Source organism: Mesorhizobium loti (assembly GCF_013170705.1).
GTDB lineage: Bacteria > Pseudomonadota > Alphaproteobacteria > Rhizobiales > Rhizobiaceae > Mesorhizobium > Mesorhizobium loti_D.
The window spans coordinates 2,061,698-2,119,368 of record NZ_CP033334.1 but is presented as its reverse complement, the minus strand read 5'-3'; the positions used below and the strand labels follow the sequence as shown (position 1 = coordinate 2,119,368).

The 57,671-nt window shown below is 63.4% G+C and carries 46 protein-coding genes and 1 tRNA gene (1 of these 47 cut by a window edge); 34 read left to right on the top strand and 13 right to left on the bottom strand.

Annotation, left to right across the window (positions count from 1 at the left end):
• Nucleotides 1–422 precede the first annotated feature (422 nt).
• Complete coding sequence (locus tag EB815_RS10330; RefSeq protein WP_056577926.1) at nt 423–1,943, bottom strand: sigma-54-dependent transcriptional regulator; 1,521 nt, start codon at nt 1,941–1,943, stop codon at nt 423–425.
• A gap of 172 nt (nt 1,944–2,115) precedes the next feature.
• Between EB815_RS10330 and EB815_RS10325 the strand changes: the two genes are divergently transcribed.
• The 13 genes from EB815_RS10325 (at nt 2,116) to EB815_RS10265 (ending at nt 16,664) form a co-directional block, all read left to right on the top strand.
• Complete coding sequence (locus tag EB815_RS10325; protein WP_056577928.1) at nt 2,116–3,954, top strand: M3 family oligoendopeptidase; 1,839 nt, start codon at nt 2,116–2,118, stop codon at nt 3,952–3,954.
• A 360-nt stretch (nt 3,955–4,314) separates the two neighbouring features.
• On the top strand, nt 4,315–5,064 hold the full coding sequence (locus tag EB815_RS10320) for an NADH dehydrogenase (protein ID WP_056577467.1): 750 nt from the start codon (nt 4,315–4,317) through the stop codon (nt 5,062–5,064).
• Between the two features lie 169 nt (nt 5,065–5,233).
• Nucleotides 5,234–6,379, top strand: a complete 1,146-nt coding sequence (locus tag EB815_RS10315) for an aminodeoxychorismate synthase component I (protein WP_056577470.1) — start codon at nt 5,234–5,236, stop codon at nt 6,377–6,379.
• A complete protein-coding gene (locus tag EB815_RS10310) occupies nt 6,328–6,990 on the top strand; it encodes an aminotransferase class IV family protein (protein ID WP_056577473.1) in 663 nt (220 codons plus the stop codon). The genes EB815_RS10315 and EB815_RS10310 overlap by 52 nt, the downstream gene beginning before the upstream one ends.
• A gap of 13 nt (nt 6,991–7,003) precedes the next feature.
• The gene (locus EB815_RS10305) at nt 7,004–7,291 is read left to right on the top strand and encodes a YciI family protein (protein WP_056577475.1); all 288 of its coding nucleotides are present in this window, start codon (nt 7,004–7,006) and stop codon (nt 7,289–7,291) included.
• A complete protein-coding gene (locus EB815_RS10300) occupies nt 7,288–8,226 on the top strand; it encodes a heme-dependent oxidative N-demethylase family protein (protein WP_056577478.1) in 939 nt (312 codons plus the stop codon). The genes EB815_RS10305 and EB815_RS10300 overlap by 4 nt, the downstream gene beginning before the upstream one ends.
• Nucleotides 8,227–8,356: 130 nt before the next feature.
• Nucleotides 8,357–9,802, top strand: coding sequence for a homospermidine synthase (locus tag EB815_RS10295; protein WP_065005691.1), 1,446 nt, complete (start codon nt 8,357–8,359; stop codon nt 9,800–9,802).
• Nucleotides 9,803–9,984: 182 nt separating this feature from the next.
• Complete coding sequence (locus EB815_RS10290) at nt 9,985–10,362, top strand: hypothetical protein (protein WP_056577483.1); 378 nt, start codon at nt 9,985–9,987, stop codon at nt 10,360–10,362.
• Nucleotides 10,363–10,601: 239 nt separating this feature from the next.
• Nucleotides 10,602–12,641, top strand: coding sequence for a bifunctional metallophosphatase/5'-nucleotidase (locus EB815_RS10285; RefSeq protein WP_056577486.1), 2,040 nt, complete (start codon nt 10,602–10,604; stop codon nt 12,639–12,641).
• A 137-nt stretch (nt 12,642–12,778) separates the two neighbouring features.
• Entirely contained in the window at nt 12,779–13,843 is a 1,065-nt protein-coding gene (hemH, locus tag EB815_RS10280; RefSeq protein WP_056577489.1) for a ferrochelatase, read from the top strand.
• A gap of 53 nt (nt 13,844–13,896) precedes the next feature.
• Nucleotides 13,897–15,108 carry an NAD(P)/FAD-dependent oxidoreductase gene (locus tag EB815_RS10275; RefSeq protein ID WP_056577493.1) on the top strand — a complete coding sequence of 404 codons (1,212 nt, stop codon included), beginning with the start codon at nt 13,897–13,899 and terminating at the stop codon, nt 15,106–15,108.
• A 120-nt stretch (nt 15,109–15,228) separates the two neighbouring features.
• Nucleotides 15,229–16,179 carry an SPFH domain-containing protein gene (locus tag EB815_RS10270; protein WP_056577496.1) on the top strand — a complete coding sequence of 317 codons (951 nt, stop codon included), beginning with the start codon at nt 15,229–15,231 and terminating at the stop codon, nt 16,177–16,179.
• 20 nt (nt 16,180–16,199) lie between these two features.
• Nucleotides 16,200–16,664 (top strand): NfeD family protein, encoded by a 465-nt coding sequence (locus EB815_RS10265; protein WP_056577499.1) that lies wholly within the window; start codon nt 16,200–16,202, stop codon nt 16,662–16,664.
• Nucleotides 16,665–16,853: 189 nt separating this feature from the next.
• On the opposite strand, the gene EB815_RS10260 is transcribed toward EB815_RS10265, so the two are convergent.
• Nucleotides 16,854–17,855, bottom strand: coding sequence for a KpsF/GutQ family sugar-phosphate isomerase (locus EB815_RS10260; RefSeq protein WP_056577502.1), 1,002 nt, complete (start codon nt 17,853–17,855; stop codon nt 16,854–16,856).
• 194 nt (nt 17,856–18,049) lie between these two features.
• On the opposite strand from EB815_RS10260, the gene EB815_RS10255 reads away from it, so the two are divergent.
• Entirely contained in the window at nt 18,050–19,825 is a 1,776-nt protein-coding gene (locus EB815_RS10255; protein WP_056577506.1) for an outer membrane beta-barrel protein, read from the top strand.
• An 81-nt stretch (nt 19,826–19,906) separates the two neighbouring features.
• On the opposite strand, the gene galU is transcribed toward EB815_RS10255, so the two are convergent.
• Nucleotides 19,907–20,812: a UTP--glucose-1-phosphate uridylyltransferase GalU gene (gene galU, locus EB815_RS10250; RefSeq protein WP_056577509.1), complete on the bottom strand. Its 906-nt coding sequence runs from the start codon at nt 20,810–20,812 to the stop codon at nt 19,907–19,909.
• 211 nt (nt 20,813–21,023) lie between these two features.
• On the opposite strand from galU, the gene EB815_RS10245 reads away from it, so the two are divergent.
• On the top strand, nt 21,024–22,247 hold the full coding sequence (locus EB815_RS10245) for a lytic murein transglycosylase (protein WP_056577929.1): 1,224 nt from the start codon (nt 21,024–21,026) through the stop codon (nt 22,245–22,247).
• A gap of 125 nt (nt 22,248–22,372) precedes the next feature.
• On the top strand, nt 22,373–23,608 hold the full coding sequence (locus EB815_RS10240; protein WP_056577513.1) for an SGNH/GDSL hydrolase family protein: 1,236 nt from the start codon (nt 22,373–22,375) through the stop codon (nt 23,606–23,608).
• A gap of 53 nt (nt 23,609–23,661) precedes the next feature.
• Here EB815_RS10240 and EB815_RS10235 read toward each other — a convergent pair whose 3' ends face one another.
• Both EB815_RS10235 and gltB read right to left on the bottom strand, forming a co-directional pair.
• The gene (locus tag EB815_RS10235; RefSeq protein ID WP_056577516.1) at nt 23,662–25,116 is read right to left on the bottom strand and encodes a glutamate synthase subunit beta; all 1,455 of its coding nucleotides are present in this window, start codon (nt 25,114–25,116) and stop codon (nt 23,662–23,664) included.
• Between the two features lie 143 nt (nt 25,117–25,259).
• The gene (gene gltB / locus EB815_RS10230) at nt 25,260–29,990 is read right to left on the bottom strand and encodes a glutamate synthase large subunit (RefSeq protein ID WP_056577519.1); all 4,731 of its coding nucleotides are present in this window, start codon (nt 29,988–29,990) and stop codon (nt 25,260–25,262) included.
• A gap of 491 nt (nt 29,991–30,481) precedes the next feature.
• On the opposite strand from gltB, the gene EB815_RS10225 reads away from it, so the two are divergent.
• Nucleotides 30,482–31,534 (top strand): threonine aldolase family protein, encoded by a 1,053-nt coding sequence (locus tag EB815_RS10225; protein WP_056577523.1) that lies wholly within the window; start codon nt 30,482–30,484, stop codon nt 31,532–31,534.
• A 68-nt stretch (nt 31,535–31,602) separates the two neighbouring features.
• On the opposite strand, the gene EB815_RS10220 is transcribed toward EB815_RS10225, so the two are convergent.
• Nucleotides 31,603–32,070: an Hsp20 family protein gene (locus EB815_RS10220; protein ID WP_013893124.1), complete on the bottom strand. Its 468-nt coding sequence runs from the start codon at nt 32,068–32,070 to the stop codon at nt 31,603–31,605.
• A 476-nt stretch (nt 32,071–32,546) separates the two neighbouring features.
• On the opposite strand from EB815_RS10220, the gene EB815_RS10215 reads away from it, so the two are divergent.
• The 4 genes from EB815_RS10215 (at nt 32,547) to EB815_RS10200 (ending at nt 35,028) form a co-directional block, all read left to right on the top strand.
• A complete protein-coding gene (locus tag EB815_RS10215; protein ID WP_056577527.1) occupies nt 32,547–33,524 on the top strand; it encodes an alpha/beta fold hydrolase in 978 nt (325 codons plus the stop codon).
• 164 nt (nt 33,525–33,688) lie between these two features.
• Nucleotides 33,689–33,844, top strand: coding sequence for a hypothetical protein (locus EB815_RS10210; protein ID WP_171883282.1), 156 nt, complete (start codon nt 33,689–33,691; stop codon nt 33,842–33,844).
• A 3-nt stretch (nt 33,845–33,847) separates the two neighbouring features.
• Nucleotides 33,848–34,093 (top strand): DUF1127 domain-containing protein, encoded by a 246-nt coding sequence (locus EB815_RS10205; RefSeq protein ID WP_056577530.1) that lies wholly within the window; start codon nt 33,848–33,850, stop codon nt 34,091–34,093.
• A gap of 104 nt (nt 34,094–34,197) precedes the next feature.
• Nucleotides 34,198–35,028 (top strand): helix-turn-helix transcriptional regulator, encoded by an 831-nt coding sequence (locus EB815_RS10200; RefSeq protein ID WP_056577533.1) that lies wholly within the window; start codon nt 34,198–34,200, stop codon nt 35,026–35,028.
• A 6-nt stretch (nt 35,029–35,034) separates the two neighbouring features.
• Here EB815_RS10200 and hisN read toward each other — a convergent pair whose 3' ends face one another.
• Together hisN and EB815_RS10190 are read right to left on the bottom strand one after the other, a co-directional pair.
• A complete protein-coding gene (hisN, locus tag EB815_RS10195; protein ID WP_056577536.1) occupies nt 35,035–35,808 on the bottom strand; it encodes a histidinol-phosphatase in 774 nt (257 codons plus the stop codon).
• A gap of 372 nt (nt 35,809–36,180) precedes the next feature.
• Nucleotides 36,181–37,122 (bottom strand): N-formylglutamate amidohydrolase, encoded by a 942-nt coding sequence (locus tag EB815_RS10190; protein WP_056577539.1) that lies wholly within the window; start codon nt 37,120–37,122, stop codon nt 36,181–36,183.
• 163 nt (nt 37,123–37,285) lie between these two features.
• On the opposite strand from EB815_RS10190, the gene cpdR reads away from it, so the two are divergent.
• From cpdR to EB815_RS10175, 3 genes are all read left to right on the top strand, one after another.
• The gene (cpdR, locus tag EB815_RS10185; protein ID WP_006199474.1) at nt 37,286–37,648 is read left to right on the top strand and encodes a cell cycle two-component system response regulator CpdR; all 363 of its coding nucleotides are present in this window, start codon (nt 37,286–37,288) and stop codon (nt 37,646–37,648) included.
• A gap of 105 nt (nt 37,649–37,753) precedes the next feature.
• Nucleotides 37,754–37,828 (top strand) — tRNA-Val (locus EB815_RS10180).
• 860 nt (nt 37,829–38,688) lie between these two features.
• Nucleotides 38,689–40,443 carry a sulfatase-like hydrolase/transferase gene (locus EB815_RS10175; RefSeq protein ID WP_081295181.1) on the top strand — a complete coding sequence of 585 codons (1,755 nt, stop codon included), beginning with the start codon at nt 38,689–38,691 and terminating at the stop codon, nt 40,441–40,443.
• 138 nt (nt 40,444–40,581) lie between these two features.
• On the opposite strand, the gene EB815_RS10170 is transcribed toward EB815_RS10175, so the two are convergent.
• From EB815_RS10170 to EB815_RS10150, 5 genes are all read right to left on the bottom strand, one after another.
• Nucleotides 40,582–42,033 carry a tetratricopeptide repeat protein gene (locus EB815_RS10170; RefSeq protein WP_244494146.1) on the bottom strand — a complete coding sequence of 484 codons (1,452 nt, stop codon included), beginning with the start codon at nt 42,031–42,033 and terminating at the stop codon, nt 40,582–40,584.
• Nucleotides 42,034–42,101: 68 nt separating this feature from the next.
• Nucleotides 42,102–43,166 carry a hypothetical protein gene (locus EB815_RS10165; protein WP_171883281.1) on the bottom strand — a complete coding sequence of 355 codons (1,065 nt, stop codon included), beginning with the start codon at nt 43,164–43,166 and terminating at the stop codon, nt 42,102–42,104.
• 378 nt (nt 43,167–43,544) lie between these two features.
• Complete coding sequence (gene fcl, locus EB815_RS10160; protein WP_056577547.1) at nt 43,545–44,519, bottom strand: GDP-L-fucose synthase; 975 nt, start codon at nt 44,517–44,519, stop codon at nt 43,545–43,547.
• Nucleotides 44,520–44,532: 13 nt separating this feature from the next.
• Nucleotides 44,533–45,594, bottom strand: coding sequence for a GDP-mannose 4,6-dehydratase (gmd, locus tag EB815_RS10155; protein ID WP_056577550.1), 1,062 nt, complete (start codon nt 45,592–45,594; stop codon nt 44,533–44,535).
• Between the two features lie 100 nt (nt 45,595–45,694).
• Nucleotides 45,695–46,849, bottom strand: coding sequence for a dihydrodipicolinate synthase family protein (locus tag EB815_RS10150; RefSeq protein ID WP_056577553.1), 1,155 nt, complete (start codon nt 46,847–46,849; stop codon nt 45,695–45,697).
• A 239-nt stretch (nt 46,850–47,088) separates the two neighbouring features.
• On the opposite strand from EB815_RS10150, the gene EB815_RS10145 reads away from it, so the two are divergent.
• The 10 genes from EB815_RS10145 to EB815_RS10100 all read left to right on the top strand — a co-directional run.
• The gene (locus EB815_RS10145; protein ID WP_056577560.1) at nt 47,089–48,147 is read left to right on the top strand and encodes a LacI family DNA-binding transcriptional regulator; all 1,059 of its coding nucleotides are present in this window, start codon (nt 47,089–47,091) and stop codon (nt 48,145–48,147) included.
• Nucleotides 48,144–49,160 carry a Gfo/Idh/MocA family protein gene (locus tag EB815_RS10140; protein ID WP_056577563.1) on the top strand — a complete coding sequence of 339 codons (1,017 nt, stop codon included), beginning with the start codon at nt 48,144–48,146 and terminating at the stop codon, nt 49,158–49,160. The genes EB815_RS10145 and EB815_RS10140 overlap by 4 nt, the downstream gene beginning before the upstream one ends.
• A complete protein-coding gene (locus EB815_RS10135) occupies nt 49,157–50,758 on the top strand; it encodes an acyl CoA:acetate/3-ketoacid CoA transferase (protein WP_056577566.1) in 1,602 nt (533 codons plus the stop codon). Before EB815_RS10140 ends, EB815_RS10135 begins: the two co-directional genes overlap by 4 nt.
• Complete coding sequence (locus tag EB815_RS10130) at nt 50,751–51,527, top strand: enoyl-CoA hydratase/isomerase family protein (protein ID WP_056577933.1); 777 nt, start codon at nt 50,751–50,753, stop codon at nt 51,525–51,527. Before EB815_RS10135 ends, EB815_RS10130 begins: the two co-directional genes overlap by 8 nt.
• A gap of 13 nt (nt 51,528–51,540) precedes the next feature.
• Nucleotides 51,541–53,052, top strand: a complete 1,512-nt coding sequence (locus EB815_RS10125) for an aldehyde dehydrogenase family protein (RefSeq protein WP_056577569.1) — start codon at nt 51,541–51,543, stop codon at nt 53,050–53,052.
• Nucleotides 53,053–53,110: 58 nt separating this feature from the next.
• Complete coding sequence (locus EB815_RS10120; protein WP_056577572.1) at nt 53,111–54,364, top strand: ABC transporter substrate-binding protein; 1,254 nt, start codon at nt 53,111–53,113, stop codon at nt 54,362–54,364.
• Between the two features lie 153 nt (nt 54,365–54,517).
• A complete protein-coding gene (locus EB815_RS10115) occupies nt 54,518–55,474 on the top strand; it encodes a carbohydrate ABC transporter permease (RefSeq protein WP_056577574.1) in 957 nt (318 codons plus the stop codon).
• The gene (locus EB815_RS10110) at nt 55,471–56,415 is read left to right on the top strand and encodes a carbohydrate ABC transporter permease (protein WP_056577577.1); all 945 of its coding nucleotides are present in this window, start codon (nt 55,471–55,473) and stop codon (nt 56,413–56,415) included. The genes EB815_RS10115 and EB815_RS10110 overlap by 4 nt, the downstream gene beginning before the upstream one ends.
• 21 nt (nt 56,416–56,436) lie before the next feature.
• Entirely contained in the window at nt 56,437–57,552 is a 1,116-nt protein-coding gene (locus EB815_RS10105; RefSeq protein ID WP_056577580.1) for an ABC transporter ATP-binding protein, read from the top strand.
• An 88-nt stretch (nt 57,553–57,640) separates the two neighbouring features.
• On the top strand, nt 57,641–57,671 hold the beginning of the coding sequence (locus EB815_RS10100) for an FAD-dependent oxidoreductase (RefSeq protein WP_056577583.1). The gene runs 1,484 nt beyond the window's last position; only the first 31 of its 1,515 coding nucleotides appear in the window; it begins with the start codon at nt 57,641–57,643; its stop codon lies beyond the right edge, outside the window.

Here is a 57,671-nt window from a genome sequence, read left to right as displayed (position 1 = left end):
GCCTTGCAGGCTGCCGTTTGTCCCCGGATTTGCCCAAACGGACGTGTCGTTTTCACATCCGAATATCAATCCTAATGGTTAATCATCGCTTATTGAAGCCGAAATGCGGTAACACCATGGCGATATCCCGTCAAAAATTGTTCACAAGGTTTCTTGGTAAACCGCTGGTTTAGATCAGGATTCCGGCTTTTGAGAGAACACGATCTGTTACCATTAGCCTTAATGCGTGAACAGAGCTGTCCACGGGCATGCCATATTCCGGCCGAACCCCGCTGACAGCGGGACAAACTCTGGCATCGCAAGCTGGTCCCGGCCTTGCGTCCGATGCATGTTGCCCAAACCTGGCTTCGGTTTCGGGGCGAACGACATGCACGGGACATGACCTGACACGCGGCGCGGAGGTCCGGTTCGGCGCGACGCGATTAGGACGCCAACCGTTCCACGCGGCCGGTTTCCGGGTCGATGCCATATTCCTTGAGCTTGCGGTAAAGCGTCGAGCGGCCGATGCCGAGGCGGCGCGCGACTTCGCTCATCTGGCCGTTGTAATGGTCGATGGCGAGCTTGATCATCTCGAGCTCGACGTCGGCGAGCGCCCGCACATTGCCGCGTTCGTCGAGCGCCCGCAGGGTGCCGAAGCGAGGCTGAAGCCGCGGGGGCAGTTCGGCCTCGGCCATCGCCTCGCCGCCCAGGATATCGTCGTCGCGAGGTTCCAGCGACGGTGGCGCGGCGACGTCAGTTTCGAGATTGACGGTGCCTTCGACCTGCGCCCGGATCTGTGGAAAATCATCGACATCGAGCACGTCGCCGTCACACAGCACCGAAGCGCGGAAGACGGCGTTTTCCAGCTGCCGGATGTTGCCGGGCCAGTCATAGGCCTGCAGCACGGCAAGTGCCGGCGCCGAAATGCCTTGCAGGCGATGGCGCGGGTCGGCGGGTGCCACCTTCTCCATGAAATGCGTGACCAGATGCGGAATGTCGTCGCGGCGGTCGCGCAGCGGCGGCACGAAGATCGGATAGACGTTCAGCCGGTAGAACAGATCCTCGCGGAACTTGCCGTCCTTGACCTGCTGCAGCAGGTTGCGGTGCGTCGCCGAAATCAGCCTTATGTCGACCTTGACGGTCGAGCGGCCACCGACCGGATCGACCTCGCCCTCCTGCACGGCGCGCAACAGCTTGACCTGGACGTCGAGCGGCAAGTCGCCGATCTCGTCGAGGAACAGCGTGCCCGTATGCGCTTCGACGAACTTGCCGGTGTGCTTGTCGGTGGCGCCGGTGAACGAGCCCTTCTCGTGGCCGAACAGGATCGATTCGACCAGATTGTCGGGAATGGCGCCGCAATTGACGGTGACGAAAGGCTTCGAGCGGCGGTCGCCGCTGCCCTGGATGGCGCGCGCCACCAGCTCCTTGCCGACGCCGGATTCGCCTTCGATCAGGATCGGGATGTTGGAGGCGGCCGCTTTCTGGCCAAGCCGTATCACCCTGTCCATGGCCGGGCTGTGGGTGATCATGTCCCTGAAGGTCAGCAGCCCGCCGCGCCTGCGCGACGTGCGCTTGACCTCACCCTCGACCGCTTCGACCTTGAGCGCTTTGGCGATCGACGCCTGCAGCCTGTCGGGCGACGCCGGCTTGACGACGAAATCGAAGGCGCCATGGCGCATCGCCGACACAACGGTTTCGATGCCGCCCTGGGCGGTCTGGACGATGACCGGGACGGTGATGTCGCGTTCACGCATCGCCTTCAGCACGCCGATGCCGTCGAGGCCGGGCATGACCAGATCGAGGATCACCACCGAAACGTCGCGGGCCGTTGGCCCGTCGAGCACTTCAAGGCCGGCGGCGCCGCCGTCGACGACGATTGCCGCGTGGCCGAAGCGCGTCACTGCCGCCTCGAGCAGCCGGCGCTGCACGGGATCGTCATCGACTATGAGTATGGAACCTGTCATGACTGTCTTGATTTGCCCGCGCCCGAAATCCCCATGGATCATCTTGGCACAGGGTTCTAAACAAGGTTTCAAAAAACCCGGTGAACGAATTCCTTAGGATTTGACCGGCTTCTCCGTTCTCCCTGATTCTGGGCCCTTGATTCTGACCCCGTGATTCACAGAAGGTATGTCGATGCGCATGATGTTTGGTCGGCGGCTTGCGGCACCAGCGTCCGGTCAGGGCGCGGCCGAGCTTGGCGATCTGCCGGAATGGAACCTTGCCGACCTCTATGCCGGCATGGAAGCCCCGGAACTGAAGCGTGACATCGCCAGGGCCGCCGCCGACGCGATCGCCTTCGAGACCCGCTGGAAGGGTACGCTCGCCGCCGAGGCCGGGCGCGGCGGCGCCGGCAAGCTGGGCGAAGCGCTGGTCGCCTACGAGGCCCTGGAGGAACTGATCGGCCGCATCGTCTCCTATGCCGGCCTGGTCTATGCCGGCAACACCGCCGACCCGCAGCGCGCCAAGCTCTATGGCGACATCCAGGAGAGGATGACCGACGCCAGCGCGCATCTTCTGTTCTTCGCGCTCGAACTGAACCTGATCGACGACGCCGCGATCGAAAGCGCGCTGGCCGGCGATCCCGCTTTCGGCCACTATCGGCCCTGGGTGCTCGACCTGCGCATGGACAAGCCCTACCAGCTCGAGGATCGTGTCGAGCAGCTTTTCCATGAGAAGTCGATCACCGGACGCGGAGCCTGGAACCGTCTGTTCGACGAGACGATGACCGACCTTCGCTTCAACGTCGATGGCGAGGAATTGACGCTGGAGCCGGCACTCAACCGTTTGCAGGATGCCGACGGCGAGGTGCGCCGCCGCGCCTCAGAGGCGCTGGCCGCGACCTTCCGCAAGAATTTGCGCACCTTCACGCTGATCACCAACACGCTGGCCAAGGACAAGGAAATATCCGACCGCTGGCGCGGCTTCGAGGACATCGCCGATTCACGCCATCTCGCCAACCGTGTCGAGCGCGGCGTGGTCGACGCGCTCGCCGCCGCGGTGCGCGAGGCCTATCCGCGCCTGTCGCACCGCTACTACGCGATGAAGGCGCGGTGGCTCGGCATGGAGGTGATGAACCACTGGGATCGCAACGCACCGCTGCCGGAGACGCCACAGGCGGTGATCGGCTGGGACGAGGCCAGGAACACCGTACTGTCCGCCTATCAGCGCTTCTCGCCCGAGATGGCCGAGATCGCGCGCACCTTCTTCGACCGCAACTGGATCGACGCCCCGGTAAGGCCCGGCAAGTCGCCTGGCGCCTTTGCCCATCCGACCGTGCCGTCGGCGCACCCCTATGTGCTGCTCAACTACATGGGCAAGCCGCGCGATGTGATGACGCTGGCGCATGAGCTCGGCCACGGCGTGCATCAGGTGCTGGCCGCCGGCCAAGGTGCGCTGATGGCCTCGACGCCGCTGACGCTGGCCGAGACCGCTTCCGTGTTCGGCGAGATGCTGACCTTCCGCTCGCTGCTCGAGCGGACCACCGACAGGCGTGAGCGCAAGGCCATGCTCGCCCAGAAGGTCGAGGACATGATCAACACGGTGGTGCGCCAGATCGCCTTCTACGAATTCGAGCGCAAGGTGCATGCGGAACGCCGCAACGGCGAACTGACGTCAGACAGGCTCGGCCAGTTCTGGCTGGAAGTGCAGGCCGAAAGCCTGGGGCCCGCGATCAAGCTGCGCGAAGGCTACGAGGTCTTCTGGACCTACATCCCGCACTTCATCCATTCGCCTTTCTACGTCTATGCGTATGCTTTCGGGGACTGCCTGGTGAACTCGCTCTACGCGGTCTACCAGAACGCCGAGCGCGGCTTCCAGGACAAGTATTTCGAGATGCTGCGCGCCGGCGGCACAAAGCATCATTCGCAGCTTCTGGCGCCCTTCGGCCTCGACGCCACCGATCCCGCCTTCTGGCAGATCGGGCTTGGCGTGATCAGCGGCCTGATCGACGAACTGGAATCCCTCGACAGTTGAGACGCGTCTCGCATGGGCAAAACAGTTTAGCCGGAATGCATGTTGGGATCGCAGTATTCTTGCGCTAAATATTTGTTCTTGAAGAACTCTAGGCAGAAGTTTTTCCCATAGCTTTCCGTAAGCTCTATGATAGCCTTCGCTCCAAGCTCAGCCGGAGCGCATGCGGATCGGCGAGGGAAATCTCAGCCGGCCGTGACGCTCAGGCGAACGCGACAACGGCCGTTGGCCATGGGCAAGCAAAGCCGATTGCCAACAGCTCGAACCGAAGCCGGCTGTTCTGCGAACCCGCGGAAACATCACCGAGTAGTCCATCGCCGAAGGTCATGACCCACGGCAGACGGATCTGACTGGAGAGAGACAATGGGCACTTTTTTCTACGTGGTCCTGGCGTTCCTGGTAGGCGTGTTGGTTGGCTGGTTCATCTGGGGTCGCCTGCGTGGCGAGCTCGACAGCCTTCGCGGCGACCTTGACCGAACCCGCGGCGAGCGCGACCGGCTGCGTGCCGACAGCGACCGGCTGACCGGCGAACTGAATGCATGCGGCAAGACCCGCGCCGACCTCGAGCGCCAGTTGCGCGACGCGCAGGCTTCCGCGGGTGGCGGAGCAAAGGCCGCCAGCCAACCCCCGGCAGCCCTGCTGTCGACGCCGGCCGCCGCCAAATCCGCTCCACCCGCGGCCAAGGCTGCGCCTGCCAAACCTGCCGCCCCGGCGAAAGCCGCCGCCAAACCCGCCGCGAGCAAACCTGCGGCCTCCACGGCTTCGGCCACAAAGAGTTCGGCCGCGCCCAAGCCGGCAGCCGCCAAGAAGGCCGCACCGCCGGCAGCCAAGCCAGCGGCGGCCAAGCCAGCAGCGGCCAAGCCCGACAATCTGCGCCGGCTGATCGGTATCGGCCCGGTCAACGAGAAGCTGCTCAAGGCGCAGGGCGTCACCACCTTCGCCCAGATCGCCGCCTGGACGGCAGCCGACATCAAGCGGATCGAGGACGTAATGAACTTCGACGGCCGCATCGCGCGCGAACGCTGGATCGAGCAAGCCAAGCTGCTCGCCGCCGGCGACGAGAAGGAATTCGCCAAGCAATTTCCGACAGCCGGGACCGCCAGCAACACCTGAACCCGCACAGGCGGATCATCAAATAGGCGGGGCCACAGCCCCGCCGATTTATTTTTGGCGGACAAGGCCGCCAAGAGGTCGGCTTTGAGGGGCAAGGTGCCGTTCCCTCGATTGCACGCGGCCCGCCCCCCATATAGAGCGATCGACGGCTTCATCGATCCCGGTTCCCATGTCCCTGCCCGCCGCCATTTTCCGCAACGACGAAAGCGCGCGCCAGCTCGTTTTCGACCGGCCGGCCGACATCATCGTGGCGCATGAGGCGCGTGATTTCCTGCCGGCGCTGGAAGCAGCGCAGGCCGCGCACGACGCCGGCAAATGGCTGGCCGGCTATTTCTCCTATGAGGCGGGTTACCTGCTCGAACCGAAGCTCGTTCCCTTGCTGCCGGGCCGGCGCCGCGCACCGCTGATCTGCCTCGGCGTCTTCGACGCTCCGGCCGAGGACGCCGTGCCGCCACGCAACGCAGCTGCGACCAACGGCCCGATCTTCGATGCAAGGGCGGCCTGGTCGTTCGAGGATTACGAGAAGCGTTTCTCGCGACTGCATCAACACATCAGGCAAGGCGATTGCTACCAGGGCAATTTGACCTTCCCGGTGCGGGCGCAATGGTCGGGCGACCCGCTCGCCGCCTTTGACGCGCTGACCGAGCGCCAGCCGGTGAAGTATGGCGCGCTGGTGGCGCTTGGCGATCCCATCGTGCTGTCGCGCTCGCCCGAACTGTTCTTCGAGATCAATGCCGCCGGGATGATCGAGACGCATCCGATGAAGGGCACGGCCCCGCGCGGAGCCACCAGGGACGAGGACGAGGGGCAGAAGACCTTCCTGCGCCATGACGAGAAGAACCAGGCCGAGAACCGGATGATCGTCGACCTCCTGCGTAACGACATCTCGCTGATCAGCGAGGTCGGCACGCTGGAGGTGCCCGAACTGTTCCGCATCGAGAGCTACCCGACCGTCCACCAGATGGTGAGCGACGTCAGGGCCAAGCTGCTGCCGGGCCTCACCATCCGCCAGGTCTTCGCGGCTTTGTTTCCCTGCGGCTCGATCACCGGGGCGCCGAAGATCCGCGCAATGGAGATCCTGCACGATCTGGAAGGCACGCCGCGCGACGTCTATTGCGGCGCCATCGGCTGGATCGCGCCCGGCGGCACGATGCGCTTTTCCGTGGCGATCCGCACCATCTCGCTCTTTGCCAGTGGCGAGGCCGTCTACAATGTCGGCGGCGGCATCGTCTTCGATTCGACGGCGCAGGAGGAGTATCAGGAGTGTCTGCTCAAGGCCCGCTTCGCGACGGGGACACCGCCGATTTCGAGCTGATCGAGACCATGCGCTGGCAGCCCGGGACGGGCTTCCTGCGCTTCGACCGCCACCTTGCGCGCCTCTATGGCTCGGCGGCGGAGCTCGGCTTCGCCTGCGATCCGCAAAAGGTTGGCGCCGCGCTGGCCAACGCGGTCGACGGCGCCCGCACCGCCATGCGCGCGCGGCTCGCCTTGGCGCGCAACGGCGAAGCAACCGCCTCGGCGCAACCCTACGAACCGCTCGCCGCCGACAAGGTCTGGGTGCTGCGGCTGGCGCGGACGAGGCTCGATTCGAGCAACACGCTGCTGCGCCACAAGACAAGCCGGCGCCAGCTCTACACCCATGCCCGTTCCGAATATCTCGTCACCCAGGCCGACGAGGTGATCCTGGCCAATGAGCGCGGCGAAATCTGTGAAGGCACCATCACCAATGTCTTCGCCGATTTCGGCGACGGCGTGCTGGCCACGCCCCGGCTGGACTGTGGCCTGCTGCCTGGCGTATTGCGCGCCGCGCTTCTGGATGAAGGCCGGGCGGCGGAAGCAATCTACACCTGTGACGACCTGAAGTCGGCCAAGGCTCTCTTTGTCGGCAATTCGCTGCGCGGCTTGATCCCCGCAACACTGGTGTGACCGGGAGAATGCCATGTTCGTCGTTTCGCTGAACTACAAGGTGCCTCTGACCGAGATCGACCGCTTGCAGGCGGCGCATGTCGAATGGCTGAAGGCCTGCTATGCGGAGGGCGTCTTCATTGCCTCCGGGCCGAAGAAGCCGAGGACCGGCGGCATCATCGTCGCGCAATGCTCGCGCGAGATCCTCGATGCCAGGCTGGCCGCGGACCCCTTCGCCAAGGCAGGCGCCGCGGATTACGATGTCACCGAATTCCTGGCGAGAATGACCGCCGCCGGTCTCGACGCCTTCAAGGAAGCATGAGCTTGGTCGAAGCCCTGCCCACCCATACCCCCTATGACGGTTCGTCGAAGCTGTTCAACATCGGGCTGAAGCCGCTCGACCCGGCGAACTGGATCGAGGTCGACGGCCATCTCCTGCCCTATCTCGCCGAAAAGCGCCGGCTTTATGCCGAAATTCCCGAACGGGTTTTCGTCGAGGAGGACGGCACGCGAGACGCCCAGCAGGAAGTGCTCGACCTGCTCGGCGCCTATCTGCCGGAGCAATTCCCGCGCACCCATCGCCGCACCGATGCGGGCATCAAGGTGGTCGGCGCCGCGAACCACCCTGCCTTGCCTTCGGGTCTGGTCGGCGCCCCGCTGGTCGCGGCTTCGCTGCTGGTCCAGGAAGACCTGATCCTGATGCGCCGCGACAACAGCGGCTGGCGGCTCGCCGCCGGCTCGCTGTGCTTTCCCTCGTCCTGGTCGCTGCTCGAAAAATTCGGCAAGCCGCTGCAACAGATTCACGAGCCGGTGCCCGGCTTCGGCCCGGGCACGCGCCCCGCCGAACTCATCAACCGCATGTTCGACGGCCTGCAGGGCCAGGCGGTCGAGCGCTTCAACTGGTCGATCCAGGCCGACAATGCGCTTTACCATCCGCTGTCCAATGTCGAGCGCATCGACCGTGCCACCAACCGGCCGACGCGCTTCCCCGATGGTGACGTCAAGGCGCACGCCTTCATCCGCGTCGAGCGCCAGACGCTGCGTAAACTGCCCGCCTCGCGCGACATCCTGTTCACCATCCGCATCCATCTGGACCCGCTCGCGGTGCTGGAGCGGCACCCGGAGCGCGCAGCGCTCGCACTGTCCTTTGCCGCCCAGCTCGAAGCGCTCGATCTCGACCAACTCGACTACAAGGGCCTGACATCGGACCGCGACCGGCTTGTCGCCGTCCTTAACCACATGGCCAAGGACGGCTAGCCACAGGTTGGCGCTTTTCGCTGGTTTATGACAATGATCTGTGATGTAGCGCAGGCCGTTGGCAAAAATGCCCGGTTTTTTGCAGATGTCTGCCCGGCTTTTGTACATGGTTGAAGGAGTGCTCGATAAAATGGCGAATGAAAACTGGCCCGTCTACGGCGAGATCACCGGCCCTGTGGTGATGATCGGCTTCGGCTCGATCGGACGGGGAACGCTGCCTCTCATCGAGCGCCATTTCAAGTTCGACAAGTCGCGCATGACGGTCCTTGATCCGCGCGACACCGACCGCAAGCTGCTCGACGAGCGCGGCATCGCCTTCGTCCAGGAAGCGGTGACCGAGAAGAACTACAAGAAGCTTCTGACGCCGCTGCTGACCAATGGCGGCGGCCAGGGCTTTTGCGTCAATTTGTCGGTCGATACCGGCTCGGTCGACCTGATGCGGCTCTGCCGCAAGCTCGGCGTGCTCTACATCGACACCGTCGTCGAGCCGTGGCTTGGATTCTATTTCGACGCCAACGCCGACAATGCCAGCCGCACCAACTATGCGCTGCGCGAATCCCTGATCAAGGAAAAGCACGACAAACCGGGCGGCGCTACCGCGGTTTCCACCTGCGGCGCCAATCCCGGCATGGTCTCGTGGTTCGTCAAGCAGGCGCTGGTGAACCTCGCCACCGATCTTGGCCTTGAGTTTTCCGAGCCCGCACAGGAAGACCGCGAGGGCTGGGCGAAGCTGATGAAGAAGGCCGGCGTCAAGGGCATCCATATCGCCGAACGCGACACCCAGCGCGCCAAGAAACCAAAGCCGATGGATGTGTTCTGGAACACCTGGTCGGTCGAGGGCTTCATCTCCGAAGGCTTGCAGCCGGCCGAACTCGGCTGGGGCACGCATGAGAAATGGATGCCGAAGAACGCCAAGAAGCACAAGCACGGCTCCAAGGCCGCGATCTACCTGGAGCAGCCCGGCGCCAACACGCGCGTGCGTTCCTGGTGCCCGACGCCGGGCCCGCAATACGGCCTCCTGGTGACGCACAACGAGGCGATCTCGATCGCCGATTTCTTCACCGTGCGCTCCAAGAAGGGCAAGGTGCAATACCGGCCGACCTGCCATTACGCCTACCATCCCTGCAACGACGCGATGCTGTCGCTGGACGAGATGTTCGGTGCCGCCGGCAAGCCTCAGCCGGTACACCATGTGCTTGACGAGAACGAACTGGTCGATGGCGTCGACGAACTCGGCGTCCTGCTCTACGGCCACGACAAGAATGCCTATTGGTTCGGCTCGCACCTCTCGCTCGCCGAGGCGCGCAAGCTGGCGCCCTATCAGAACGCCACTGGCATGCAGGTCACCTCAGCGGTTCTGGCAGGCATGGTCTGGGCCCTGGAAAATCCGGACGCCGGCATCGTCGAGGCGGACGAGATTGATTACCGGCGCTGTCTGGAAGTGCAGTCGCCCTATCTCGGACCGGTCGAAGGCCATTACACCGACTGGACGCCGCTCGACAGACGCCCGGGGCTCTTCCCAGAGGACCTCGACCGCAGCGATCCGTGGCAATTCCGCAACATCCTGGTCCGATAGCGTCGCGCACACCCTGCGCCATTGCCTTGCAATCGCCCGGAAATCGGGCGATTGAAGAGATGCGGCCTGGGGCAGCGTGCGTCTTGCGGGACGCATGCCCGTTCCAGCACTTTGGACGTTCGCACCATGCCTTCCAAAATCGAATCCGATTTTTGGGCCGGTGCGTTTGGAGAGGATTTCAGATGACTATTGCGCGCAAAATTCTTTCGATGGGCGTGGCGGGCTCCTTTGCCGTGATGCTCGCTGCCTGCACCACAAGCGGTCCCGATGCACCGCCGATGGCAGCCGCGCCGAAAGGCGTCGAGGGATCGTGGATCGATGCCAAGGGTACCGGCCTGTCGACGCTGACAGGTGGTAAATTCACGACCGTCGCCACCGACACTGGCCAGAAGCTGGCCGATGGCAGCTACACGATGACCGGCGCCACGTCGGTCGAAATCAACGGCACGTCGCTGATCCGTCAGACGCCGGTCAGCTTCAACTGCCTGCTGGTGTCCACCAGCCAGCTGAACTGCACCAGTTCATCCGGCCAGAACTTCGTGCTCACGCGACGCGCCTGACCGGCGAACATCGGGACTCATCGGGGACGGCGGCCATTGGCCGCCGTTCTTTTCTGCGCGCCAGGTTTTTACCCGGGTTTTTCGTCAGAAAATACCCCTGGTTTTTCGCCAGAAAATACCGACGGCATTTCTGCTTGCGTCAGCCGGAACGCGATGGGAACATGGTCAAAACGCTGGCTGTTATTTCCCAGTCAAGCAAGCGCGTTAAACGCCACTGATCAGCCTACCGGGAGACGAGAATGAAGAAGATTGCCGCCATTCTGGCCCTGTCCGCATCGGCGCTTGGCCTGTCGTCCGGCGCATCTTTTGCCGACTACACATTGAACATTCTGCATTTCAATGACTGGCACAGCCGCATCGAAGGCAACAACAAATACGAGTCGACCTGTTCGGCCGACGAGGAGACCAAGGGCGAGTGTATCGGCGGCGCCAGCCGGTTGATCACGGCGATCGCCCAGGAACGCAAAAAGCTCGAAGGGCAGAACGTGCTGCTGCTCAATGCGGGCGACAGTTTCCAGGGATCGCTGTTCTACACCACCTACAAGGGCGCCGTGGAAGAGGAATTCCTCAATCAGTTGAAACCCGACGCGGTGACGCTAGGCAACCACGAATTCGACGACGGCGAGAGCGCGCTGGTGCCTTACCTGGACAAGGCGAAGTTCCCGATCGTCAGTGCCAATGTCGTGCCCAACGACAAGTCCGGCGCGGCGGGCAAGATCAAGCCGTCGATCGTCGTCGAGGTCGGCGGACAGAAGATCGGCATTGTCGGTGCCGTCACCAACGACACGCCCGAGCTCGCTTCCCCCGGCCCGAACATCGCCATCGCGGACGACGTGAAGTCGATCACGGCGGAAGTCGAGAAGCTGAAGGCGCAAGGCGTCAACAAGATCATCGCGGTGACCCATATCGGTTACAACAGGGAGCGCGATGTCATCGCCAAGATCCCGGGCATCGACGTGGTTGTCGGCGGCCACAGCCATACGCTTTTGTCCAACACCGATCCGAAAGCGCTAGGCCCCTACCCGACGATGGTCGACAACCCGGACGGCTACAAGGTGCCGGTGGTGCAGGCGGCGTCCTATTCGAAATATCTCGGCGAGTTCAAGGTGGTGTTCGACGACAATGGCGTCGTCAAGTCGGCGAGCGGCGACCCCATCTATCTCGACAAGTCGATCACGCCCGATCCGGCCGTGCTCGCCCGCATCAAGGAACTTGGCGCGCCGATCGAGGCCCTGAAGAACAAGGAAGTGGCCGAGACCACCGACGTCATCGACGGCAGCCGCGAGAATTGCCGCGCCAAGGAATGCGCGATGGGCAACCTCGTCTCCGACGCCATACTCGACCGCGTCAAGGGACAGGGCGTCGAGATCGTCATCTCCAATGGCGGCGGCCTGCGCGCCTCGATCGACAAGGGCACCGTCACCATGGGTGAGGTGCTGACCGTGCTGCCTTTCCAGAACACACTGGCCACCTTCCAGATTTCCGGCAAGGACCTGGTCGCCGGCCTCGAAAGCGGTCTTAGCCAGATCGAGGACGGCGCCGGCCGCTTCCCGCAGGTGGCGGGTCTCAAATATTCCTTCGACAGGTCGGTCGCGCCCAATGCGGGCCGCGTCAAGTCCGTCGAGGTCATGGAGAACGGCGCCTGGGCGCCGATCAATCCCGACAAGGACTACCTCGTCGCCACCAACAATTACGTGCGCCAGGGCGGCGACGGCTACAAGGTCTTCGCCGACAAGGCCAAGAACGCCTACGACTACGGCCCCGGCCTCGAACAGGTCGTTGCCGACTACCTCGGTGCCCACCGGCCTTACACGCCCAAGCTCGACGGCCGCATCACCGAAATCGCCGCGACTGTCGCGGCGGCGCCCGCCGCCGACCCGGTCAAGCCAGCCGAACCCGCAAAGCCGGTGGAGACAGCGCCGGCCGAGGCCGCGAAACCGGCAGAACCGGCAAAGCCCGCCGATGCCGCACCCGCCATGCCTGAACTTCCTGCCAACTCGGGCGACATCGCCAATACGCCACCGGCAATCTCGACAGAGGCAGCGCCTCCCCCGCCGGCACCCGCTGCTCCAGCCCCTGCACCAGCCGAACCGGCAAAACCGGCCGAAGCCGCACCGGCAACAGGCAGCCATGTCATCGTCACCGGCGACACCTACTGGGATCTGGCAAAGAAGGCCTATGGCGACGCCACCAGGTGGAAACTCATCTATGACGCCAACAAGGGTCAAAGGCCGCACCGGCTGACCCCCGGCGCGACGCTGACCATCCCGCCGAAGTAACATCGCTTCAGGGTTCTTCACCGCAAACCCTTCCGGGACACCGGGCGGGCTTTTCATTCTCTGCTAAGGTGCGGCCAGACGCTGCATTGAAAACCGGCGCGCCATCGCTAGTTTCACGCCGTGTCCGGAGAACCCTTATGACGCTATCCACGCCTGTCGATCCCAAAGCCGCGAAGGCCCTCGGCCCGCAGCCGGCCGGGCATCCACCGGTCAAGACTGGCAAGATCGGCGTCATGCTGGTCAATCTCGGCACGCCTGACGGCACCGACTTCAAGCCGATGTGGCGCTATCTCCGGGAATTCCTGTCCGATCCACGCGTCATCGAGCTCAACAGGGCGATCTGGTATCCGATCCTCTATGGGCTCGTGCTCACCACGCGGCCGAAGAAGTCCGGTGCCAACTACGCCCGGATCTGGAACCAGGAGAAGAACGAGTCACCGCTGCGCACCTACACGCGCGCCCAGGGCGAAAAGCTGGCCGAGGCGTTGTGCGACCTGCCCAATGTCGTCGTCGACTGGGCAATGCGCTACGGCAATCCTTCCACGGCAAGCATCGCCGAGAGGCTGGTCGCGCAAGGCTGCGACCGCATTCTCGCGTTCCCGCTCTATCCCCAGTATTCGGCGACCACCACCGCGACCGCCAACGACCAGCTGTTTCGCGCCCTGATGAAGATGCGCCGCGCACCGGCCATCCGCAGTGTGCCGCCTTACTATGACGAGCCTGTCTACATCGAGGCGCTGGCGCGTTCGATCGAGCAGAACCTCGCAACGCTGGATTTCGAGCCGGAGGTGGTCATCACCTCCTATCACGGCATTCCGAAACCCTATTTCGAGAAGGGTGATCCCTATTACTGCCACTGCCAGAAGACGACGCGTCTGTTGCGTGAACGGCTGGGTTGGGATGACAAGAAACTGATCACCACCTTCCAGTCACGTTTCGGCGCCCAGGAATGGCTACAGCCCTACACCGACAAGACCGTGGAGAAACTCGGCAAGGACGGGGTGAAATCGATCGCCGTCGTCAATCCCGGCTTTTCCGTCGACTGCATCGAGACGCTGGACGAGATCGGCCGCGAGGCGGCCGAGACGTTTCATCACGCCGGCGGCAAGAATTTTGCCCATATCCCTTGCCTCAACGACAGCGCCGAGGGCATGGCGGTGATCGAGGCGATGGTGCGGCGCGAACTGTCCGGCTGGGTCTGACACCGGAACAACGGCCACTCCGGAGCGTTGAGCCGCACCTTCCGGAGAATTCGATGCCCCGCAAACTCGACCTCAGAACTGGCCGGCCCGTCTGGTCCGCCTATCGCGCGCCTGCGGTGCCGACGTCGGCGCTGACCCGGGACGTCAAGACCGACGTCCTGATCATCGGCATGGGCATCAGCGGCGCCATGATGGCCGAGGCGCTGACGGCGGATGGTCACTCCGTGATCTGCATCGACCGGCGTGGACCGCTCAAGGGTTCGACCGCCGCGACCACCGCGCTCGTCCAGTTCGAAATCGACCAGCCGCTTTCAATGCTCTCGAAGATGATCGGCAGAGCCCGCGCCGAGCAGGCCTGGCGGCGCTCGCGGCTCGCGGTTTCCAACCTGGCTGGCCGTATCGAGGATCTCGCAATCGACTGCCGCCCGCGCCGCAGCCAGTCGCTCTATCTGGCCGGCACGATGCTCGGCCCCTCGGAACTTCGCGATGAAGCCGAAGCGCGGCGGCAGGCGGGCATTGCCGCGTCCTATCTCACACCGCGGCCTCTGGCGGAGACATTCGGCATCGACCGCGATGGCGCCATCCTCAGCCATGACAATATCGCGCTCGACCCGCGCAAGCTGACGGCCGGGCTGCTGCTCAGGGCGCTGGCGCGAAAGGCACGGCTTTACGCTCCCGTCGAAGCGACGGCGATCAAGGACAGTACCGACGAGGTGGTCGTGGCCACAAAGGACGGCCCGACCATCACCGCACGGCACGTTGTTCTGGCCACCGGCTATGAACTGGTCGACATCGTGCCGGCGGCCGCACACCAGATCATCTCGACCTGGGCGATCGCAACCCGCCCGCAACCGCGAAAGCTCTGGCCGGGCGCGGCGTTCATCTGGGAAGCGTCGGACCCCTATCTCTACGTCAGGGCGACCGCCGACGGTCGCGTCATCTGCGGCGGCGAGGACGAGGATTTTGTCGACGAGACGCGGCGCGATGAACTGATCGCCGACAAGGCCGCACGCATCGCCGAAAAGCTTGGCCTTGTATTTCCGCAACTCGACGTCAGGCCCGAATTCGCCTGGACCGGGTCCTTCGGCACAACCACCACCGGCCTGCCCTATATCGGCGCCATCCCCAGGCATCCGCGCATCCATGCGGTCATGGGTTATGGCGGCAATGGCATCACTTTCTCGCGCATCGCTTCCGAAATTGTTTCCGCTTCGATCAAAGGAATGACCGACGCGGATGCAGAGCTGTTCGCCTTCAACCGTTGATTGCGCCCCGCAAACAATCCCTCATCACCTGATTGTAACGCACCTGAAACACACTTAAGTCTTTGGTGAAGTCGGCTGCGCGGGAATGGCTCTCGCGGCCCGCTTCTGAGGGAGAGCCAAATGGATTTCAGTGGTTTCGATATTGCGGTCATTGTTCTTGTCGCGCTCGTCGTGCTGGTGCTGTTCAAAGGCATCAAGACAATTCCGCAAGGCTATAACTATACCGTCGAACGCTTTGGGCGTTATACCAAGACACTGAGCCCCGGCCTCAACATCATCACGCCGTTCGTCGACCGCATTGGCGCCAAGATGAACATGATGGAGCAGGTTCTCGACGTTCCGAGCCAGGAGATCATCACCCGCGACAACGCCATCGTCGGTGTCGACGGCATTGCCTTCTACCAGATCCTCAATGCGGCTCAGGCCGCCTATCAGGTTGCCGGCCTGCAGAACGCCATCCTCAACCTGACGATGACCAATATCCGCACCGTCATGGGCTCGATGGACCTCGATGAGCTCTTGTCGAACCGCGACGCCATCAACGAGCGCCTGCTGCGTGTCGTCGACGAGGCGGCGCATCCATGGGGCATCAAGATCACACGCGTCGAGATCAAGGACATCAACCCGCCGGCAAACCTCATCGAATCGATGGGCCGCCAGATGACCGCCGAGCGTAACAAGCGCGCGCAGATCCTGGCCGCCGAGGGCCTCAAGCAGTCGCAAATCCTCGAAGCCGAAGGCCGCAAGGAAGCCGCCTTCCGCGACGCCGAGGCGCGAGAACGTTCGGCCGAGGCCGAAGCCCGCGCCACCCAGGTGGTGTCTGAAGCCATTTCCAAGGGCGATGTGCAGGCGCTGAACTATTTCGTCGCCCAGAAATACACCGAGGCGCTGACCAGGATCGGTTCGGCCACCAACAGCAAGGTCGTGCTGATGCCGCTGGAAGCCTCGTCGCTGATCGGCACGCTTGGCGGCATTGGCGAGATCGCCAAGGAAGTCTTCCGCAGCGAGGGCACGACCGGCGCCCAACGCCAGGCGGCCCGCCCGCCCGTCGTGCGGCCGAACGAAAACTGAGTCCATAGGAGGTCCCTCTTATGTTCGATCGCGTCATCTCCGAACTCGGACCCTGGACCTGGATGGTTCTGGGCTTCGTCCTGCTGGTCATGGAAATCATCGCGCCGGGCATCTTCATGCTCTGGATCGGCATTGCTGCCCTGATCATCGCCGCAATATCGCTGCTGATCTGGGATGCGGCGATCTGGACCTGGCAGGTTCAGGTCCTCGCTTTCCTGGCGCTGTCGCTGCTCTCGGCCTATGTCGGCAAGCGATGGGTCAGCCGGCGCCACGACCCCACGGACCAGCCGCTGCTCAACCGGCGCGGCGCCCAACTGGTCGGCAGGATGGCAACGCTTGCCGAACCGATCCGGGACGGCCGTGGCCGCATCAAGCTCGGCGACACGCTATGGCGTGTCTCCGGCCCCGACCTCCCGGCCGGCACGCAGGTGCGTGTCACTGGGGCAGCCGATACCGACCTGGAACTCACGGTGGAGCGGGTCTGATTTTTTCACAGCAGACCCACCTCGCTAGGTGTGTTGAGATTCAGGTCAGGCCGAGTCGAAAACGGTGGCTTCCGAGAACCGGAGCGGAGCGTACTTTTTGTATGTGAGCACAGGTCTACTATGACGCAGTAGAACGAGGAATCAGGAGGCCGCCGTTTGCAGACCGGCCTCACCTGAATATCGACATGCCTAGGCAGCGCCGATGCGCAGCAGGTCGTGGAAATGCACCACGCCGAGCGGCATGTTGTTTTTGGTCACCACCAGCGCGCCGATATTGTGCTCGTTGAGCAGCGCGATCGCGGTGCCCGCAAGCGTCTGCGGATCAACCGTCTTGGGGGTGCGGGTCATCACCTCGTCGACGATGACGTCGGCCAGGTTGCGGTGCAGGTTGCGCGCCACGTCGCCGTCGGTGATGATCCCGGCCAATTCGCCATTGGTGTCGACGATCAAGACGCAGCCGACCTTCTTCTGCGACAGCGTCATCACCGCTTCCGGCATCTTGGTGCCGAGCACGGCCAGCGGCATCTGGTCGCCGACCCGCATGATCTCGGAGACCATGGTCAGGTTGGCGCCGAGCTGGCCGCCGGGGTGGAAGGTGCGGAAATGGTCCGGCGTGAAGCCGCGCGCCTCGAGCAGCGCGATCGCCAGCGCGTCGCCGACGACCAGTTGCAGCAGCGTCGACGTCGTCGGCGCCAGGCCGTGCGGGCAGGCTTCCGGCGTGCGCGGCAAAAGCAGCACGACGTCGGCCGCGCGCGCCAGCGCCGATGTCTCTCCGGATGTGACGGCGATGAGGGGGATGGAGAAGCGCCTGGAATAGGCGACGATGCCCATCATCTCCTTGCTCTCGCCCGACCATGAGATGGCGATGATGGCGTCGTCCCTGGCGATCATGCCGAGATCACCATGGTTGGCCTCGACGGGATGGACGAAGAAGGCCGGTGTGCCGGTCGAGGCCAGCGTGGCCGCGATCTTCGAGCCGATATGGCCGCTTTTGCCGACGCCGGTCACGATCAGCCGGCCTTCGATCTTCGAGATCATGTCGACAGCCTGCGCGAAAGGCGCGGCCAGTCCATTCTCGAGCGCTTCGGCAAGGGCGGCGATCCCCGCCTGCTCGGTCGCCACCGTTCTCAGGGCCGAATCAATCGACGCTTGCCTGTCCAGGGGCTTCTTATCGAGGGGTCTCGCACGCATGGATGATGCGATTAGCGCTTTGCCGTCCGCCTGTCCAACGGAAATGGCACCAATGCCCCGGGCGGGACTTCCCGCGCGCCGCGCAATCCCGGCTTGACCGGCCGAACGGCCCGCCGCCTCAACCCTCCGTTAACCATCCCCATTTACGGTTCGGTAAGTATGGCGCGCATAGCGCCGCGCAAGCAGTGGTGGCGATGTCCGGGGCCCAGCCAGAAAAATCAAGAGGACGACAGGGCAAGGCGGTATGCGCCTTGTTGCTGGCGACCAGCATCTTTGCGCTGATGCGTCCGGGCCTGCTTCATGCCCAGGAAACGGAGCTGCGCGGCGAGGTTTCGGAATCGGCGATCCTGTCCGACCAGCAACGCAAGGCAAGGCAACTCGCCCTTGCCGCTCAGGGCCAGCAGGCGCCGGCCGCGCAGGACGATGCGCCGCCACGCACCTATTTGCCGGCCAGCGCCGGCGCCGTCCCCGACGATGCCGACACGAACACGGCCACCGGCAGCATTTTCGATCCGCAGGCGACCGACGACGCCTCGACCGACACTCCGACACCACCCAAGCCTCGGCGTCGTCCATCGACCGCCGGGCAGACTGGCGCGGATCAGGACAAGGCCAAGACGGACGCCAGAACAACCGGCAAATCGAAAAAGAAGAAGAACACCACGGCCGCGACCGTGGAAACCACCGCCGCGACAGATGATGCCGACAACGCCGCGACCGATCAGGAAGCCGCCAACCGCCGTGCCCTGACTGTCGACAGCGCCGACAGGCAGAAACTCGATCCTGGCGCCGAGCGCACCGCCGCCATCGAAGGCCAGAACAAGAAGGCCGAGGACGATCCGTTCGCCGCCACCGGCGTCAAATGGGGATCCTTCGTCATCCGGCCGTCGATCGAACAGGGCCTGACCGCCACCACGAACGGCGATTCGAGCAGTGCCGGCACATCGGCGCTGCTGTCGGAGACGGCGTTGCGCTTTTCCGCCATTTCCGACTGGCGCGAGAACTCCGCCACCATCGACGGCTATGGCCTGTTCCGCGAGACCGTGTCGGGCTACCCGGTCCACGACGCGCAGGGCCGCATTGAAGGCCAACTCAATGTCGATCTCGACAATGAACTGCGCGCCATCGCCAAGCTCGGCTATGAAGCCGTGCCGGAAACGGCGTCATCACCCAACGCCATCGCCGGCGTCAGTACCCAGCCGCTCCGGCAGACGATCGACGGCAGTCTCGGCGTCGAAAAGGCCGCCGGCAAGATGCAGTACAAATTGACCGGCGCGGTCTCGCACGACTTCTATGGCGACGCCGAGCTTTCGGACGGCACCTCGCTGTCGCAGAAGGATCAGGACAATACGCTCTATACGGCGACCTTGCGCACCGGTTACGAAATCTCTCCGGCCCTCACTCCGTTCACCGAAATCGAGGTCGGCCGCCGGGTCTACGATCAGCGCATCGACAATGAAGGCTTCGAGCGCTCCTCGACGCGGCTTGGCGCGCGCGCCGGCCTGCAACTCGACATGGGTGAGAAGCTGTCGGGTGAATTCTCGGCCGGCTGGCTGAGGGAAGCGATCGATGACAAGAGCCTGGAAGCGATTTCGGGCGCCACCGTCAATGCCGACCTCAAATGGTCGCCGCAGCGCGGAACCACGATCGGCCTGACCGGCAAGACCACCGTCGAAACCACGACCACCGCGGGCGAAAGCGGCGATATCCTCTATTCCGGCCGTCTGACGGGGGAACGGCTGATCCGTGCCAACCTCACCGCAAATGCGGCTCTGGGCCTCGACTGGCGAGACTATGTCGGCATCGATGGCCATGACAGGATCTTGAGCGCCGAGGCCGGGCTGACCTGGTGGGTGAACCGCTATGCCGGTCTCACCAGCCGGGTTAGAACCGAGAAGCTGACCAGCAACCTGCCAGGCCGCGACTACACCGCCAACAGCGTCTATCTCGGCCTCAAAGTGCAGCGCTGAGGACGCCTGATCTTCCTCATCCCGGGTCTCCGCGACGGAGCTTCGCTCCTGCTCCGCCCGTGGATGACGAAAACCAGAGGTCTAGAATGCGGCCCCGCGGCGCTCCGACGGCTTCATCTCGTCGAGCAGCGTGCGGATGACGCCGGCCATGTTCTCGTTCATGTCGCTGCGCCACAGCGCGAAGGCGACATTGGCCTCGACAAAGCCTTCCGGCGAGCCGCAGTCGAAGGTGCGGCCCCGATAGTGGTAGCCGTAGAAGGCCTGCTGCTTCTCCAGCTTCAGCATCGCGTCGGTGAGCTGGATCTCGTTGCCGGCGCCCTTTTCCTGGCCTTCCAGGATCTTGAAGATCTCGGGCTGCAGGATGTAGCGGCCGTTGATGTAGAGGTTGGAGGGTGCTGTGCCGGTCTTCGGCTTCTCCACCATCTCGGTGATGCGGAAGCCGTGATGCGTATCCTCGCCACGGCCGACGATGCCGTATTTGTGGGTCTCCGCCGGGTCGCATTCCTGCACGGCGATGATGTTGTTGCCGGTTTCCTCGTAGAGCTCGACCATCGACTTCATGCAGCTCTTTTCCGACTGCATGATCATGTCGGGCAACAAAAGCGCGAACGGCTCGTCGCCGACCAGTTCGCGCGCGCACCAGACGGCGTGGCCGAGCCCCATCGGCACCTGCTGGCGGGTGAAGCTGGTCTGCCCCGGCGCCGGTTGCAGCCGCTGCAGGCGGGCCAGCTGCTCGTCCTTGCCGCGCTGGGCCAGCGTGTCATAGAGCTCGAACTGGATATCGAAATGGTCCTCGATGACCGCCTTGTTGCGGCCGGTCACGAAGATGAAATGCTCGATGCCCGCTTCTCGCGCCTCGTCCACCACATACTGTATGACCGGCCGGTCAACGACGGTCAGCATCTCCTTGGGAACAGCCTTGGTGGCCGGGAGGAACCGCGTGCCGAGACCGGCGACCGGGAAAACTGCCTTGCGAACTCTCTTCATGCTTTCAATTATCCGCTTGCTGGCCGGCTCCGCAATCCCCGTCTGGCGACATTTTCGCGCCGGAATTGAAGATTACTGGAGCGAGTGAGGAAAACTTCCACCGGTTAAAGCATCAAGGTGTCTTTTCGTTCCAGGCGACGCCTATGGTAAACTAATTCCTAACCCGGTTCGGCGATGAATGGTCTTTCCTGAGACAGAGAAGGAGGAAAACATGTCCGTTCGCAATGCCGCAAAACGTTTGACCAGCGTCATGACGGCAGCCAGCCTCTCGCTCGCCCTGCTGATGCCCACCGGTCCGGCTTTCGCCGACGCCGGTTTCCGGCAATGGGTCGCCGGCTTCCGCGCCACCGCTGTCGCGGGCGGCGTTTCCGGCGCGGTCTACGACCAGGCTTTCCGGGACATCAAGGAGCCCGATCCCGTGGTGCTGGAGAAAGCGCGCACCCAGCCTGAATTCACCGCGCCCGCCTGGGATTATTTCGACAACCGCGTCCACGACCAGTCCGTCGCCGTCGGACAGCAGATGGCGAAAAAGTGGAAGCCTTGGCTGGACAGGATCGAGGCGAGATTCGGCGTCGACCGTTACATCCTGCTCGCCATCTGGTCGATGGAATCGAACTATGGTGAGATCCTCAAACGCGACGACATCATGCGCAATGTCATTCGTTCGCTGGCGACTTTGGGGTATGGCGACCCGAAGCGGTCCAAATATGCCCGCACCCAGTTGGTCGCGGCCCTGAAGATCCTGCAGACCGGCGACATCGACGAAAGCCACCTGATGGGCTCCTGGGCCGGCGCCATGGGCCAGACCCAGTTCATCCCCACCAGCTACCAGCATTATGCCGTCGACATGGACGGCAATGGCAAGCGCGACATCTGGAATTCCATCCCCGATGCGCTGGCGACGTCAGCCAATCTGTTGAAGAAGAATGGCTGGCAGGCAGGCAAGACCTGGGGCTACGAAGTCTCGATACCGGCCGGCAAACTGCCGGGCGGCTCGAAGACGCTGGCGCAATGGCAGGCGCTCGGCGTCGTCAGGGCCAGCGGCAAGCCGTTCAAGAACCTCACCGACAAGGCGACGCTGAAGGTGCCGGACGGCCGTGGCGGCCCGGCTTTCCTGATGATCAGGAACTTCTCGGTCATCAAGGCCTACAACAACGCCGACAAATATGCCCTTGCCGTTGGCCTTCTGGCCGACGAGATCGCCGGTGGCAACGGCCTTGTCCAGGACTGGAAGCGGCCCTTCACCAAGCTCTCCTTCGAGGAAAGGCAGGAGTTGCAGAAGCGGCTTTCGCAGCACGGGCTTTACGACGGCAAGTTCGACGGCAAGATCGGTGACGGCTCGAAAACCGCCATCATGGCCTATCAGGCAAAGGTCGGCTTGACCCAGGACGGCTATCCGAGCATGGAAGTGCTCAAATGGCTCAGGCAAAAATAGAGCCAGCCACGGCGCCGCGCGCATTTTTGGCGCATGCATCCGGCGCCATGGCAATTTGAACTTGCGCCCGGCCGCAAAACCGGCTCCGGTTTGCGGGCTCAGGGCGCAAGGGGATGGAGGAGTGATTGGTTTCGGCCGCGCGTATCGCGATCCTTGTTCGTCGCACGCCGATCCTTTTTCTGGCGATCGTCCTGCTGGCAGTCGGCGCCGCCGCTGCCTTCCATGCGCCTGCCATGGCGCAGGAACAGCCGCAGCAGAACCGTGGGTGGTCGTTGCGCGATCTGCTTTTCCCGCGCCGCAGCGAGCGCGTCGAGCCACCGCTCGATATCGAAACGGCAAAACCAAAACCCAAGCCCAAGAAACCGCGGGCCCCGCGCCCTCCGGCCCAACCTGAAACTCCCGTGGTCGAAAAGACGCCGGACGCCCGTACCGTGCTCGTGGTCGGCGACTTCATGGCGTCCGGCCTTGCCGAAGGCCTGGACACCGCCTTCGCCGACAATCCCGGGGTCAGGATCGTCGTGCGCAGCAATGGCTCGTCTGGCTTCGTTCGCGATGACTTCTACAACTGGCCCGAACAGATCAAATCGCTGATCGAGACCGAGAAGCCGGCCGCGGTGGTCGTCATGCTGGGCTCCAACGATCGCCAGCAGATGAAGGTGGGGGACGTGCGCGAGCAACCCCGGTCCGAGAACTGGACCAAGGAATATGAGCGCCGGACCGACGCACTCGGCAAGGCTATCGCCACCGCCAAGGTACCCTTCCTGTGGGTCGGCATGCCGGCCTTCCGGGTACCGAAGATGACCTCCGACATGTTGGCCTTCAACGACATCTATCACCAGGCCGCCGAAAGCCACGGCGGCGAATTCGTCGATGTCTGGGATGGGTTTGTCGACGAGAACGGCGCCTTCATCACCACCGGCCCCGACATGAACGGGCAGCCCGTGCGGCTGCGCGCCGATGACGGCATCAACGTCTCCAAGGCCGGCAAGCGCAAGCTCGCCTTCTACACCGAAAAGCCGCTGATGAAGATCCTCGGCCTGGCCGCGCCCGGCAGCATGGCCCCGGCGACGGCACCGGCGGGTGCGCCCGTCGAGGCCCCGGCGCCTGCCTCGGCGCCCATCGTGATCGACCGCACCGCACCCATGCTGCTCAGCGACCCCGCGCTCGACGGCGGCACCGAATTGCTCGGCGCCGCGCCGCCGGCAAAAGCCAATCCGGCTCTTCCCGGGGAACGACTGGTGGTCGAGGGCAAGGCTTCCGAGGCGTCGCCTGGACGCGCCGACGATTTTTCCTGGCCGCCCAAGGCCGAGCCGCCGGCGACGGCCGCAGCGGCCGACACGACGACGGCGATTACCCCTTAATCACGCGGAACTTCCGAGACCGTTTCGACACTCACTTCTACGTGTCCAAACGGTCAGCGCGGCAATACGGTCGACCCCATCAGAGCCTCGTCGATCGAGCGCGCCGCCTGGCGGCCTTCGCGGATCGCCCAGACGACCAGCGACTGGCCACGGCGGACGTCGCCCGCCGCATAGAGCCGGTCGACGCTGGTCCGGTAGTCACGGTCATTGGCCTCGACATTCCGGGAGCGGCGGCTGTCGGTGGTGATTTTCATCTCACCTTCCAGTTCCTTCGCCACGCCGGCCATCGCCGGGCCGGCAAAACCGATGGCGATGAAGGCGAGATCGGCGCGGATGACGAATTCGGTGCCGGCGATCGGCTTGCGCTTCTCGTCGACCTCGCAGCATTTGACGCCGGTCAACTGGCCTTCCTCGCCGATGAATTCGAGTGTCGCCACCTGGAACTCGCGCTCCGCACCCTCGGCCTGCGAGGACGAGGTGCGCATCTTGGTCGCCCAGTAGGGCCAGACCGCGAGCTTGTCTTCCTTCTCCGGCGGCTGCGGGCGGATGTCGAGCTGGGTGACCCGCACCGCGCCCTGGCGAAAGGCGGTGCCGACGCAGTCGGACGCGGTATCGCCGCCACCGACGACGACGACATGCTGTCCGCCGGCGATGATCGGATGCGACGGCCACGCCACCGACTGGATCGGCTCGCCGCCGACGCGGCGGTTCTGCTGCACCAGATAGGGCATGGCGTCATGCACGCCGCCGAGATCGTCTCCCGGAATATTGGCCGCGCGCGGCGTTTCCGAGCCGCCGCAATAGAGCACCGCATCATGTTCGGCCAGCAGTTCGGCGACGGGCTTGTCGACGCCGACATTGACGCCGCAATGGAAGGTCACGCCCTCGCCCTGCATCTGCTCGATGCGCCGGTCGATATAGTGCTTCTCGATCTTGAAGTCGGGAATGCCGTAGCGCATCAGCCCGCCCGGGCGACTCTCGCGCTCATAGACATGGACGTCGTGCCCTGCACGGCCGAGCTGCTGGGCAGCCGCCATGCCGGCCGGGCCGGAGCCGATGATGGCGACCCGCTTGCCGGTCTTCTTCTCCGGCGGATAGGGCCTGATATGACCGGTCTCATAGGCCTTGTCGGCGATCGCCTGTTCCACCGTCTTGATGGCGACCGGAATGTCCTCGAGGTTCAGCGTGCAGGCTTCCTCGCAGGGTGCGGGACAGATGCGGCCGGTGAACTCCGGGAAATTGTTGGTCGAGTGCAGGTTGCGGATCGCGTTGTCCCAGTCCCTGTTGTAGACGAGGTCGTTCCAGTCCGGGATCTGGTTGTGGATAGGGCAGCCTGTCGGCCCGTGGCAGAACGGAATGCCGCAATCCATGCAGCGCGCGGCCTGTTTCTCGACTTCCTTGTCCGACATCGGCAGCGTGAACTCGCGGAAATGCCGGATGCGGTCGGAGGCCGGCTGGTACTTGTGCACCTGCCGGTCGATTTCGAGAAAGCCTGTTACCTTGCCCATAGTCCAGTTCCTGCTGTCCAGATGGTGCGGTTCTCGCCGCACCGGTTAACCTCTTGAGGCAGCCATGGCAACCTTGCCCCGGAGGTCAAACTGTCGATGAAGGTGGGCCGGGAAGCCTGGGCTCCCCGGCAGTTCTCATAGGTTTATTCGGCCGCGACGCCCATGCGCATGCGCTCCATCTCGATCAGCGCGCGGCGATATTCGACCGGCATGATCTTGCGGAATTTCGGCCGGAACGTCGTCCAGTCATCAAGGATCTCGCGGCCGCGCACCGAACCCGTGTAGTGCACGTGGTTCGAGATCAGCTGGTAGAGCCGCTCCTCGTCATGGCTGGTCATGTCGCCCGAGACGTCGACACGGCCCTTGTGGTCGAGGTCGCCGCCATGGTGCAGCAGCTTTTCCATCAAATCGTCTTCTTCCGGAACCGGCTCCAGCTCGACCATCGCCATGTTGCAGCGCTCGGCGAAATCACCCGCCTCGTCCAGCACATAGGCGACACCGCCCGACATGCCGGCGGCGAAGTTGCGGCCGGTCTTGCCGATGACGACCACGACACCGCCGGTCATGTATTCGCAGCCATGGTCGCCGACGCCTTCGACGACGGCAGCGACGCCCGAATTGCGCACCGCGAAACGCTCGCCGGCGACGCCGGCGAAATAGGCTTCGCCCTCGGTCGCGCCATAGAGCACCGTATTGCCGACGATGATGGAGTCGGCCGCGACGATCCTGGCCTCTTCCGGTGGCCGGATGACGAGGCGTCCGCCCGACAGGCCCTTGCCGACATAGTCGTTGCCGGCGCCGACGAGTTCGAACGAGATGCCGCGCGCCAGGAAGGCGCCGAAGGACTGGCCGGCGGTGCCGGTCAGCTTGACCTGGATCGTGTCCTCGCGAAGCCCCTTGTGCTTGAAGCGCTTGGCCACTTCGCCCGACAGCATGGCGCCCGTCGAACGGTCGACATTGCGGATGTCGACCTCGATCTTGACCGGCTGCTTGGCCTCCAGCGCGGGCCTGGCCAGTTCGATCAGCTTGCGGTCGAGCACGTCGTCGATCGGATGCTTCTGGCGTTCGGTCCAGTGCGCCGCTTCATGCGGCACATCGGGCTTGTAGAACATCCTGGAGAAGTCGAGGCCCTGCGCCTTCCAGTGCTGGATCACGTCGCGCTTCTCCAGAAGGTCGGCGTCGCCGATGATCTGGTCGATATGGGTGAAGCCCATTTCGGCCAGCAGCGCCCTCACCTCTTCCGCCACGTAGAAGAAGAAGTTGATGACATGCTCAGGCGTGCCCTTGAAGCGCTTGCGCAGCACCGGATCCTGGGTGGCGACGCCAACCGGGCAGGTGTTGAGATGGCACTTGCGCATCATGATGCAGCCGGCCGCGATCAGCGGAGCGGTCGAGAAGCCGAACTCGTCGGCGCCGAGCAGCGCGCCGATGATGACGTCGCGCCCGGTGCGCAACCCACCATCGACCTGCAGCGCGACCCTGCTGCGCAAGCCGTTGAGCACAAGAGTCTGGTGCGTTTCGGCCAGGCCCATTTCCCACGGGGAGCCGGCATGCTTGAGCGAGGTCAGCGGCGAGGCACCCGTGCCGCCATCATAGCCCGAGATGGTGATGTGGTCGGCGCGCGCCTTGGCGACACCCGCCGCGACCGTGCCGACACCGACTTCCGAGACCAGCTTGACCGACACATCGGCCGCCGGGTTGACGTTCTTCAGATCGTAGATCAGCTGCGCCAGATCCTCGATCGAATAGATGTCGTGATGCGGCGGCGGCGAGATCAGGCCGACGCCGGGCGTCGAGTGCCGGACCTTGGCAATGGTCGCGTCGACCTTGTGGCCGGGCAACTGGCCGCCCTCGCCGGGCTTGGCGCCCTGCGCGACCTTGATTTGCATGACATCGGAATTGACGAGGTATTCGGCCGTCACGCCGAAGCGGCCCGAGGCGACCTGCTTGATCGCCGAGCGTTCCGGGTTCTTGCCGCCGCCAGGCAGCGGCAGATAACGGTCGGCCTCTTCGCCGCCCTCGCCGGTGTTCGACTTGCCGCCGATCTGGTTCATGGCGCGCGCCAGCGTGGTGTGCGCCTCGCGCGAGATCGAACCGAACGACATCGCCCCGGTCGAGAAACGCTTGACGATGTCGGTCGCCGGCATGACGTCGTCGAGCGCGACCTTCTTGCGCCCGGTGTCGTCCGCCAGCCTGATCTTGAACAGGCCACGGATGGTCTGCGCGCGGGCCGTCTCGCTGTCGATCTGCGCGGAATAGTCCTTGAACGTCTCCCACGAGCCCTGACGCACGGCGTGCTGCAAGGTGGCGACCGCGTCGGGCGACCACATATGCGCCTCGCCACGCATGCGGAAGAGGTATTCACCACCGACGTCCAGGCTGTTGCGCAACACCGGATCGCTGCCGAAACCATCCGTATGGCGGCTGACCGTCTCGCCCGCGACCTCATCCAGCCCGACGCCTTCGATCAGCGTCGCGGTGCCGGTGAAATACTTCTCGACGAAATCGGTCTTCAGCCCGATGGCGTCGAAAATCTGCGCGCCGCAGTAGGACTGATAGGTCGAGATGCCCATCTTGGACATCACCTTGAGGATGCCCTTGCCGATCGACTTAATGTAGCGCGACACGACCTCGTAGGCGTCGACCTCTTCCGGCAGTTCGCCGCGCTTGTGCATGTCGAGCAGCGTGTCGAAGGCAAGGTAAGGGTTGATCGCTTCGGCGCCGTAGCCGGCGAGACAGCAGAAATGATGCACTTCGCGCGGCTCGCCGGATTCCACGACCAGGCCCACGGAGGTGCGCAGCCCCTTGCGGATCAGGTGATGATGCACAGCGGCCGTCGCCAGCAGGGCGGGAATCGCGATCCGGTCCGGCCCGACCTGGCGGTCGGACAGGATGATGATGTTGTAGCCGCCGGCAACCGCCGCCTCCGCGCGTTCGCAGAGCCGGTCGATGGCGCCCTGCATGCCTGCGGCGCCCTCGTTCGAGCCATAGGTGATGTCGATCGTCTTGGTGTCGAAACGGTCCTCTGTGTGGCCGATGGAGCGGATCTTTTCGAGATCGCCATTGGTCAGGATGGGCTGGCGAACTTCGAGCCGCTTGCGGCGCGAACTACCCACAAGATCGAAAATGTTCGGCCGCGGCCCGATGAAGGACACCAGGCTCATCACCAGCTCCTCGCGGATCGGATCGATGGGCGGATTGGTGACCTGGGCGAAATTCTGCTTGAAATAGGTGTAGAGCAGCTTCGACTTGTCCGACATCGCCGAGATCGGCGTGTCGGTGCCCATCGAGCCGACGGCTTCCTGGCCGGTGGTCGCCATCGGCGACATCAACAGCTTGGTGTCTTCCTGGGTGTAGCCGAATGCCTGCTGGCGATCGAGCAGGCTGACATCCTTGCGCAGCGCGCGTGGCTCGACCGGCTTCAGATCTTCCAGGATGAGCTGCGTGTTGGCGAGCCAGGTCTTGTAGGGGTGCTTGGTGGCGATCTCCGACTTGATCTCCTCGTCAGGCACGATGCGGCCCTTGGCAAGGTCGATCAAGAGCATGCGGCCGGGCTGCAGCCGCCACTTCTGGACGATCTTCTCCTCCGGCACCGGCAGCACGCCGGCCTCCGAAGCCATGATGACGCGGTCATCGTCGGTGACGATGTAGCGTGCCGGACGCAGTCCGTTGCGGTCGAGCGTGGCGCCGATCTGGCGGCCATCGGTGAAAGCAACTGCGGCCGGCCCGTCCCACGGCTCCATCAGCGCCGCATGGTATTCATAGAAAGCCTTGCGGTCGGCATCCATGAGCTTGTTGCCGGCCCAGGCTTCCGGGATCAGCATCATCATGGCGTGGCTGAGGCTGTAGCCGCCCTGGAACAGGAACTCGAGCGCATTGTCGAAGCACGCCGTGTCGGACTGGCCGTCATAGGAGATCGGCCACAGCTTCGAGATGTTGTTGCCGAACAGCTCGGAATCGACGGACGCCTGGCGCGCAGCCATCCAGTTGTTGTTGCCGCGCACCGTGTTGATCTCGCCATTGTGCGCGACCATGCGGTAGGGATGCGCCAGCTTCCACGACGGGAAGGTGTTGGTCGAGAAACGCTGATGCACCAGGATCAGCGCCGTCTCGAACCGAGGGTCCTTGAGATCCTTGTAATAGGCGCCGACCTGATAGGCCAGGAACATGCCCTTGTAGACGATGGTGCGCGCCGACAGCGACACGCAATAGGCGCCGATATCCTTGTTGTCGTTCTCGGCATAGATGCGGCCCGAAATGACCTTTCGCAGCAGGTAGAGCCGGGCCTCGTACTCCTCATCATCGGGAATGTCCGCCGTGCGGCCGATGAACACCTGGCGATGGAACGGCTCGGATGCCGCGATGTCGGGCGCCTTCGACAGCGACGAATTGTCGACGGGCACGTCGCGGAATCCGAGCAGCGGCAGCCCCTCGGACTGCGCCGATTCGGCGATGATGTCCTCGATATGGGCGCGCAGCGCCGCGTCCTGCGGCATGAACCAGTGCCCGACGCCATACTGGCCAGCCGGCGGCAGTTCGATGCCGTTGGCCGCCATTTCCTCGCGGAAGAACTGGTCGGGAAGCTGCACCAGCACACCAGCGCCATCGCCGACCAGCGGGTCGGCGCCGACGGCGCCGCGATGCGTCAGGTTTTCGAGCACGGCAAGGCCGTCCTTGACGATCTGATGCGATTTCACGCCCTTCATGTTGACGATGAAGCCGACGCCGCAGGCGTCATGCTCGTTGCGCGGATCGTAGAGGCCCCGAGCGGCAAAACCGGTTCGGCCGATGTCGGTTCGAGGCGTATTTTTGACGGCAGCCGCTTTCGTCTGCGCGGCCTGGCCGTTCGTCGCAGAGAGCGTCATGTCCGTCATTGTCCTGTCCTCCATTCCAGCCCTTCAGGCGCTGGCCATTCGTCGGTCGCTAATTTGCCTCGGCAAGCGCTTGGCTCACCCTGATCCTTGCGGCACGTCTTGCGAAATCCTTGCCGAACCAGGCGGCTTTCCGCATGGTTCGCATCTGGTATCGTACAGGCCAGCGTCTGGCCGTCCACCTGTCGCTCGCGGCAACAGCCGGAGAGGCCAATATGTTACGCCAATCCAGCCTGTTTTGTGCGACAAAATAAGACAGCACTACTGTCCTAAATTTTTATGGCAGAATTCCCTGGCGCACACAAGACCGATTCACAAAAAACTTGAGGCTTCCGCGACATAAAATTACGTGAAGATGAGAGAAAACGTAAGCTTCAGTCGCCGTTTCCCGCCTGCGCCACGGCTGGCTTTAACGGTTTTCCAGCATCTGGCTCTTGCGGTTGGAACATGAAACCGGTCAACTCCGCACCGATTTCCCCAACACAGGCAGATGCATGTTCTTCGCTTCCGACAATTGGGCAGGCGCCCATCCCAATATCGTTGCCGGCCTGTCGGCCGCGTCCGCCGGCTTCGCCACCGCCTATGGCGACAGCGCGCTCGACCAGGCAGTCTACCAGCGCTTCAACGAAATTTTCGAACGCGAGGTCGCGGTCTTCTTCGTGGCGACTGGCACCGCCGCCAATTCGCTGTCGTTGACCACCTTCAACAAGCCCGGCGGCATTTCCTTCGCCCACCGCGAATCGCACGTCATCGAAGACGAGTGCGGTGCGCCGGAATATTTTTCCGGCGGCGCGCGGCTGCATGCCGTCGACGGCGCGCTCGGCAAGATCGACCCGCACAATCTGGAGCGAACCATTGGCCGCTTCGCGCCCGAAATCGTCCATTGGGGACGGCCAATGGCGGTTTCGATCACCCAGTCGACCGAGGTTGGCACCATCTATGGCCTGAACGAGATCGAGACGATTTCGGCCATCGCCAAACAGCATTCCGTGCCCTTGCACATGGATGGCGCCCGCTTTGCCAATGCGCTGGTCGCGCTCGACACGACGCCGGCCGAAATGACCTGGAAACGCGGTGTCGACATCCTGTCCTTCGGCGGCACCAAGAATGGCTGCTGGTGCGCCGAGGCGATCGTGCTGTTCGACCTCGACCGCGCCAGGGAGTTGGCCTTCCTGCGCAAGCGCGCCGCCCAGCTGTTTTCCAAGTCGCGCTTCGTCGCGGCGCAGTTCGAAGCCTATTTTAGGGACGACCAGTGGCTCGATACGGCACGCCACGCCAACGCCATGGCCGCACGCCTCGGGGCGGCGATCGAGGATTCGGCCCATGCGAAGCTGGCCTGGCTGCCGCAGGCCAACGAGGTGTTCGCGGTGATCAAGAAAGCCGAGGCCGACAGGCTGCAGGCCGCCGGTGCCGCCTTTTACGACTGGCACAAGCCGCATGGATTTGACGGCCATATCGGCGAGGACGAGTTGCTCTATCGCTTCGTCACCAGCTTTGCGACGTCAGCCGAGGAGGTCGACCGCTTTGGCCAGCTGATCGCCGGATAGGCGACCTTGCGGATAACAAAAAGCGGCGCCTTTCGGCGCCGCTTCCGTCTCGGGAGGAGACTTAAACGTTAGGCAGCGGTCTTGGCCTCGATCTGCTTGGCCTTGGCCGGAGCCGAGGTGATCGCGATCTTGCGCGGCTTCAGTTCCTCGGGAATGTTGCGCTTGAGATCGACGAAGAGCAGGCCGTTCTTCAGCGCGGCGCCGACGACTTCAACGTGGTCGGCAAGCTGGAAGCGGCGCTCGAAGGCCCTGGAGGCAATGCCGCGATAGAGCAGCTCGGAGCCTTCGCCGGTGCCCTCATCCTTGCGCTCACCCTTGACGGTCAGCACGTTGCGGTGGGCTTCGATCGAGATCTCTTCGTCCGAGAAGCCGGCGACCGCCATCGAGATCCGATAGGAATCCTCACCGGTACGCTCGATGTTGTAGGGCGGATAGGTCTGCGCGCCATCCGGCTGCGCAAGCGAATCCAGCATGGTGAAGAGACGGTCGAAGCCGACGGTCGAACGGTAAAGCGGGGAAAAATCAACGTGACGCATGAGGTGTTCTCCTGTTGAGCAACATGGTTTGCGTATGGTCGGTGCGAAACCCTTGAGCGGCGTTTCGGGAGGACCAGCGGCCCCGACATTGGCGACCGCATTCCACATTTGGGGAGCGCCCGAATGCATTTCAAGTTTCGCCGGATGGCAAAAAACCACGCCGCCTGCCCCCCTGATGAACGGCAGATGAACCGGACCTTCGGCGCGCGTTCAGACGGGTGCCGCTAGAGTGACCTCAAGATCAAGGATTGGCGGTGCTGGATTTTGCAAAGGTGCCGCAACGAGGCCGAACCGGGTGTTAACGTCCCTTCCTCCCGGATCGACAGGGGCCGGAAGTGCGCTCTCAAGCGGCTTCCGGCTTTCCCGTTGCCGATCTTCCCTCGCCCGGAATTCCTTTGCTTTTGACGCATTGGCGTCTATCACCTTGACGAGGCCAGCCGCGACGGGCTGGTGAGACGCCGAGCACAAAGCGCCGAATGACGGACCTTCTCCACGAGACGCCGCTTTTCCACGAAACCGAGGGCAATCCGCGACCGGAAAACGCCACCGGCGGCTTCTTCGTCACGCGCGATCGCAAGAGGATCCGCTATGGCCTGTTCGCGGCGGTGGCGCGGCCGATGCGCGGCACGGTGGTGCTGCTGTCCGGCCGCAACGAGTGCATCGAGAAATATTTCGAGACCATCCGCGACCTTGCCGCCCGAGGCTTCGGCGTCGCCACGCTTGACTGGCGCGGCCAGGGTGATTCCGACCGGCTGATCCGCGACCGCCAGCGCGGCTATGTCAGGTCCTTCCGCGATTATACCGCGGATCTCGAGCAGTTCTTCGAGGAGATCGTGCTGCCCGACTGCCGCGGGCCGTACTATATCCTGGCCCATTCGGCGGGTGCCGTGATCACGCTGCTTGCCGCGCCATCCATGGTGAACCGTGTGCGCCGCATGGTGCTGATCGCGCCCTTCCTGACCTTGCCCGACCTGCCGGTCTCGATCAGGACGGTCCGCCGTGTCTGTTCGTTTTTCTGTGCATTGGGGCTCGGCCGGCTCTACGCCGCGTGGGGTCCACGGCCGAGACAAACACTGCCTTTCGAGGCCAACAAGGTCACGACGGATCCGCTGCGCTATCGCCGCAACACGCGCATCTATGAGGAGCATCCGCAATTGGCGCTTGGCGGCCCGACGATCCGCTGGCTGCAGGCAGCGGCGAAGGCATCGGAAGCGATCAGCGACCCCGACTTCATGGCCCGGATCCAGGTGCCGTTGCTGATCATCGCCGCCGGTGCCGACCAGGTCGTCTCGACCAAGGCGGTCGAAACCTATGCCAGAAGTCTGCGGCTCGGTTCCTTGCTGATGATCGACGGTTCCAAGCATGAAATCCTGCAGGAAGTCGACCTCTACCGCGAGCAATTCCTGGCCGCCTTCGACGCCTTCATTCCCGGCTCCGACGACCCGACGGCCTGACCCATGGCGCTGTGCTCCACGGGCGGGCATAGCTGACACACCGTTGTCAGGAACGGGGCTTCGGCCAGCCGAGCAGCACGCAAAGTGCTAAAGATTCTGACAGCCCGGCCCACCTGGGAATGCTCATTTGCATGCGTTGAATTGAACGCCATGGAGATGAGATCATGACCGAGAAAACCTGCGCCGCCTGCGATTGCCAGCTGGACGCCAACCCGATCCGCGTCAAGGTCGGCGGCAAGACCGTCGAGGTCTGCTGCGAGGAATGCGCGAAGGCGCTGAACGAAGCCGGCGCCTCGGCGTCTGGCGTGAGCGAGGATTGAGCCATGCGCCCCGATCATGCAGCGGCGCAACGCCTGGCTGGCCGAGGCCCGGCGCCGGCAATCCGCACCGAAACCCTCCGGCCGACCGTGCTCGCCCAATGCGTCGCGGGGGCCAGATGGCTTGGCCGTCAGGTGGAGAAACGCCGAAGCCGCCTTGCCTTGCTCGAAATGAGCGACGAACAGCTCAAGGACATCGGCCTGTCACGCGGCCAGGTCTATTCGGAATTCAAGCGCCGATTGCGGGACTGAGGCGCGTTTTCCAGAAGTCTCCTGACAGGAATAGACAGGCCGTTCGCGTAAAATGCCACCGCGATGCCGGAGTGATTTTTCGGCGAGAGGAAAGCGCAACGGCCATGTCGCAATTCGCGGTTCAGCCGCTTCTAGATACCGGCATAGTCAAGGTGCGGGACGTCGTCTGCGGCGGCCAATGCCGTCACAGGAGCGATGAGGAATGCACGGCGGCCACGCATTTGGTGTTTCCCTATCGCGGCGTCTTCGTGCGCCATGTCGGCCGCAACGACGCTGTCGCGGAAGCCAACCAGCTGCTGTTCTTCAATGAGGCCGAGCCCTATCAGGTCAGCCACCCCGTCGAGGGCGGCGATGCCTGCCTCGACCTCGTCATGGAGGAAGGCCAGTTGCGCGAACTGGCGCCGAAGGAGCAGTTGCGCGCTGGCGACCGCGTGGCGTTTCGGCGCCAGCGCCGGCGCATCGACCCGCGCGCTCAGGCGCTGGTGGCAATGCTGCGCCACAGCCTGAACCGCAATATCGCCGAAACGCTGGAAGCCGAGACGCTTGCCCTGACCCTGGTGCGGCGCTCGCTCGGCGAGCGCACCTCGCATGTCGCGGGTGCCAGCCTCGGACGGCAGAAGCTGGTCGACCGGGCCAAGCTTGTGCTGTCTTCGGACCTGACACGCCGCTGGACGCTGGCCGGGATTGCCGCCGAGGTTGGCGTGTCGCCGGTCTATCTGACCCAGGTGTTCCAGCAGGTCGAGGCCATGCCGCTCTATCGCTATCATCTGCGCCTGCGCCTGGCGCGCGGGCTCGACCTGCTCGGACGCTACGACAATCTGACCACGCTGGGCATGGACCTCGGCTTTTCCAGCCACAGCCATTTCAGCGCCTCGTTCAAGCAGGTCTATGGCCGTACGCCGGCGGAATTCCAGCGCTCGATCCGATCGCGCTGAAGCCGATCAGCCGCGCAGGGCAGCCATGGCGGCCGCGTGAAGCTCCGGTGTCGCCGCAGCCAGCACATCGCCACCCTTTTCCGCCGGTCCGCCGTCGAAAGTGGTGACGACACCACCCGCCTTCTCGATGATCGGGATCAGCGCCACGATGTCGTAGGGCTTCAGGCCGGGGTCGGCGACGATGTCGACGCTTCCCGAGGCGATCATGGCGAAGGCATAGCAATCGGCGCCGTAGCGGGCGAGCTGGACCTGCTTCTCGAACGCGTCGTAGCGCGTGCGCGCCTCGCCCTTGAACAGCGCCGGCGTGGTGGTGAACAGCGTTGCCTCGTCGAGTTTTGTCGTCTTGCGGGTGGAAAGGTGGCGCGGTCCGCCCGGCCCTTCATAGTGCGAGCCGGAGGCGTTGGCGTAGAACAGTTCGCCGGTGAAGGGCTGCGCCATCATGCCGGCAACCGCGTCGCCGTCGACCGTCAGCCCGACCAGCGTCCCCCACACCGGCAGGCCGGAGATGAAGGCCCGCGTGCCGTCGATCGGGTCGATCACCCAGACATGCCGGCTGGAGATGTTCTCGCTCCCGTGCTCCTCGCCGAGAATGCCATGGTCGGGATACTGCGCCGATATCAGCGCCCTGATGGCGCGTTCGGTCTCGCGATCGGCTTCCGTGACCGGGTCGAAACTGCCTTTTTCCTTGTTGGCCACGGCACCCTGGGCGCGAAAGCGCGGCAGGGTTTCCGCCGCTGCCGCCTGCGCGATGCGGCGCATGAAATCGATGCTGACGTCCAACTGATTCTCCCGCATTGCAGAGTGCCCAACCGGGCTCTGCCGACACTTTCTCGCCAAAACAAGCCTGTTTATCGATTTATTCGCCGCGACAGACGTTGCCAGAATGTCACATCAGCGCCATCGAAACCCAGTTTCCACATCACTCTGAATTAAAAAAGCCTGAAGGTCGCTTGACATTTGTGCACCGCACAATACCCTCGGCCTCGGACAGGTTTTCCTGTCCATGCCCTCCTTGGGCGTTTCCTCCCTAGACTTCGACCGTATCGTGCAAACGATGCGGTCTTTTTTTACGCTGCGGTTTCAATGGTACGTCGCCCAAGGGTGCCTGGCGGTGAGTGTCTGCTTCGGGACAACGACACGCATGACCCGATTTCACTCAGCGGCCAGCGGCAGGTCGATGAAATGATGGTCCGGCATTGCCATCAGATCCGCTGAAAATCGCGTCAGGTCATCGGCCAGCGCGTCGAAACCGGCGGCCTTCTCAAACGTCCGCTCATTCATGTAGAGCCCGCGATTGACCTCGATCTGCAGCGCATGCAGATGGCGCGCCGGGCGACCATAGTGCTCGGTGATGAAGCCGCCCGCATAAGGCTTGTTGTGGGCGACGGTATAGCCCATCGCGGTCAGCAGGCCGATCGCGGTCTCGGTCAGGGCAGCGGTGGCCGAAATGCCGAAACGGTCGCCGATGATGAAATCGGGCCGCAGTCCGCTGTCGCCGACGCGGATGCTCGCCGGCATCGAGTGGCAGTCGATCAGCACGGCAAAGCCGAAGCGGGCATGGGTCCTGGTCAAAAGCCGCTTCAGCGTTTCGTGATAGGGTTTGTAGACGGCCTCGATGCGGGCAATGGCTTCTGCCAGCGGCAAGCGGCCGGAATAGATGTCGAGCCCCTCGCCGACCAGCCTCGGCACCGTGCCAAGCCCGCCCGCTACCCGCGCCGAGCGGATGTTGCAGAAGGATGGCACCGGTTCGGCGAACATGCGCGGGTCGAGTTCCCATGGCTCGCGATTGACGTCGAGATAGGCGCGCGGGAAATTCGCCGCCAGCATCGGTGCGCCCAGCGCCACGGCGCCGCCGAACAGCTCATCGACGTAGCAATCCTCCGAGCGCCGGATGGCGTTGCGGTCGAGCCTCGCCATGGCAAGGAAACGCTCGGGATAGTAGCGGCCGCTATGCGGTGAGTTGAACAGGAAGGGAACGCGCTGCTCTGCGCCCGATCGGATTTCGAAGGGTTGAACGACCGAAAAATCCTCGGCTGCCGTCTTCAATTTGCACGAACCCGAAAACACCAATGCATCATCGCATGAAAGTGCCACCTTGCTGGCCGCATGTCCAGCTTTTCGCCATCCGCATCGCCTTGCCGAATGCTGATAATGCTTCGCCACGTTCACTTGATGTTTACCGTCACCTCCTCATATACAGGATGGTTAACGGGCTGCCCGGGCGGCAGTCTCGGGCGGGTGATTCGGACGGGATATCATGGCACGCATTCTTCTGGCGGAAGACGACGACGATATGCGTCGGTTCCTCGTCAAGGCGCTGGAACGCGCCGGCTACCAGGTCAGCGATTTCGACAACGGCGCCAGCGCCTATGAGCGGCTGCGCGAAGAACCGTTCTCGCTGCTGTTGACCGACATCGTCATGCCGGAGATGGACGGCATCGAGTTGGCACGACGCGCCACCGAGATCGATCCCGACCTCAAGGTCATGTTCATCACCGGTTTCGCCGCCGTTGCGCTGAACCCGGATTCCAAGGCGCCGAAAGACGCTAAGGTGCTGTCGAAGCCCTTCCACCTGCGCGATCTCGTCAATGAGGTCGAGAAGATGCTGCAGGCGGCCTGAGCCGCTTTCCACAAGGGCATCGCCGCTGCGGCGAGACGACGCCTTCTTTCCTTTTTCCTGCTATTGACGCGCCGGACCAAAAGTGGTGTATGCGCGGCTTCGGATGGGCGTGTAGCTCAGCGGGAGAGCACTGCATTGACATTGCAGGGGTCACAGGTTCAATCCCTGTCACGCCCACCATCCTTTCAGATACTTAGAAGGCTTTGTGCCGCTTGGCACGGAACCCCGGGCCAAACTCGGCCGCGTTTTTCTGAAAATCAACGTGGTGGTGACCGTGGACCTTATCGCCATGCCGCGCGCCATGTGGCTCACGACATTCAGATAGATCGATACGGGTTCAACGGCCTGGCCGGCGGCTTCGTCACGCGCGAGTTGTCGAACCTCTTCCATCGGCGCGAATGTGCGCTGATTCGCCTTCCCGGACGTACCGGCGGTCGACGCGTGTAGCAGTCGGGGAATCGCACACCGGCCTCCTTCATATGAATGAAGCTACGGTTTTCAGATCAGCACATATTGATGGAACTGAAGGCCCATGAGGCATCAGGTTGGTTAGGCTGCTCAAGGCCCACCCGCCATAGCGTGGCCGCCGGACAACCGCATATGCATGGCAGGTGGCTGCAGACGATGATTGACTGGTGGAGCACGGAGCACAACGGGAGACCAACCTCGCCAACTGATCAAGCGCAATGGCAGCGCTCTTGAAACGCAGATGCTACGTCAGGAGATCGGTTCAACGTGGCGAGGAATATCGCGGCTGGGGTTCGAAGAACCGCGGCGCATGCGAGCGTTTGGCCAATGGCTCCGTCGCCGGTCGACGCACGAACCAAGCTGTACCAGCAAACGCTTCGCTGACCGCCGGTCACCGAACAAAGGCCCGATGCGCGGCGGCAGCTTCTCGGAACGCTGTCTGAACGGCGGTCGTCCAGGGGCGGTCGAGTGGGTTCTCCGCAGTTCGGAATCGTCTCCGAGACCGGTGCACGTTCAACGCAACGATCACCGCGGCCTTGTCGCCAAAACTCTACAAAATACGGGGGGTCGTCATGCCTGGCGAGGGTGAACGCATTGATCAGGCTCCGGCCCATCATCGCAATCACTGGGGCGTTATAGCCATATGTGTCAAATTGACCATGATCGCCATTTTCGTGGCAATCACCAATTTCGACTTCTGGGATCGCGTCGGAAATCTGTTCGCCAACGGGCGCTTCACCACCCTGGCTCCATTCCTCGCAATCTGGGGACTGGCCATGGTGGCGTTGTTGTCTGCGTCGTTCCAGCCCCGGCTCGTGACACGCCTGTTATGGGCCGTGCCGCTTGCACTGTCGAGCGGGGCAGCCTGGGTCTATTTCCAGGCAAGTCACGCCGATCTGTCGGTCTTCGATATCCTTTCCCTTTGGGCCAGCCGTAATTCCGTCGGCGAGGCCGCCGGTTTCTATGATCGGCTGATCTGGCCTGCCCTCGCGATCATGGCCCTTGGCGTGACGTCGCTTTCAATTCCGCCGGGAGTGACAGGCGCCTGGCTCTCGAGATGGATAGGGCGCATGGTGTGGCTTCCATTGCTGCCGATCCTGATTATTGCGGCCGTGGTTTATGCCAAGGACGGAGGCGGTTCCTCCGGCCTGCCGAAGCAGTTTGCTCCGCTGGCTCTGTCCGCAATGGCCGCAGAGCGGATCCTGACCCAAGGCGCCCCGGAGCGCCGCGCTGTCACATGGAACGCCACGGCACAGGTCAGGCCTCGCAACATCATCATGATGATCGACGAAAGCGTTCGCGCCGATTTCGTCGACCTCTCGCCTCGCAATTCGTACACACCAAACATCGCCGCCCTCGCCGACAGATTCGTCGATTTCGGTCCCGCCGTGTCTGGCGGCGACTGCAGTATTTATTCGAACGCCATACTGCGCCTCACGGCGTCGCGCCGCGATCTCGCCAATTCCGTCAATACCAACCCGACGATCTGGCAGTACGCGAAGAAGGCCGGATACCGGACGGTATATATCGATGCGCAGTCGACCGCCAAGGCAGTCGTCCTCCTGGGGAGCACGAATTTCATGACGGCGCGGGAAAAGCGCGACATCGACAAGACCTATTTCATGGACGACGTGCAGATGGACCGCGCCGATTTCCGGTTGATCGACATCCTACGCGGCGAGTTGGCCGGCAGCCAGCCAGTCTTCATTTACGCCAATAAGAACGGCGCGCATTTTCCCTATGACTGGTCCTATCCCGCATCGGAGGCCGTCTACGGACCGACAGTCACGTCGGCCGGCAAGGACACGGTCGTGACACGCTTGGCGTCGTATCGCAATGCGGTCCGCTGGTCGGTCGACCAGTTCATGAAAAAGCTGTTCGAGAGCGCCGATCTTTCGAAGACCGCGATGATCTATACGTCCGACCACGGACAGGCGATAAAAATCGGCCAAGCAACCCACTGCACCATCTATGATCCTGATCCGCGTGTGGGTCTTGTTCCACTGATGGCCTATACCGCCGATCCGGCGCTGAAGGCGCGTTTCGCGGCCGGCGCCGCGGCCAATCGCGACAAGGCGAGCCATTTCCAGATCGTTCCCACCGTGCTGGAGCTGATGGGCTATAGTCCCGCCGACATCGCGTCCGAATACGACGAGTCGCTCTTCGCGGCGACGTCCCGCCCTCCGCAATTCACCAGCGGTGACATCTTTGGGTTGTTCTCCGACTCCATGCACTGGAATTCGATAGATCTGTCACTGGACTACCTCGAGCCTGACGCGAAAAGATTGCTGCCGGATGTGGCGTCAGCGAGGGCTGAGGGCCCCTGATGGCGGGTACATCGCAATGAGCTTGGCGGGCTTGATCGCGGACACCAGATCACGCCAGTGGGCCAGCGGGTGGTGCACTCCATCGCCTGTCGCAGATCGGGTCTCCGATGCGGCGCGCGGCAGTCACACCGTGAGGCGTCAGATCCAGAACGTCTTCAGGCGGCCGAGCCGCCACCGTGCCTTCGCCAGCCGACCGGATTTCGGCTTCTTGCCAAGCTCGACCCGCCGCCTGATTCTTCTGAAGATCGCATTCCCAGGCTCGATCTTCACCAACCTTGCCGCCACCTCCACCGCCGACTTTCTGTCCTCCAGCACTTCGAGCAGGACATAGGCCGAGCACGCCATGGCGTAGGGATAGCCGGCCCTTGCCGCCGCGAAAAACACCTCGAAATCCCTGGCCATCGTCAGGAAGCCGCCAATCCGGTCGGTCAGGATGTCCATCATCGGCAACGGAATTTTGGAGCGCCGCCGGGATTGGCTGATCATCAGCGATTTCAGCATGGCCTCGCCGGCCGGATAGTTGCCTTCGCGAAAATGCGCCGCCGCCAGCTTCAGGTCATAGGCGTCGTTTTCCGGATCCAGCACCTGGGCTTTTTCCAGCAACTCCCTCGCCCGCGCCGGGTCGATCTTGTCTTCCAGCGACAGGAACGACCATTGGTAGCCAAAGGCGGCTTCAAGGGGATGATAGTCGGCTTGATGCGCCTGCAATTCCTGCATGATGATTTCCGCCGCGCGCGGTTTGCTGAACAGCGTGCTTATGTCCAGGCACGGGACCTCGCCCATGACGGACGCAACCACCGCGTAGATGCTGTTGCCGGCATGGATCCGCTGGCACCTTGCCATCAGCGCCATCTCGAAGAATGCGCTGAGCGCCTCCTCTCCCTTGAAGTCGGCGGCGCCGAAATCGTCGGTCCGCAGTGCCCCGGTTTGCGCGCTGACATAGTCGAGCGTCGCGCGATCCTGGCCGACAAGGAGCGTCGTCAGGCCCTTCGACGAGAGCTCCGACACAACAGCCTTGGCCAGGGTCGAAGGGATGACCTTGTCGGCGAAAACCAGCCTTCTGCGATGGTGGCCATGGACGATGTCGCCACTGCGAAGATGCAAGGCGGCCATCGGGCCGGGAAAGCGGCATTTGCCGGCGGCATCCAGGGCCCGCCGCACGCCCGGCGCGAACCCGAAGGCCCGCAGCGCTTCGGACCGATCCGGTTGAACACCCTGGCCACGGAAGAAATCCAGAACATCGAAGTCGTCGCAGATCCAGCCGCGCTGCCTCCCCTCTCTTGCAGCTGCTTCAAGGTCCGACGGTGCGAAGGCCGCGCCGCCAAGGACACCGAAGTCGGCAACCTTGATCGTCTCGCCCAGCCAGTGCTTGTCGATGAAGTCCGCGGAGAAGATCTTCCCGACCACGTCGACGGTATGCGATTGCTGGTCGATGATATCCCGGCTGCTCCAGGTGAAGCCGAAACGGTAGCCGAGCCTGTCGGCGAGGGCCTTCGCATTGGCCATCGCCAGCAGTCGGCCGCCCAGCCCATCTTCCCTGTTGACGACAATCAGCATCGATCCTCCGTCACGCGGCACCGAGTCGGACATCGCCCTTTTCAATGTGGAGGAGAAACCATGCATATGTCTGTTCCAATCCACCGCGAGGTTCGACCGCGTCAACCGCCGGCCAGCTGCCGCGAGGACGAGCTGTCACTTGCCGTCGCGCTTGCCCGGATCGCCAATTCGATTTCCCGAAAAAGCCGATTGGCGGGTTCCGCCTTGAGGGACAGCGTGGCCATCGTCAAGGCGGCCTCGGTTCTGCCCAGGGCCGTGTGAAGGATCTGGGCCGAGCATGCCGCGGCGTAGGGGTATCCTGCCTTGGCGGCGGCAAAGTAGAGTTCAAAGTCTCCTGCCATGATGTGGCCACGCGCCGAGGGGCGGGTCAGAACCCGCAGAATCCGCATCGGATTTTCGGCGCGGGCGTCGACTTCCTTGAGCATGAACGCTTTCAGAACCGCCTCGCCGCCTTGATAATTCCGTTCTCGAAAATAGCCGGCCGCCATCTTCAACGCATAGGCGGGGTTTTGTGGATCGAGCGCGGCCGCCTTTTCGAGAATCTCCCTCGCCTGCGCCGGGCTGGTCCTGTGTTCCGTCAGCACGAAGGCCGACTGATAACCAAAGGCGGCCTCCAGCGGATGGTAATCGGATTGCCGAGCCTTCAATTCGTCCAGGATGACCTCGGCTGTCCCGCGATTGCCGAACAAGGCTTTTGGCCTGATGACCCGGATGCCGCCCATCACCGACGAGATTGTCGCGAACACGCTGCTTCCCGCATGGATCTGTCGACACCTAGCCATCAATGCCATTTCGAAAAACGCCTTGAGTGTCTCGTCTTCAAACTGGCTCGCGCCGAAATCGTCGGCGAGAAAGGCCCCGGTCGCCGATTTCAGATAGTCGAGCGTTGTCCGGTCCTGGCCGATTACCAGCGTCGCCAGGCCTTTTGACGCCAGGTTCGATACGATCGCCTTGGCTAGCGGCGCGGGAATGACCTTGTCGCAAAACTCCAGCTCCGAGCGATAATTCCCGTGGATGATGTCGCCGCTGCGCAGATGCAGCGCGGCCATCGGCCGGGAAAACCGAGGCTTGCCGGCGGCGGCGATCGTTGCTCTCACGGATTCGGAAAAGCCAAACGTGCCAAACGTCCGATGCCTCGAGCGGGCCGACCTGTTGGCGGGCAGCATAGCCCTGAACCAGTCCTGCCGGAACGATCTCAGGATGCGGAAATCATCGCAGATCCACCCCTGGAGGCCGTTTTGACGGGCGTCGGCCGCCAGGCTGGACCGGGTGAACCGGGTTCCATCGAGGACGCCGAACCGGGCCGTGTCGATCTTCTCGCCAAGCCAGTGTCTTTCGATGAAATCGGCGGCAAAAACCTTGTCGACGGAATCGACAATATGGAATTGCATGTCGTCGATGGACCGGCGGTTCCAGGTGAAGCCGAAACGGCACCCCATTTTGTCGGCGAGACATTTTGCATTGACCATGGCAAGCAGGCGCCCTCCAAGGCCATCCGTCCTCGTCGCCGCCAATGTCTTCATCGAGAAATCGCTCAAGCGGCATCAACTTTCGGGTGCTGTCAGCCGGACCTGGCCGGCTTCGATATGCCGGAGGAACCATGCATATGTCTGCTCCAGCCCGCTGTGCAGCGAGTACCGGGGGCGCCATCCCATGGCAAACAGCCGCGAAACGTCCAGCAACTTGCGCGGTGTACCATCCGGCTTGGTCGCATCGAACGTAATCTCCACGTCGCCGCCGACGATCGAGGCGACCGTCCTGGCCAATTCGGCGATGGTGATGTCCTGACCCGAGCCGACATTGACATGGCTTTCCCCGCTGTAGGTTTTCAGGAGGGAGACCAGGGCATCGGCGGCATCGTCGACATGCAGGAACTCACGCATCGGCGTGCCCGATCCCCATACCTGCAGGGTCTTGTGACCGGCCTGCTTCGCTTCATGTGCCTTGCGCATCAACGCAGGTATGACGTGACTGGATTCAAGGTGGAAATTGTCCCCTGGACCATAGAGATTGGTTGGCATCGCCGAGATGTAGTTGACACCGTATTGACGCCGGTAGGCTTGGCAGAGTTTCAACCCGGCGATCTTGGCGATCGCATACCATTCATTGGTTGGTTCGAGCGGGCCGGTCAGCAAGGCGTCCTCGGGGATCGGCTGCGGCGCCAGTTTTGGGTAGATGCAGGATGAACCGAGGAACAGCAATTTGCCCACTTCGCTGCGGAAGGCGCCCTCGATGAGATTGGTCTGCACCGCGACATTGTCATAGAGGAAATCGGCCGGAAACCGGTCATTCGCAAGGATGCCGCCGACCTTGGCCGCGGCCATCACCACGGCATCCGGCCGACGGTCGGCCATCCAGCGTCGCACACCGGCCTGATCCAGGAGATCGAGTTCGGCGCGCGTCGCGGTCAGGATCTCGCAGTCTTCGACCGCCAGCCTGCGCAGGACGGCGGACCCGACCATGCCACGATGTCCGGCCACGAAAACCCGCTTGCCTTTGAGATCGAAGGTCTCGTTCATCGCATTGCCTCCGTCAGGAACGGCCACTGGGCCTGTTGTCGGCGCGTGCCAGATCCGACCGCACCATCTCCGCCACCAGGTCCTTGAACCCGGTCACATGCGACCAGCCGAGCCTGGTCCTGGCCTTGGACGGGTCGCCGACAAGCAGGTCGACTTCCGCCGGCCTGAAATAGCGCGGATCGATACGCACCAGAACGGCGCCTGAGCCTGCGTCGATGCCAATCTCGTCCACACCGTGCCCCTGCCAGAGAATGGTCCTTCCGGTCTCGGCAAAGGCCAGTTCGGCGAATTCGCGCACTGAGTGCGCCTCGCCGGTCGCCAGCACGAAATCGTCGGCCTCGTCGTGCTGCAGGATACGCCAAATGCCCTCGACATAGTCGCGTGCATGACCCCAGTCGCGCCTGACATCGATGTTGCCGAGATAGAGCGTTTCCTGGCGGCCATGGTGGATCGAGGCAACTGCTCGCGTGATCTTGCGGGTCACGAAGGTTTCGCCGCGAACCGGGCTCTCATGGTTGAACAGGATGCCGTTGGCCGCGAACATGCCGTAGGCCTCGCGATAGTTTACCGTCGCCCAGTAGGCATAGAGCTTGGCGGCCGCATAGGGTGAGCAGGGACGGAAGGGCGTCGTCTCGCGCTGCGGCACCTCGAGGGTCTTGCCGTAAAGTTCCGAAGTCGAGGCCTGGTAGAAGCGCACGGTCTTTTCCAGGCGCAGGATGCGGATTGCCTCAAGCAGCCTGAGCGTTCCCAGGGCATCGGCATTGGCCGTGTATTCAGGTGTCTCGAAACTGACCTGGACATGGCTCTGGGCGCCCAGATTGTAGATTTCGCTGGGCCGCGTCTCTTGCACCAGCCGGATCAGGTTCGTGGCGTCGGTAAGATCGCCATGGTGCAGGAAGAAGCTGATATCGCGTTCATGCGGGTCGACATAGATATCGTCGATACGCTCGGTGTTGAACGAGGACGAACGGCGCTTGACGCCATGGACGATATAGCCCTTCGCCAGCAGCAACCGCGCGAGATAGGCCCCGTCCTGGCCGGTTACCCCGGTTATGAGGGCCACTTTGTCCGCCATCGGCTACTGGTCCACTGATCCGCGCTCCCCTCAATACGGGCTGAGATCAATATCGCAAATCTCCCGAGCGGGGGATACTTCTAGCCGAATTTCATTCGGCTCAGACGCCCGCGACGGCGCACAGGCTCTTCATCCGCGCTATGGCAAGGTCGGGATCGGCCAGCAGGCCTGCCTGGTCGGCAAGGCGGAAGACCTCCGCATAGTGGCGGATGCCGCGTGCCGACTGCATGCCGCCGACCATCGTGAAATGATCCTGGTGGCCGTTCAGCCAGGCCATGAAGACGATGCCGGCCTTGTAATATTCGGTCGGCGCCTCAAAGATCTTTCGTGACAGCGGCACCGTCGGCGTCATAAGCGCGTCATAGCCGGCCCGGTCGCCCTCGGCGAGCCTTGCCAGGGCGGCATTGGCGACCGGCGCGATGGCGTCGAAAATGCCGAGCAAGGCATGCGAATGCCCACGGCTGTCTCCGGCGATCAATTCGGGATAGTTGAAATCGTCGCCGGTGAACATCACGACGCCGTGCGGCAGCCGATCGCGCAGCGCAACCTCCTTGCCGGCATCGAGCAGCGATATCTTTATGCCTTCGACCTTGTTTGCGTGACGTTCGATGATGGCGACCACCGTATCGAGCGCGGTCTCGAAATCGTCGCTGCCCCAATAGCCCTTCAAGGCCGGGTCGAACATGTCACCAAGCCAGTGCAGGATGACCTTGCCGGAAGCTTGGCTGAGAATCCGGTCGTAGACGGCGGCGTAGTCGTCCGCTCCCTTCGCCACCGCCGCCAATGCGCGGCTGGCCATCATGATCGCCTTGCCGCCTTCTCCTTCGATGAAAGCGAACTGCTCCTCATAGGCGGCGATCACATCGTCAAGTGTCCTGGCCGACGCCGGCGCCAGATGGTCGGTCCCCGCGCCCGAGGCAAGATCCGCGCCATCGACGGTGCGGGATTCGGCGATCGACCTGCGGATCAAGTCCCGTGCGCTTGGCCAGTCGAAACCCATGCCGCGCTGAGAAGTATCCATCGCCTCGGCGATGCGGAAGCCGAGCCGCCACAGATGGTGGCGGAACGCCATCGTCCTGTCCCAGTCGACCACGGGCCGCGACCATGGATCGGTCATTTTGAGGGGATCGGCAACGACATGCGCGGCGGCATAGGCGACGCGCGAAAACCGCGCGCCGATTACCGGCCGCACCGGCTGTCCGACAAGCGCGTAGCGGCTGCTATGGCCACCCTCACCAGGCAAGGAAATATCCATCGAGCTCTCCCTTTACCGCGCCTATAAATGGAACGTTCCAATAAATCAAGAACCTTTAAGATTCGGGAGCGGCCTTCTTGGAAATGCTGCATCGCAGCACGGTACTCGTTACAAGACATGGCCTGTGACACCAGATTATCGATTCTCCAGGTGAGAGAAAAATCTCGATTGACTCTCGATTGGAGCAGTGATTAGAACGTTCCAATAATTTGGGACCGAAACCGGGAGGAGCTATCGGGATGGCCAGCCGGGCCAAGGCGACGATCTTCGACATTGCCCGCGAGGCAGGCGTGTCCAAATCGACGGTGTCGCTCGTGCTCCAGGGCAGCGGGCTCATCCGGCCCGAGACGGCGGTCAAGGTGCGCAAGGCGATCGAGGATGTCGGCTATGTCTACAATCGCGGCGCCGCCAATCTGCGCAAGGCCCATTCCAACGTCATCGGCATGGTCATCAACGATCTCACCAATCCGTTCTTCGCCGAACTGGCGGTTGGCATGGAGCGCGTCTTCCAGTCCGCCGGCATCGTGCCCTTCATCGCCAACACGGCGGAGAATCCGGTGCGCCAGGAAGAGGTACTGAAGTCGCTGATGGAGCAAGGCGTCGCCGGCCTCATCGTGTCTCCGGCGCGCGGCACCACGCCAGGCGCTTTCCGGCGGCTGGAAATGGCTGGCGTGCCGGTTGTCTTCGCCATGCGCCGCCTGCCTGAAAGCCGCATCCCGGTGATCGCGCCCGACAATCATCGCGGCGCCTATCTTGCCGCTGCTCATCTTATCGGCAAAGGCCATCGCCGGCTGGCCTTCTTCGGCGGCACATCGGACCTTGTGGTCTATCAGGAACGGCTGGGCGGCTTTCGCGAAGCCTGCGAGACGCTGGGCATCGCCGCTCGCGACGTGCTCGTCATCGAGGGCGAGACCAGCCGCAAGGGTGGCATTGCCTGCCTGGAAACCGCACTCGCAATGGCCGAGCCGCCGACATCGGCGCTTTGCTTCAACGATGCCGTCGCCTTCGGCGTGATGCTGGCATTGCGCAAGCGCCGGCTTGAGCCGGGACCGGATTTCGCTGTCGTCGGCTTTGACGACGTGGTCGAGGCCGAACACTACATGCCGGCGCTCACCAGCGTCGCGGTTGACACAGCCGGTCTCGGCGAACGCGCCGCACACGTCATGCTCAAGATGATCCAGTCGCGCACCACGCGTGCCGAAGACCATATCGGCGCGGTCAATCTCGTGGTCAGGGAAAGTTGCGGCCCGGATCGCCGCACACGAAACAGGCCTGCAGGAACGGGGGGCGCGGCATGAGCGTCAGGTGGGGACTGATCGGCGCCAGCACGATCGCCAGGCAATTCATGATCGATGCCATTCGTGCGCAAGAGGGTGGCGAGATCGCGACGGTGATGAGTTCCAGCCCGGAACGCGCCACGGGCTACGCGCGGGAAAATGGCATTCCGGCCGCCGTGTCGAGCCTCGATGCCTTGCTTGGATCCGGCATCGACGCCGTCTACATCTCGACCACCAACGAGTTGCATCTCGAGCAGGCGCTTGCCGCCATCAAGGCTGGAAAGCATGTGTTGTGCGAGAAGCCGCTGGCGCTGACCAGCGCCGACGCACGCAAGATGGTCGCGGCCGCCAGCGCTGCCGGCATCGTGCTCGGCACCAACCATCATTTGCGCAACGCCGGTGCGCATCGCGCCATGCGTGAAGCGATCGCCGCCGGCCGCATCGGCAAACCGATCGCCGCACGCGTTTTCCATTCCGTCTATCTGCCGGAAAACCTGCAAGGCTGGCGCATCACCAAGCCCCAAGCGGGCGGCGGCGTGGTGCTCGACATCACCGTGCACGATGCCGACACGCTGCGCTTCGTGCTCGGCGACGATCCGGTCGAGGTCTCGGCCTTCACGCAAGCTGCCGGCATGGCCGGCAGCGGGCTGGAGGACGGCGCCATGTGCATCTGGCGCTTCAAATCGGGCCTCATCGCCCAGTCGCATGAAGGCTTCACCACCCGCTTCGCAGGCACCGGCTTTGAGGTGCATGGTTCGGAAGGCTCGCTGATCGCCGGCAATGTCATGACCCAGAAGCCGGACGGCTCGGTGCTGTTGCGCACGGCCAAGGGTGAGGAGCAATTGAGCTTCGACCGCGAGGATCTCTACGTCAGGTCCGTGCGTCGGTTCCATGCCGCGATCCGCGGCGACGGCCAGCCCTCCGCCACCGGCGAGGACGGTATCTGGTCGCTGGCCTCGGCCGAGGCGGCACTGCAATCGGCTAGCTCCGGCAAGGCCGTCAAGATCGACCCGAAACTCGGGAGCATGAAGTGAGCAAGGTCGTTTCCGCAACGCACGCAGCCAGCCTGATCAAGGACGGCACGGTTGTTTCCGTGTCGTCGTCGAGCGGCCTTGGCTGTCCGGACGCGGTGCTGGCCGCCATCGGGGAACGTTTCGACGCGGAAGGTCACCCGAAGAACATCACCACGCTGCACCCGATCGCCGCCGGCGACATGTATGGCATCAAGGGCATCGATCACCTTGCCAAGCCCGGCTTGCTTAAGCGCACCCTGTGCGGCTCCTATCCATCCGGCCCCTCCTCCGCCGAGCCGCCGCAGATCTGGAAGATGATCGGCGACAATTCGGTCGCCGCCTACAATGTGCCCTCCGGCATCCTGTTCGACATGCACCGCGAAGCCGCCGCCAAGCGGCCGGGCGTGCTGACCAAGGTCGGTCTCGACACATTTGCCGATCCGCGCCATCAGGGTTGCGCCATGAACGCGGCGGCAAGCGAGCCGATCGTTTCGGTGCAGCAATTCGACGGCGAGGAATGGCTCTATTTCCGCTCGATCGTGCCGCAGGTGTCGATCATCCGCGCCACCACGGCCGATGAGCGCGGCAACCTCACCTATGAGCATGAAGGCGCCTATCTTGGCGGCCTGGAGCAGGCGCTCGCCGCCCGCAACAATGGCGGCGTCGTCATCGCGCAGGTCAAGCGCGTGGTGGAGAACGGCACGCTGAAGCCGCATGACGTGCGCGTGCCCGGCGTGCTGGTCGACCATATCGTGGTGGCGCCCGACCAGTTGCAGACGACGCTGACGCCTTACGACCCGGCGATTTCGGGCGAGATCTTCCGGCCGCTGTCGACCTTCCGCAACGCCGAGATGAACGTCCAGAAGGTGATCGCCCGCCGCGTCGCCATGGAATTGCGCGATGGCATGGCCGTCAACATCGGCTTCGGTATCTCGGCCAATGTGCCGCGCATCCTTCTGGAAGAAGGCCAGCACGGCAAGGTCACCTGGGTGATCGAACAGGGCGCGGTCGGCGGCGTGCCGCTGCTCGACTTCAAGTTCGGCTGTGCCTCCAACGCCGAGGCGATCATGCCCTCGCCGCACCAGTTCATCTATTTCCAGGCCGGTGGCTTCGACGCCTCGCTGCTCTCCTTCCTGCAGATCGACCGCCACGGCTCGGTCAACGTCTCGAAACTGTCGGCCCGGCCGCATGTCACCGCCGGCGCCGGCGGCTTTGTCGACATCACCGCGCGGGCCAGGAAGATCGTTTTCTCCGGCTTCTTCAATGCCGGCGCGAAACTCTCATTGGCCGATGGCGGCATCCGCATAGACCAGGAGGGCAAGGTCAAGAAGATCGTCAGCGAGGTCGAGCACATCTCGTTTTCGGGCAGGCGCGCGGTCGCCCAGGGCCAGGACATCACCTATGTCACGGAGCGCTGCGTGATGAAGCTGACGCCTGACGGGCTGATGGTGACGGAACTGGCGCCCGGCATCGATCTCGAGCGCGATGTACTGGCGCAGTCCGAAACACCGCTTGGCGTCGCCAACGACCTCAAGGTGACTCCGGCCGCGCTCTATCAGGATCGGCCTATCGGCCTGTCGCTCGATGGCGGCGCTTCGCTCGGAGGCGTGCATGGCTGAGCCTCTCGTCACCTTCGAGCGGGACGGCGCCATCGGCATCGTCACCTTGCGGCGGCCGGAAAAGTTCAACGCGCTGGATATTCCGATGCTGCGGGCGCTGGAAACGGCGCTCGAAACGGCCGAGGCGGCTGAAGGCGTGCGCGTCGTGCTGTTGCGCGGCGAAGGCAAGGGCTTTTGCTCCGGCGGCGATGTCGAGGCGTGGGCGCAGATGAACGCGGCCGACTTCCAGGTGCAATGGGTGCGCTACGGCCACCGGGTGTTCGACCGGCTGGCAAGGCTGCGGCAACCGACGATTGCCGTGCTGTCGGGCCATGCGCTGGGCGGGGGGCTGGAGCTTGCCGCCGCCTGCGATTTCCGCGTCGCCGAGGCGCATGTGAAACTGGGTTTCCCCGAAACCTCGATCGGCGTCGTGCCCGGCTGGTCCGGCACGCAGCGCGCCGTGCGCCGCTTCGGCGCCCAGACCGTGCGCCGCTTGGCCTTGGGTGGCGAGATACTTCTCGCCCCCGAAGCGCTGGCCCTTGGCGTGGTCGACAGGGTCGTTGAAACCGGCAACGGGCTGGCCCAGGCCAGCGCCTGGGCGCAGACGATCGCCGAGCGCGGGCCGTTGGCGACCGAAGCCGCCAAGCTGATGATCGCTGTGGCCGAAGGCGAGGAAAGTGCGGCGGCAACGGAAGCGCTGGCCAGCGGTTTCATCGCGCTCTCCGGCGACCTCAAGGCTGGTGTAAGCGCTTTCAAGACCAAGCAGAAACCAGCATTTTCAAGAAGCTAGAGAAAAAATCCTGATGAACGCCCCCCTCAACATCGCCATGCCCGCCGAAGCGTCAGCGGCGCCAAGAACCTATCGGCTGCTGATCGACGGCAAGCATGTCGACGCCGGGGATGGCCGCACGCTGGAACGCAAGAGCCCCGGCCATGGCTTCACCGTTTCGCGCTATGCGCAGGCCGGCGAGGCCGAGGTGGAAGCGGCGATGCAGGCCGCGCACAGGGCGTTCGAGACCGGCCCGTGGCCGCGCATGAAGGCCTCCGAACGCGCCGCAATCCTGTTCAAGGCGGCCGACCTGATCGAGACGCGGCTGGAAGACATCGCCCGGCTCGATGCGCTGGAATCGGGCAAGCCGATCGCCCAGGCGCGCGGCGAGATCGGCGGCGCCGTCGACATCTGGCGCTATGCCGCCTCGCTCGCCCGCACGCTGCACGGCGAGAGCTACGCCAATCTCGGCGACGCCATGCTGGGCGTGGTCGTGCGCGAACCGATCGGCGTCGTCTCGATCATCACGCCGTGGAATTTCCCGTTCCTGATCGTCAGCCAGAAAATGCCCTTCGCGCTTGCCGCCGGCTGCACGGCCGTGGTCAAGCCGAGCGAGATGACCTCGGCCTCGACTTTCGTGCTCGGCGATATCCTGCTTGAGGCCGGCTTGCCCGCCGGCGTCGTCAACATCCTTGCCGGCCTGGGCGGTGATGTCGGCGCGCCGATGGTCAGCCATCCGCTGGTCGAGATGGTGTCGTTCACCGGCTCGACCCGCGTCGGCAAGATGACGATGGCGTCCGCCGCGCAGTCGCTCAAGAAGGTCTCGATGGAGCTCGGCGGCAAGAACGGCCAGATCGTCTTCCCCGATGCCGATCTCGAAGCTGCCGCCGACGCGGCGGTGTTCGGTGGCTTCTTCAATGCCGGCGAATGCTGCAACGCCGGCAGCCGGCTGATCGTGCACGAGGCGATCGCCGACGACTTTCTTGCCGCCGTAAAGGCACTTACGTCGAGAGTAACGGTGGGAGATCCACTGGACGATCGAACCAAGGTCGGCGCGATGATCTCGTCCGACCATCTGGCCAAGGTGACCGGTTACGTTACGGCGGCTGCAAGCGGCGGCGGCAATGTTTACAACGGCGGCCGGCAGCTGGTCTCCAATGCCGGCCAATATCTCGACCCGACCATCATCCGCGGCGTCACCGAGGACATGGCCATCGCGCGCGAGGAAGTGTTCGGCCCGGTGCTCTCCGTGCTGACTTTTGAAACGATTGAAAAGGCGTTGCACATCGCCAACAACACGCCCTATGGTCTGTCTGCAGGCGTGTGGAGCGCCAGCATCGACACGTGCATGTCGGTGGCGCGTGGGGTGCGTTCGGGGACGGTTTGGGTGAACACATTCATGGAAGGTTATCCCGAGCTGCCTTTCGGAGGCTACAAGCAGTCCGGTCTCGGACGCGAACTCGGCAAACGCGCCGTCGAGGACTATACCGAGGAAAAGACAATCCAGTTTCATCGCGGCCAGCGCACAGGATGGTGGGTCGGCTGAGTTTGGAAGAACCCGGTGGGCTTCCACCGGTCGTGCAATGCAACAAGGGAGGAAGTACATGTTGCGCAAACTGCTTATCGGAACGGCTCTCGCGACGAGCTTTGCGTTCTCGGCGCATGCCGCGGACGTCAAGGAAGTGCAGATGCTGCATTGGTGGACGTCGGGCGGCGAAGCGGCTGCCCTCAACGTCTTGAAGGGCGATCTCGCCAAGGAAGGCTATGCCTGGAAGGACGTGCCTGTGGCCGGCGGTGGCGGCGACGCCGCCATGACCGCGCTGAAGGCGATGGTCGCTGCCGGCAACTATCCGACCGCCTCCCAGATGCTCGGCTACACCGTGCTCGACTATGCGGCGGCCGGCGTCATGGGCGACCTGACCGAGACGGCGAAGAAGGAAGGCTGGGACAAGTCGGTTCCGGCCGCCCTGCAGAAGTTCTCCGTCTATGAAGGCAAGTGGGTCGCGGCCCCGGTCAACGTCCACTCGGTCAACTGGCTGTGGATCAACAAGGCTGTCATGGACAAGATCGGCGGCACCGAGCCGAAGACCTTCGACGACTTCGTTGCCCTGCTCGACAAGGCCAAGGCGGCGGGCGTGATCCCGCTCGCTCTCGGCGGCCAGAACTGGCAGGAAGCCACCATGTTCGACTCGGTCGTGCTGTCGACCGGCGGACCCGAGTTCTACAAGAAGGCCTTCAACGACCTCGACGACGCTTCGCTCAAGTCCGACACGATGAAGAAGTCGTTCGACAACCTGGCCAAGCTCGTCACCTACGTCGACCCGAACTTCTCGGGCCGCGACTGGAACCTTGCCACCGCCATGGTGATCAAGGGTGATGCGCTGGTGCAGGTCATGGGCGACTGGGCCAAGGGCGAGTTCCACGCCGCCAAAAAGACCCCGGGCACGGACTTCCTGTGCTATCGCTTTCCGGGCACTGACGGCTCCGTGATCTACAACTCCGACATGTTCGGCATGTTCAACGTTCCGGACGATCGCAAGGCCGCCCAGGTCGCACTGGCCACCGCCACCTTGTCGAAGAGCTTCCAGTCGGCCTTCAACGTCGTCAAGGGTTCGGTTCCGGCCCGTACCGACGTTCCCGACACCGACTTCGACGCTTGCGGCAAGAAGGGCATCGCCGACCTGAAGGCAGCCAATGACGGCGGCACGCTGTTCGGCTCGCTGGCCCAGGGCTATGGCGCGCCTCCGGCGGTCGCCAATGCCTACAAGGACGTCGTCTCGAAGTTCGTCCATGGCCAGATCAAGACCTCGGACGAAGCCGTGACCGAGCTGGTCAAGGCGATCGACGACGCCAAGTAAGCGCCGGCCGCGAAAACACCTTCCCCGCTTCGGCGGGGAAGGTTTCATCCCACGATTGGCCGGCTCGACACCATGCCGACCAAGGACCCGTCCGCACGGGCCGCCTTGCCGCCTGACAGCAGCGCAGGGACGATCCGAAAACGGGAGGAGCTCATGAGCACGCTAGCAACAAGCCAGATCAAGCTGACGCCGGAGCATGCACGGCCCCGCGCCACTGTGCGCTCGCGCCTGCAGGACGCCCTGCCGAAGATCGTGCTGGCGCCAAGCTTCGCCATAACGATCGTCTTCGTCTACGGCTTCATCCTGTGGACGATCTATTTGTCCTTCACCAATTCCAAGACCTTCCCGTCCTATGTCATCACCGGCTCGCGCGCCTATCAGCGGCTGTGGGGCTGGACCTTCGACACCGACCCGCCGTCGAGCTGGTACACGTCGATCACCAACATGGGCATTTTCGGCTTTCTCTACATCCTGATCTGCCTGGCGCTCGGCCTGTTCCTGGCCATCCTGCTCGACCAGAAGATTCGCGGCGAAGGCGTGCTGCGGCCGATCTACCTCTATCCCATGGCGCTGTCCTTCATCGTCACCGGCGTCGCCTGGAAATGGTTCCTCGATCCAGGACTCGGCCTCGAGCAGACCTTGCATCAATGGGGCTGGACGAGCTTCCACTTCGACTGGATCAAGAACAAGGATTTCGTCATCTACACGGTGGTCATCGCCGGTGTCTGGCAGGCCTCCGGCTTCATCATGGCGATGTTCCTGGCCGGCCTGCGCGGCATTGACGGCGAGATCATGAAGGCGGCGCAGATCGACGGCGCCACCACCTTCCAGCTCTACCGCCGCATCGTCATTCCGCTGCTCAGGCCAATCTTCCTGTCGGCCTTCATCGTGCTCGCCCACCTTGCCATCAAGTCCTATGACCTTGTCGTTGCGCTGACCTCAGGCGGCCCCGGCGGCTCGGCCTGGCTGCCGTCCAATTTCATGTACGAGTACACTTTCAAGCGCAACGAAATGGCTGTCGGCTCGGCCAGTGCCGTGATCATGCTGATGACCATCGTCGCCATCATCGTGCCCTATCTCTATTCGGAACTGCGGGAGAAGCCGCGATGAGCGCTGTCGCCACCCCTGCCCGCCAGGCCTCCAGCGGCATGAGCACCAAGACCCTCAACCGTGTCGTCATCTACGGGCTGCTGGCGCTGTTTGCGCTGTTCTACCTGATGCCGCTGTTCGTCATGCTGGTCACCTCATTCAAGACCATGGACGAGATCCAGAACGGCAACATGCTGGCGCTGCCCAAGGCCCCGACCTTCGATCCGTGGCTGAAGGCCTGGGGCGAGACCTGCGTCGGCCTCACCTGCGCCGGCATCAAGGGTTATTTCTGGAACTCCATCAAGATGGTGGTTCCGGCCGTGCTGATCTCGACCATGCTCGGGGCGCTCAATGGCTACGTGCTGACCAAATGGCGTTTTCGCGGCGCGACACTGGTGTTCGGGCTGATGCTGTTCGCCTGCTTCATCCCGTTCCAGTCGGTGCTGCTGCCGATGGCGACGATCCTGGGCAGCCTCGGCCGCTTCGGCGTCTCGCTGCAGAACTCGGTCGGCACCAGCTTCGGCCTCGGCAATCCGACGGTCAACCTGGTCTTCGTCCATGTCGTCTACGGCATCGGCTTCACCACTTTGTTCTTCCGCAACTATTACGAGGCCTTCCCGACCGAATTGATCAAGGCCGCACAGGTCGACGGCGCCTCCTTCTTCCAGATCTTCCGCCGCATCATGCTGCCGAACTCGATGCCGATCTTCGTCGTCACCGTCATCTACCAGTTCACCAACATCTGGAACGACTTCCTGTTCGCTTCCGCCTACGCCGGCACCGGCGACGCGATGCCGATGACGGTGGCGCTCAACAACGTCGTCAACACCTCGACCGGCGTCGTCGAATACAACGTCAACATGGCGGCCGCGATGATCGCGGCTCTGCCCACCCTGATCGTCTATGTCGTCGCCGGCCGCTATTTCGTGCGCGGGCTGATGGCGGGCGCGGTCAAAGGCTGACCACATTCAGAAGGAACGATCATGGCTTTTCTGGAAATTGATGGGCTGAAGAAGCGCTTCGGGAATGTTGAGATCCTGAAGGGCATCAATGTCGAACTCGAAAAGGGCGGCTTCCTGGTGCTGGTCGGCCCGTCAGGCTGCGGCAAGTCCACTTTGCTCAACACCATCGCCGGCCTGGAGCAGATCACGGAGGGCGAGATCCGTGTCGACGGCCGCGCCATCAACGATCTGCACCCTTCCAAGCGCGACATCGCCATGGTGTTCCAGAGCTATGCGCTCTACCCGAACATGACGGTGGCCGGGAACATCTCCTTCGGCATGGAAATGCGCGGCGTGCCCGCCGACGAGCGCCAGAAGGCGATCGACAAGGTGGCCAAGGTGCTGCAGATCGGCCATCTCCTGCAGCGCAAGCCAAGCCAGCTTTCGGGCGGCCAGCGCCAGCGCGTCGCCATGGGCCGGGCGCTGGTGCGCGACCCCAAACTGTTCCTGTTCGACGAGCCGCTGTCCAACCTCGACGCCAAGCTGCGCGTCGACATGCGCATCGAGATCAAGCGCCTCCACGCCACGACAGGCACAACCATCGTCTACGTCACCCACGACCAGATCGAGGCGATGACGCTGGCCACCAAGATCGCCGTGATGCGCGACGGCGAGGTGCAGCAATTCGGCACGCCGGCCGAAATCTACAACAACCCGAGCAACCTGTTCGTTGCCGACTTCATGGGTTCGCCGGCCATGAACCTGATCCCGGCGACCATCGCCACCTCGGGGAATGCGCTGTCCGTCGTGCTGCAGCGCGAGGCGCGCGAGCCGATCACGCTGCCGATGGCCAATGCGCCGGCCGGTCTCTCGGCATTCCAGGGCAAGCCGATCATCTTCGGCGTGCGGCCGGAAGCACTGACCGATCCGGAAGGCGCCGAGCGCAATGCCTCCAACATCGCCACCGCCGACCTGCACATCGAAGTCGTCGAACCGGCCGGCTCCGACACCTTCGCCGTCACCAATCTCGGCGGCAAGGGCGTGGTGGCGCGGCTGCGCGCCGACGCCAACATCCAGCCGGGCACCAACACGCCACTTGCCTTCAACCTGACCAAGGCGGTGTTCTTCGATCCGGCGACCGAGAACCGCATACGCTGATGTATGTCGCCCAAAAGTGGATCCGGTTTTGGGGCAACGACATGCATCAAAACAAAAACCTAAAGCGCGTCGGGACGCGATTTAGGCCATGACAAATCCAGACATCGTCATCATCGGCT

Bases quoted from the DNA above. Each gene is read 5' to 3' on its own strand.
- EB815_RS10120 (WP_056577572.1), top strand. From the start codon at position 53,111: ATGTTGCGCAAACTGCTTATCGGAACGGCTCTCGCGACGAGCTTTGCG.
- EB815_RS10305 (WP_056577475.1), top strand. From the start codon at position 7,004: ATGTTCGTCGTTTCGCTGAACTACAAGGTGCCTCTGACCGAGATCGAC.
- EB815_RS10225 (WP_056577523.1), top strand. From the start codon at position 30,482: ATGTTCTTCGCTTCCGACAATTGGGCAGGCGCCCATCCCAATATCGTT.
- gltB (WP_056577519.1), bottom strand. From the start codon at position 29,990: ATGACGGACATGACGCTCTCTGCGACGAACGGCCAGGCCGCGCAGACG.
- EB815_RS10295 (WP_065005691.1), top strand. From the start codon at position 8,357: ATGGCGAATGAAAACTGGCCCGTCTACGGCGAGATCACCGGCCCTGTG.
- EB815_RS10150 (WP_056577553.1), bottom strand. From the start codon at position 46,849: ATGGATATTTCCTTGCCTGGTGAGGGTGGCCATAGCAGCCGCTACGCG.
- EB815_RS10285 (WP_056577486.1), top strand. From the start codon at position 10,602: ATGAAGAAGATTGCCGCCATTCTGGCCCTGTCCGCATCGGCGCTTGGC.
- EB815_RS10325 (WP_056577928.1), top strand. From the start codon at position 2,116: ATGCGCATGATGTTTGGTCGGCGGCTTGCGGCACCAGCGTCCGGTCAG.
- EB815_RS10175 (WP_081295181.1), top strand. From the start codon at position 38,689: ATGCCTGGCGAGGGTGAACGCATTGATCAGGCTCCGGCCCATCATCGC.
- EB815_RS10260 (WP_056577502.1), bottom strand. From the start codon at position 17,855: ATGCGTGCGAGACCCCTCGATAAGAAGCCCCTGGACAGGCAAGCGTCG.
- EB815_RS10110 (WP_056577577.1), top strand. From the start codon at position 55,471: ATGAGCGCTGTCGCCACCCCTGCCCGCCAGGCCTCCAGCGGCATGAGC.
- EB815_RS10215 (WP_056577527.1), top strand. From the start codon at position 32,547: ATGACGGACCTTCTCCACGAGACGCCGCTTTTCCACGAAACCGAGGGC.
- EB815_RS10105 (WP_056577580.1), top strand. From the start codon at position 56,437: ATGGCTTTTCTGGAAATTGATGGGCTGAAGAAGCGCTTCGGGAATGTT.
- EB815_RS10115 (WP_056577574.1), top strand. From the start codon at position 54,518: ATGAGCACGCTAGCAACAAGCCAGATCAAGCTGACGCCGGAGCATGCA.
- EB815_RS10300 (WP_056577478.1), top strand. From the start codon at position 7,288: ATGAGCTTGGTCGAAGCCCTGCCCACCCATACCCCCTATGACGGTTCG.
- EB815_RS10290 (WP_056577483.1), top strand. From the start codon at position 9,985: ATGACTATTGCGCGCAAAATTCTTTCGATGGGCGTGGCGGGCTCCTTT.
- EB815_RS10320 (WP_056577467.1), top strand. From the start codon at position 4,315: ATGGGCACTTTTTTCTACGTGGTCCTGGCGTTCCTGGTAGGCGTGTTG.
- EB815_RS10220 (WP_013893124.1), bottom strand. From the start codon at position 32,070: ATGCGTCACGTTGATTTTTCCCCGCTTTACCGTTCGACCGTCGGCTTC.
- cpdR (WP_006199474.1), top strand. From the start codon at position 37,286: ATGGCACGCATTCTTCTGGCGGAAGACGACGACGATATGCGTCGGTTC.
- EB815_RS10330 (WP_056577926.1), bottom strand. From the start codon at position 1,943: ATGACAGGTTCCATACTCATAGTCGATGACGATCCCGTGCAGCGCCGG.
- EB815_RS10255 (WP_056577506.1), top strand. From the start codon at position 18,050: ATGTCCGGGGCCCAGCCAGAAAAATCAAGAGGACGACAGGGCAAGGCG.
- EB815_RS10275 (WP_056577493.1), top strand. From the start codon at position 13,897: ATGCCCCGCAAACTCGACCTCAGAACTGGCCGGCCCGTCTGGTCCGCC.
- galU (WP_056577509.1), bottom strand. From the start codon at position 20,812: ATGAAGAGAGTTCGCAAGGCAGTTTTCCCGGTCGCCGGTCTCGGCACG.
- gmd (WP_056577550.1), bottom strand. From the start codon at position 45,594: ATGGCGGACAAAGTGGCCCTCATAACCGGGGTAACCGGCCAGGACGGG.
- EB815_RS10145 (WP_056577560.1), top strand. From the start codon at position 47,089: ATGGCCAGCCGGGCCAAGGCGACGATCTTCGACATTGCCCGCGAGGCA.
- EB815_RS10170 (WP_244494146.1), bottom strand. From the start codon at position 42,033: ATGTCCGACTCGGTGCCGCGTGACGGAGGATCGATGCTGATTGTCGTC.
- EB815_RS10245 (WP_056577929.1), top strand. From the start codon at position 21,024: ATGTCCGTTCGCAATGCCGCAAAACGTTTGACCAGCGTCATGACGGCA.
- hemH (WP_056577489.1), top strand. From the start codon at position 12,779: ATGACGCTATCCACGCCTGTCGATCCCAAAGCCGCGAAGGCCCTCGGC.
- EB815_RS10270 (WP_056577496.1), top strand. From the start codon at position 15,229: ATGGATTTCAGTGGTTTCGATATTGCGGTCATTGTTCTTGTCGCGCTC.
- EB815_RS10265 (WP_056577499.1), top strand. From the start codon at position 16,200: ATGTTCGATCGCGTCATCTCCGAACTCGGACCCTGGACCTGGATGGTT.
- EB815_RS10210 (WP_171883282.1), top strand. From the start codon at position 33,689: ATGACCGAGAAAACCTGCGCCGCCTGCGATTGCCAGCTGGACGCCAAC.
- fcl (WP_056577547.1), bottom strand. From the start codon at position 44,519: ATGAACGAGACCTTCGATCTCAAAGGCAAGCGGGTTTTCGTGGCCGGA.
- EB815_RS10130 (WP_056577933.1), top strand. From the start codon at position 50,751: ATGGCTGAGCCTCTCGTCACCTTCGAGCGGGACGGCGCCATCGGCATC.
- EB815_RS10125 (WP_056577569.1), top strand. From the start codon at position 51,541: ATGAACGCCCCCCTCAACATCGCCATGCCCGCCGAAGCGTCAGCGGCG.
- EB815_RS10205 (WP_056577530.1), top strand. From the start codon at position 33,848: ATGCGCCCCGATCATGCAGCGGCGCAACGCCTGGCTGGCCGAGGCCCG.
- EB815_RS10315 (WP_056577470.1), top strand. From the start codon at position 5,234: ATGTCCCTGCCCGCCGCCATTTTCCGCAACGACGAAAGCGCGCGCCAG.
- EB815_RS10165 (WP_171883281.1), bottom strand. From the start codon at position 43,166: ATGCTGCCCGCCAACAGGTCGGCCCGCTCGAGGCATCGGACGTTTGGC.
- EB815_RS10200 (WP_056577533.1), top strand. From the start codon at position 34,198: ATGTCGCAATTCGCGGTTCAGCCGCTTCTAGATACCGGCATAGTCAAG.
- EB815_RS10235 (WP_056577516.1), bottom strand. From the start codon at position 25,116: ATGGGCAAGGTAACAGGCTTTCTCGAAATCGACCGGCAGGTGCACAAG.
- EB815_RS10140 (WP_056577563.1), top strand. From the start codon at position 48,144: ATGAGCGTCAGGTGGGGACTGATCGGCGCCAGCACGATCGCCAGGCAA.